The organism is Streptomyces sp. NPDC058872 (assembly GCF_042743065.1).
Taxonomy (GTDB): Bacteria; Actinomycetota; Actinomycetes; order Streptomycetales; family Streptomycetaceae; genus Streptomyces.
In genome coordinates this window covers 136,724-193,299 of record NZ_JBHYMK010000002.1, presented here as the reverse complement: position 1 = coordinate 193,299, position 56,576 = coordinate 136,724, and the positions used below count along the sequence as shown (strand labels likewise).

General features: G+C 73.2%; 46 protein-coding genes, 1 pseudogene and 1 riboswitch (1 of these 48 cut by a window edge). Of the genes and pseudogenes, 17 read left to right on the top strand and 30 right to left on the bottom strand.

The annotated features are described in order from the left end of the window. Nucleotides 1-689 carry the 3' portion of a class I SAM-dependent methyltransferase gene (locus tag ACFW22_RS02160; protein WP_386397506.1) on the top strand. 103 nt of this gene lie to the left of the window's left edge, so only the last 689 of its 792 coding nucleotides appear in the window; its start codon lies off the left edge, out of view; its stop codon occupies nt 687-689. On the opposite strand, the gene ACFW22_RS02155 is transcribed toward ACFW22_RS02160, so the two are convergent. The 9 genes from ACFW22_RS02155 to ACFW22_RS02115 form a co-directional block, all read right to left on the bottom strand. Then, nucleotides 680-1,963, bottom strand: a complete 1,284-nt coding sequence (locus tag ACFW22_RS02155) for a beta-galactosidase (RefSeq protein ID WP_386397503.1) — start codon at nt 1,961-1,963, stop codon at nt 680-682. The genes ACFW22_RS02160 and ACFW22_RS02155 overlap by 10 nt on opposite strands. Beyond that, nucleotides 1,960-3,054, bottom strand: a complete 1,095-nt coding sequence (locus ACFW22_RS02150) for a glycosyltransferase family 4 protein (protein ID WP_386397500.1) — start codon at nt 3,052-3,054, stop codon at nt 1,960-1,962. Before ACFW22_RS02150 ends, ACFW22_RS02155 begins: the two co-directional genes overlap by 4 nt. Continuing rightward, the gene (locus ACFW22_RS02145; RefSeq protein ID WP_386397498.1) at nt 3,041-4,696 is read right to left on the bottom strand and encodes a phospholipid carrier-dependent glycosyltransferase; all 1,656 of its coding nucleotides are present in this window, start codon (nt 4,694-4,696) and stop codon (nt 3,041-3,043) included. The genes ACFW22_RS02150 and ACFW22_RS02145 overlap by 14 nt, the downstream gene beginning before the upstream one ends. Further along, the gene (locus ACFW22_RS02140; protein WP_386397495.1) at nt 4,693-5,565 is read right to left on the bottom strand and encodes a PIG-L deacetylase family protein; all 873 of its coding nucleotides are present in this window, start codon (nt 5,563-5,565) and stop codon (nt 4,693-4,695) included. The genes ACFW22_RS02145 and ACFW22_RS02140 overlap by 4 nt, the downstream gene beginning before the upstream one ends. Then, entirely contained in the window at nt 5,565-7,427 is a 1,863-nt protein-coding gene (locus tag ACFW22_RS02135; RefSeq protein WP_386397492.1) for a glycosyltransferase, read from the bottom strand. The genes ACFW22_RS02140 and ACFW22_RS02135 overlap by 1 nt, the downstream gene beginning before the upstream one ends. Further along, on the bottom strand, nt 7,424-9,865 hold the full coding sequence (locus ACFW22_RS02130; RefSeq protein ID WP_386397489.1) for a lipopolysaccharide biosynthesis protein: 2,442 nt from the start codon (nt 9,863-9,865) through the stop codon (nt 7,424-7,426). The genes ACFW22_RS02135 and ACFW22_RS02130 overlap by 4 nt, the downstream gene beginning before the upstream one ends. Beyond that, nucleotides 9,862-11,313: a glycosyltransferase family 4 protein gene (locus ACFW22_RS02125; RefSeq protein WP_386397486.1), complete on the bottom strand. Its 1,452-nt coding sequence runs from the start codon at nt 11,311-11,313 to the stop codon at nt 9,862-9,864. Before ACFW22_RS02125 ends, ACFW22_RS02130 begins: the two co-directional genes overlap by 4 nt. A gap of 5 nt (nt 11,314-11,318) precedes the next feature. Next, on the bottom strand, nt 11,319-12,068 hold the full coding sequence (locus tag ACFW22_RS02120; protein ID WP_386397572.1) for a glycosyltransferase: 750 nt from the start codon (nt 12,066-12,068) through the stop codon (nt 11,319-11,321). A gap of 542 nt (nt 12,069-12,610) precedes the next feature. After that, nucleotides 12,611-13,411: a glycosyltransferase family 2 protein gene (locus tag ACFW22_RS02115; protein WP_386397483.1), complete on the bottom strand. Its 801-nt coding sequence runs from the start codon at nt 13,409-13,411 to the stop codon at nt 12,611-12,613. Between the two features lie 383 nt (nt 13,412-13,794). Between ACFW22_RS02115 and ACFW22_RS02110 the strand changes: the two genes are divergently transcribed. The 6 genes from ACFW22_RS02110 to ACFW22_RS02085 all read left to right on the top strand — a co-directional run bounded on the left by ACFW22_RS02110 (nt 13,795) and on the right by ACFW22_RS02085 (nt 22,858). Beyond that, nucleotides 13,795-15,645, top strand: a complete 1,851-nt coding sequence (locus ACFW22_RS02110) for a glycoside hydrolase family 15 protein (RefSeq protein WP_386397481.1) — start codon at nt 13,795-13,797, stop codon at nt 15,643-15,645. A gap of 438 nt (nt 15,646-16,083) precedes the next feature. Further along, a complete protein-coding gene (locus ACFW22_RS02105) occupies nt 16,084-17,301 on the top strand; it encodes an IS110 family transposase (RefSeq protein WP_386397479.1) in 1,218 nt (405 codons plus the stop codon). Between the two features lie 128 nt (nt 17,302-17,429). Then, nucleotides 17,430-18,503 (top strand): phosphatase PAP2 family protein, encoded by a 1,074-nt coding sequence (locus ACFW22_RS02100; RefSeq protein ID WP_386397475.1) that lies wholly within the window; start codon nt 17,430-17,432, stop codon nt 18,501-18,503. Nucleotides 18,504-18,546: 43 nt separating this feature from the next. Next, nucleotides 18,547-20,772 (top strand): NADP-dependent isocitrate dehydrogenase, encoded by a 2,226-nt coding sequence (locus ACFW22_RS02095; RefSeq protein ID WP_386397473.1) that lies wholly within the window; start codon nt 18,547-18,549, stop codon nt 20,770-20,772. A 95-nt stretch (nt 20,773-20,867) separates the two neighbouring features. Further along, nucleotides 20,868-21,161 carry a hypothetical protein gene (locus tag ACFW22_RS02090; protein ID WP_386397470.1) on the top strand — a complete coding sequence of 98 codons (294 nt, stop codon included), beginning with the start codon at nt 20,868-20,870 and terminating at the stop codon, nt 21,159-21,161. A gap of 122 nt (nt 21,162-21,283) precedes the next feature. Then, the gene (locus tag ACFW22_RS02085) at nt 21,284-22,858 is read left to right on the top strand and encodes a sigma-70 family RNA polymerase sigma factor (RefSeq protein ID WP_386397467.1); all 1,575 of its coding nucleotides are present in this window, start codon (nt 21,284-21,286) and stop codon (nt 22,856-22,858) included. 37 nt (nt 22,859-22,895) lie between these two features. On the opposite strand, the gene ACFW22_RS02080 is transcribed toward ACFW22_RS02085, so the two are convergent. The 3 genes from ACFW22_RS02080 to ACFW22_RS02070 all read right to left on the bottom strand — a co-directional run bounded on the left by ACFW22_RS02080 (nt 22,896) and on the right by ACFW22_RS02070 (nt 25,947). Continuing rightward, nucleotides 22,896-23,579 (bottom strand): CAP domain-containing protein, encoded by a 684-nt coding sequence (locus ACFW22_RS02080; protein ID WP_386397464.1) that lies wholly within the window; start codon nt 23,577-23,579, stop codon nt 22,896-22,898. A gap of 138 nt (nt 23,580-23,717) precedes the next feature. After that, complete coding sequence (locus tag ACFW22_RS02075) at nt 23,718-24,590, bottom strand: universal stress protein (RefSeq protein WP_386397461.1); 873 nt, start codon at nt 24,588-24,590, stop codon at nt 23,718-23,720. Between the two features lie 319 nt (nt 24,591-24,909). Continuing rightward, nucleotides 24,910-25,947 carry an NAD-dependent epimerase/dehydratase family protein gene (locus ACFW22_RS02070; protein ID WP_386397458.1) on the bottom strand — a complete coding sequence of 346 codons (1,038 nt, stop codon included), beginning with the start codon at nt 25,945-25,947 and terminating at the stop codon, nt 24,910-24,912. A gap of 141 nt (nt 25,948-26,088) precedes the next feature. On the opposite strand from ACFW22_RS02070, the gene ACFW22_RS02065 reads away from it, so the two are divergent. Both ACFW22_RS02065 and ACFW22_RS02060 read left to right on the top strand, forming a co-directional pair. After that, nucleotides 26,089-26,334: a DUF5133 domain-containing protein gene (locus ACFW22_RS02065; protein ID WP_386397456.1), complete on the top strand. Its 246-nt coding sequence runs from the start codon at nt 26,089-26,091 to the stop codon at nt 26,332-26,334. A gap of 90 nt (nt 26,335-26,424) precedes the next feature. Beyond that, nucleotides 26,425-28,812, top strand: coding sequence for an excinuclease ABC subunit UvrA (locus ACFW22_RS02060; RefSeq protein WP_386397453.1), 2,388 nt, complete (start codon nt 26,425-26,427; stop codon nt 28,810-28,812). Nucleotides 28,813-29,144: 332 nt separating this feature from the next. Here the strand turns inward: ACFW22_RS02060 and ACFW22_RS02055 are convergent, their stop codons facing one another. Further along, nucleotides 29,145-30,407 (bottom strand): D-alanyl-D-alanine carboxypeptidase family protein, encoded by a 1,263-nt coding sequence (locus ACFW22_RS02055; RefSeq protein ID WP_386397450.1) that lies wholly within the window; start codon nt 30,405-30,407, stop codon nt 29,145-29,147. 442 nt (nt 30,408-30,849) lie between these two features. Here ACFW22_RS02055 and ACFW22_RS02050 point away from each other — a divergent pair, with 442 nt between their 5' ends. Then, entirely contained in the window at nt 30,850-32,055 is a 1,206-nt protein-coding gene (locus ACFW22_RS02050; RefSeq protein WP_386397569.1) for a cytochrome P450, read from the top strand. A gap of 307 nt (nt 32,056-32,362) precedes the next feature. On the opposite strand, the gene ACFW22_RS02045 is transcribed toward ACFW22_RS02050, so the two are convergent. Further along, complete coding sequence (locus ACFW22_RS02045) at nt 32,363-32,959, bottom strand: TetR/AcrR family transcriptional regulator (protein WP_386397566.1); 597 nt, start codon at nt 32,957-32,959, stop codon at nt 32,363-32,365. Between the two features lie 114 nt (nt 32,960-33,073). Between ACFW22_RS02045 and ACFW22_RS02040 the strand changes: the two genes are divergently transcribed. Both ACFW22_RS02040 and ACFW22_RS02035 read left to right on the top strand, forming a co-directional pair. Beyond that, nucleotides 33,074-34,144: an FAD-dependent oxidoreductase gene (locus ACFW22_RS02040; RefSeq protein WP_386397563.1), complete on the top strand. Its 1,071-nt coding sequence runs from the start codon at nt 33,074-33,076 to the stop codon at nt 34,142-34,144. A 102-nt stretch (nt 34,145-34,246) separates the two neighbouring features. Beyond that, nucleotides 34,247-34,657, top strand: a complete 411-nt coding sequence (locus tag ACFW22_RS02035) for a hypothetical protein (RefSeq protein WP_386397560.1) — start codon at nt 34,247-34,249, stop codon at nt 34,655-34,657. A gap of 97 nt (nt 34,658-34,754) precedes the next feature. Here the strand turns inward: ACFW22_RS02035 and ACFW22_RS02030 are convergent, their stop codons facing one another. The 5 genes from ACFW22_RS02030 to ACFW22_RS02010 all read right to left on the bottom strand — a co-directional run bounded on the left by ACFW22_RS02030 (nt 34,755) and on the right by ACFW22_RS02010 (nt 39,825). Continuing rightward, nucleotides 34,755-35,000: a hypothetical protein gene (locus ACFW22_RS02030; protein WP_384877498.1), complete on the bottom strand. Its 246-nt coding sequence runs from the start codon at nt 34,998-35,000 to the stop codon at nt 34,755-34,757. Nucleotides 35,001-35,063: 63 nt separating this feature from the next. Further along, nucleotides 35,064-35,537 (bottom strand): NUDIX domain-containing protein, encoded by a 474-nt coding sequence (locus tag ACFW22_RS02025; protein ID WP_386397447.1) that lies wholly within the window; start codon nt 35,535-35,537, stop codon nt 35,064-35,066. 57 nt (nt 35,538-35,594) lie between these two features. Beyond that, on the bottom strand, nt 35,595-36,800 hold the full coding sequence (locus ACFW22_RS02020) for an FAD-dependent oxidoreductase (protein WP_386397444.1): 1,206 nt from the start codon (nt 36,798-36,800) through the stop codon (nt 35,595-35,597). Beyond that, on the bottom strand, nt 36,797-38,245 hold the full coding sequence (locus ACFW22_RS02015; protein ID WP_386397442.1) for an FAD-dependent oxidoreductase: 1,449 nt from the start codon (nt 38,243-38,245) through the stop codon (nt 36,797-36,799). Before ACFW22_RS02015 ends, ACFW22_RS02020 begins: the two co-directional genes overlap by 4 nt. A gap of 80 nt (nt 38,246-38,325) precedes the next feature. Further along, nucleotides 38,326-39,825 carry an FGGY family carbohydrate kinase gene (locus ACFW22_RS02010; RefSeq protein WP_386397440.1) on the bottom strand — a complete coding sequence of 500 codons (1,500 nt, stop codon included), beginning with the start codon at nt 39,823-39,825 and terminating at the stop codon, nt 38,326-38,328. Between the two features lie 304 nt (nt 39,826-40,129). Here ACFW22_RS02010 and ACFW22_RS02005 point away from each other — a divergent pair, with 304 nt between their 5' ends. Both ACFW22_RS02005 and ACFW22_RS02000 read left to right on the top strand, forming a co-directional pair. Continuing rightward, entirely contained in the window at nt 40,130-41,104 is a 975-nt protein-coding gene (locus ACFW22_RS02005) for a hypothetical protein (RefSeq protein ID WP_386397438.1), read from the top strand. Between the two features lie 67 nt (nt 41,105-41,171). Further along, nucleotides 41,172-42,704 (top strand): amino acid permease, encoded by a 1,533-nt coding sequence (locus ACFW22_RS02000; RefSeq protein WP_386397435.1) that lies wholly within the window; start codon nt 41,172-41,174, stop codon nt 42,702-42,704. 60 nt (nt 42,705-42,764) lie between these two features. Here ACFW22_RS02000 and ACFW22_RS01995 read toward each other — a convergent pair whose 3' ends face one another. Further along, the gene (locus tag ACFW22_RS01995) at nt 42,765-43,520 is read right to left on the bottom strand and encodes a GntR family transcriptional regulator (RefSeq protein WP_386397432.1); all 756 of its coding nucleotides are present in this window, start codon (nt 43,518-43,520) and stop codon (nt 42,765-42,767) included. Between the two features lie 183 nt (nt 43,521-43,703). On the opposite strand from ACFW22_RS01995, the gene ACFW22_RS01990 reads away from it, so the two are divergent. Continuing rightward, the gene (locus ACFW22_RS01990; protein ID WP_386397430.1) at nt 43,704-45,044 is read left to right on the top strand and encodes a DUF2252 domain-containing protein; all 1,341 of its coding nucleotides are present in this window, start codon (nt 43,704-43,706) and stop codon (nt 45,042-45,044) included. 180 nt (nt 45,045-45,224) lie between these two features. Here ACFW22_RS01990 and ACFW22_RS01985 read toward each other — a convergent pair whose 3' ends face one another. The 10 genes from ACFW22_RS01985 to dhaK form a co-directional block, all read right to left on the bottom strand. Further along, nucleotides 45,225-46,619 (bottom strand): FAD-dependent oxidoreductase, encoded by a 1,395-nt coding sequence (locus ACFW22_RS01985; protein ID WP_386397428.1) that lies wholly within the window; start codon nt 46,617-46,619, stop codon nt 45,225-45,227. A 115-nt stretch (nt 46,620-46,734) separates the two neighbouring features. Next, nucleotides 46,735-47,307 (bottom strand): PadR family transcriptional regulator, encoded by a 573-nt coding sequence (locus ACFW22_RS01980; RefSeq protein WP_386397425.1) that lies wholly within the window; start codon nt 47,305-47,307, stop codon nt 46,735-46,737. A 46-nt stretch (nt 47,308-47,353) separates the two neighbouring features. Then, nucleotides 47,354-49,369 carry an FAD-dependent oxidoreductase gene (locus ACFW22_RS01975; RefSeq protein WP_386397422.1) on the bottom strand — a complete coding sequence of 672 codons (2,016 nt, stop codon included), beginning with the start codon at nt 49,367-49,369 and terminating at the stop codon, nt 47,354-47,356. A 227-nt stretch (nt 49,370-49,596) separates the two neighbouring features. Beyond that, the gene (locus tag ACFW22_RS01970) at nt 49,597-50,460 is read right to left on the bottom strand and encodes an ATP-binding cassette domain-containing protein (protein ID WP_386397419.1); all 864 of its coding nucleotides are present in this window, start codon (nt 50,458-50,460) and stop codon (nt 49,597-49,599) included. Next, a complete protein-coding gene (gene cbiQ / locus ACFW22_RS01965) occupies nt 50,457-51,206 on the bottom strand; it encodes a cobalt ECF transporter T component CbiQ (protein ID WP_386397417.1) in 750 nt (249 codons plus the stop codon). Before cbiQ ends, ACFW22_RS01970 begins: the two co-directional genes overlap by 4 nt. Nucleotides 51,207-51,212: 6 nt before the next feature. Further along, nucleotides 51,213-51,719, bottom strand: a complete 507-nt coding sequence (locus ACFW22_RS01960; RefSeq protein ID WP_386397414.1) for an energy-coupling factor ABC transporter substrate-binding protein — start codon at nt 51,717-51,719, stop codon at nt 51,213-51,215. Beyond that, nucleotides 51,716-52,414 (bottom strand): energy-coupling factor ABC transporter permease, encoded by a 699-nt coding sequence (locus tag ACFW22_RS01955; RefSeq protein ID WP_386397411.1) that lies wholly within the window; start codon nt 52,412-52,414, stop codon nt 51,716-51,718. The genes ACFW22_RS01960 and ACFW22_RS01955 overlap by 4 nt, the downstream gene beginning before the upstream one ends. A 28-nt stretch (nt 52,415-52,442) precedes the next feature. Further along, a riboswitch (cobalamin riboswitch) is annotated at nt 52,443-52,677 on the bottom strand. Nucleotides 52,678-52,738: 61 nt separating this feature from the next. After that, nucleotides 52,739-53,122, bottom strand: coding sequence for a PTS-dependent dihydroxyacetone kinase phosphotransferase subunit DhaM (locus ACFW22_RS01950; RefSeq protein ID WP_386397557.1), 384 nt, complete (start codon nt 53,120-53,122; stop codon nt 52,739-52,741). Nucleotides 53,123-53,223: 101 nt separating this feature from the next. Next, entirely contained in the window at nt 53,224-53,850 is a 627-nt protein-coding gene (dhaL, locus tag ACFW22_RS01945; protein WP_386397409.1) for a dihydroxyacetone kinase subunit DhaL, read from the bottom strand. A gap of 19 nt (nt 53,851-53,869) precedes the next feature. Continuing rightward, on the bottom strand, nt 53,870-54,862 hold the full coding sequence (dhaK, locus tag ACFW22_RS01940) for a dihydroxyacetone kinase subunit DhaK (protein ID WP_386397406.1): 993 nt from the start codon (nt 54,860-54,862) through the stop codon (nt 53,870-53,872). Nucleotides 54,863-55,838: 976 nt separating this feature from the next. Between dhaK and ACFW22_RS01935 the strand changes: the two genes are divergently transcribed. Both ACFW22_RS01935 and ACFW22_RS01930 read left to right on the top strand, forming a co-directional pair. Then, nucleotides 55,839-56,162 carry a hypothetical protein gene (locus ACFW22_RS01935; RefSeq protein WP_386397404.1) on the top strand — a complete coding sequence of 108 codons (324 nt, stop codon included), beginning with the start codon at nt 55,839-55,841 and terminating at the stop codon, nt 56,160-56,162. Between the two features lie 46 nt (nt 56,163-56,208). After that, nucleotides 56,209-56,576 (top strand): annotated as a pseudogene (locus ACFW22_RS01930) (hypothetical protein); the annotation flags it as partial.

Genomic DNA, 56,576 nt, shown 5'->3' with positions numbered 1-56,576 from the left:
ACCGCAGGCTGCACCCCTGCGACATCGGCGTCATCCACCACCACGCCGCCGTCTACCGGGGCTTCGCCCCGAACAGCCTGTCCCGCACCCTGGAACTCGGTGCAGGCCCCAATCTGTACCCGTTGATGCTCGCGGGCGCCGCCAGCCGCCGCGTCGACGCCCTCGAACCCAGCGCCGCCAACGTCGACTACCTGCGCGGACAGCTCGCGGACGGCCTCGACGACAGCTGGCAGCCCTTCTACGCCCTCTGCCGCTCGCTCGACCCCGCCCTCCCGGCGAGCTGTGCCGAGGCGCTCGGCCGGGTGCGGGTCGTCCGCGGCGGGGCCGGGGACCTCGACACCGGCGCCTATGACCTCGCCTCCATGAACTTCGTCGCGGAGAGCGTCACCGAGGACTTCGGGGAGTTCGCCTCCCTCTGCGACGCCCTCGTCCGGGCCGTCCGACCCGGCGGCACGCTCCTCGCCGCCTTCATGGAACGGATGCCGAGCTACCGCATCGGAGCCGGCCCGATCTGGCCCGCCTGCCCGGTCGACGAGGCCGCCCTGCGGTCCGTCTTCGCGCCCCGCACCACCGGTCTTCGGGTCGCCAGGCTGGCGAAGGACCGCACCCTGCCCGAGTACGGGGACACGGGGGTCCTCCTGCTCACGGCCCGACGGCCGGCCGCTTCCGGGACGTCGCTTTACGGGTGACGCCGGATGGTCTCCGCGTAGTCCGCGAGGGAGGAGCCCGGCGTCCCGTCGTACAGGTGCCGGTCGAAGGCCCACATCATGCCTTCGAGCCCACAGGACGCCATCTGCCGGTACGCCCGCTCCGTCACCCCCGCACGGTACGGGGCCACGTGCGGACCGGCGCTCTCTCCGGCCATGCGGGTGAACCCCGCACTCCGGGCCACGGCCGCCACCCAGCGCGCCGAGGACCAGGCGCGGACCGTCGCGTCGTCCGGAGCCGAGACGTCGACCCTGGCGTCGCCGGGCGCACAGCCGTTGTCCTCGGGTTCGCCCGTGCCGTCCACCAGGGCCGTGGTCACGATCCGTACCGCGTCCCGGTGCTCGACCAGGCCCAAGGTCAGGAAGAAGCCCGCGCCGCGCCCGACGAGCCGGATCGACGGCGAGCCGTCCAGTCGCGCGTCGAGGGCCGCCCGCAGGTCGGAGGGGTAGAAACCGCCGCCCGGAACCAGGACCTTGAGCTGTCCCCGGTAGCCGAGCGAGGCGTACAGGTCGAGTTGCCAGTTCACCGCCCCCGCCAGTGCCCCGGCGTACCACCGGTACCAACGGGAGGCGTCCTCCCGGGTGAACGGCCTTCCTTGGTAGGTGCGTTCGCCCGGCCGCCACCCGGGAAAGGGGGAGTCGGCCTGGGCATGGCCGTCGTAGGCCCAGAACTCGCCCGGGCCGCCGCCCTTCGACAGCGGCGCCGGATAGGCGAACTCACCGTTCTCGTTGACGCCGATCCGGACGGCCCACACGTCGTCGAGGCCGACGAGCCGGTCCACCGCGCCGACGTAGTCGGCGACCTGCTCCCGCACCGGGTCGCTGAACACGATGTTCGGCGTGCCCGTCGACCGTTCGCCGAACTGGTTCACGAAGACCGATTCGGGAAAGGCGTCCGGCAGCCAGGACGGCGGGTGGTTCAGGCCGAGCCCGGCCTCCACCTTCAGCCCCGCTTCCCGGAAGGCGGCCAGCCGGTCCCGCACCCCGCGCACGTACTCCTCGTCGTACACGCCCCGTTCCGGTTCGAACCGGCCCCAGTCGATCTGCAGGTGTGCCACCCGTACCCCGTGCTCGTACTCGGTGCGGGCCCGATCGGGGTCGGTCTGGAGCGTGCCGTACCAATGGGGGCCCGGTCGCGGGTCGGGTTCCGGCCCGCGCCGCAGCCCCCCGAACGCACCCACGAGCAGCAGCAGTACGGCGAGCACCGCGAGGGCGGCCGGTACCCCGCGGGCCCGCGTCCACCACGGCCCCGTCATGACAGCAGCTCCCGGTAGAGCGCCGCGTACCGGGCGGCGAAGCGCTCGGGGCCGAAGCGGTCCTCCACCAGGGCGTGCCCCCGTTCCGCGAGCATGTCCCAGGAGCGCGGCTGGTCGAGCAGCCACGCCAACTGCTGCCCGGTGCGGCGCGCGTCGCCCGCCGGGGCCCGCAACACGGCGTGGCCGAAGTCCGCGAACTGGGGGAGGTCGCTGAGGACCGAGGGCCGCCCCGAAGCCAGCGCCTGGAGCACGGTGAGCGGGATGTCCGCCTTCCCGCCGAGCAGGACCGGGGGGAAGAGCAGCACGTGCACCGAGGCCAGCAGCGCAGGCATGTCGTCGACGTATCCGCGCACCTCGACGTCGGGCAGCCCGGCCGCGCCGGCCCGCTCCCGCAGCGCCTCCTCCAGGGCTCCGGTGTCCTGGCCGGGACGTCCCCGCATCGCGAGCACCAGACGGAACCGGGCCCCTTCCCGGTACGCCTCCGCCGCCGCGTCGATCGAGGTCTCGGCGCCGCCGTGCGGATCGTGGTGCCCGGCGAAGAGGACCGTGGGGAACCCCTGGGGACGCGGCAGGTACGGCCAGGCGTCGAGGTCGATCATGGGAGGGACGATCCGGACCCCTCCGAAGCCGGCCGCCCGCAGGCGCCGGGCCATCGACTCGGACAGGGCGACCGTCGTCCCCAGGGGCCCGGCGTGCCGCAGGTGACGGTTGTCCATCACACCGGGCACGGTGTGCACGACCGGTCGTGTGCCGAACAGCAGCGGGCGCAACCGGGAGAACACCGGGAAGGTGCGTCCGATGGTCAGGAAGGCGTGGACGAGGTCGACCCGACGGGCGAACACGGCTCCCGCGGAAGCGGACTGCAACCGTTCGGGGAGGTGGGGCACGCCGTCCCGGGAGAGGATGCGCACCGGGCGCCCGCGTTCCGGCGGGGACTGCCGCGGCCTCGGCCACTGGGTGAACCACACGAAGTCGACGTCGGTCAGCCGCCCGAGGACGTCGGTGGCCAGCCGCACGTCACAGCCCTCCGCCCCGTCCAGCGGGCTGCTGGTCAGGAGCAGGACGCGGGGCCGCCGCTCAGCGCGGGGCATCGGGTGCCCCCGAGGCGATCGGTCCGGGCGCCGGGAGCAGCGGTCCGGTCACGGCGGAGCCGGGCACGACCAGCTCGGTGAGGTGCGGTCCGGGCAGCGGCGACGGCAGCCGGTACAGGGCCAGGGTCCCGTAGGTGGGGCCGTGATGGGCGAACAACGGTCGCAGCCCGTCCGTCAACCGGTGCACCTCGGCGGGGGAGGAACGGCCGTACCCCTGCTCGACGACCCGCCACGGCACGATCAGGTACGTGGCGCCCGCCGCCGCCCGCTCCTCCGGCGCCACCCAGTTGCCGAGCCGGTAGGTGTCGTCGAGCAGCCAGGTCGTCACGCCCCGGGTCCGTTCGCCGTCGACGGTGACGATGCCGCTGCCCGCCGGCACGTGCGCGAGCAGGTACGCCCGGAGGCGCGGGAAGCCGTCGTCGGGGGTCCACCGTTCCTGCGCGTACGTGGCGGCGGGCACGGCGAGCACGGTGAGCAGGACGCCGCCCGCCAGCAGGCGGGCTCCGCGCCGGTGCCGGGATGGCACGGGGACGGTGGCGGCGAGCGCCACCAGGTTCGGCACGAACAGCAGGTACAGGGCCTGTTCCTCCAGGGTGCCGAGGGCGAGCGCGTAGCCCAGGGTGAGGATCGCGGAGGCGTGGAAGAGCGTGAGGAGCCGGTACACGGGTTCCTTGCGGCGCCACAGCAGCACCAGGGCCAGCGGAGTGAGCGCCAGCAGCAGGTAGGTGCCCGCGTAGCCCGGGAGCTCGTCGAGGAGCCGGCCGGAGAGGGAGGGCGTGCCCGCCGCGTTGAAGCCGGTCTCCTGGACGACTCCGAGGAGCCGTCGCACCCCGGCCGTCTTGGCGTCCCAGAAGGCGTCGAAGTGTCCGAAGCCGACCACGAGCGCGACGTACGCGGCGTACGAGAGGACGGCCACGGAGAGGGTCAGTGCCACCAGGCGGCGGGGCGGTCCCCAGCCGAGGAGCAGGGCGGCCGACAGCGGCAGCACGGTGATCAGCACGGCGTGGTCCTTCGTCAGGATCGCGCACCCCAGGAACAGACCGGCCAGCAGCGCCCGGGCCCGTGGGCGTCCCGGCGGATCGGGCCGGGCCAGTCCCACCAGGACCAGGAAGCCGGCCAGCACCCACGTCATCGTCGCGGTCTCCAGGAGCACCCGGTCGTTCTGCCGGATGCAGAACAGGTCCAGGGCGAAGAGCAGTCCGGCGACCGCACCCGCACCGGGTGAACGCACCCGGGCGACGAGGACGACGACGAGGGCCGCGGTGACCCCGGCGAGCAGGGCGTTCAACACCCGTGAGGAGTGCACGCCCGCGATGACGTCCGGGTGTTCCCCGACGAGTTTCGCCCAGCCCGCCTCGACGTAGAAGTAGCCCGGCGGGTGGAGGAAGAACAGGCCTTCGTCGGTGCGGGGGAAGCCGCCGGCGCCGGCACTGTCGCCGAGGAGCCGGTAGATGGGCTCGTCGACGAACACGTCGCCCGCCCGTCCGATCTGCACCAGGCGCAGCGTCACCGTGAGCAGGGCGGCCCCGGCCGCGTACACGGAGGTCGGCACCGGTCCGTGCCGTCCGCGCGGTCGGCGCGGGGACGGCTCCGCCAACGGCTCGGTCCCGGTGGAGGAGGACAGGGTGCGCGGGACGGTCACGGCGCGCCCCCGGTGGTTCCGCGGAGCCGGTCGGCGGCCCCGGTCCCCGCCCCGTTCGTTTGCCCGGGCCCGTCCTCGGGCAGCAGGTACACCTCTGGCACGCGCGGTATGCCGCCACCGGGGAACAGGGCGTCCACCTGGGTCCGGTAGCCCCGGACCAGTTCCGCCTTGCGGTCGAGGCCGCGTTCCCAGGAACGCGCCACCAGCTGGTGGCGGCCGGTGAATCCCGTGTCGGCCCCGGAGCTCTGGTTGTACGGGAAGTCGCTGTAGTACACCACCCGGTGGCCGCTCAGCTCCGCGGCGGCGCGGACCAGGACGTGGTCGGCGTGCCCGCCCACCCCGAGGGGCGCGAGGACCAGGCCGCCGGAGCGGGCGGGCAGCAGTGCCTCGACGGCTTCCCCGACCGCGCGCAGGGTCTCGGCGTCGTGCGCGGAGATCCGCCCCCGGGACAGGTGCAGCCGGTACGTCGGGTACACGTGGGTCAGTTCCGGCAGCAGCCGGGCCAGTCGGTCCGTGCCCGGGCGAGCCCGCGGCAGCCGCCGGAACAACCCGTCGACCAGGCCGACGTGGTGGCGGTCGACGCCGAGCCGTTCCAGGACCTGGTGGTCCTCTGCGCGGCGCTCGGCGAAGAGCTCCTCGGCGTCGCCGGCGCGGGTCTGCTTCAGGTACTGCCGGGCCGAGAGGGTGTAGGGCGGCGGCGCGGCCTCCGTGAACAGGGTCGCGACCGTCACCGGCGCCCGCCGTCCGACCCAGCCGAGCAGTGCGCCGCAGGACAGCACGGCGTCGTCCAGGTGCGGCGAGAGCACCAGGATCGGAACGTCGGAGCCGAGTACGGTGCGGACGAAACCGGTCAGCGGGTCGTCTGCCATTACGCGCCCCTCCTCCTCGGCCGCCGTGCGGCGGCGGGTGAGTCCAGAAGCCGGTGGGCCAGGGCCAGGTAGCGGCCCGTCATCTCGTCCCACGTGTAGTGCCGTGCCGCGAGCCCGGCGCGGCGTCCCAGGCGGCGCCGGAGCGCCGCGTCCGTGGCCAGCTCGTTCATGCGCGCGCCGAACGCGTCCACGTCGAAGGGCGACACGGCCACGTCGCCGCCGTCGCGCATCCAGCCCAGTGCGGGCAGGTCGAAGTGGAGCACGGGCTTGCCGTACGACATGGCCTCCAGGGCCACCAGACCGAAGGTCTCGTGTCGCGAGGGCATCGCCAGGAAGGCGCTGTCGCGGAGGAGTTGCCGCTTGCGTTCCTCCTCGGCGTAGCCCACCCAGTGGATCCGGGGGCGAGCGCCGTGGGCGTGCGCGGCGACGAGCGCGGCGAGCCTCTGCTCCTCGGCGGGCGTGCCGCTGCCCGCGATCAGCAGTTCGAGCGGGACCCGGGCCCGGTCGTACGCGTCGAGCAGCAGGTCCAGACCCTTGCTCCAGGTGTCGATCCGCCCCAGGAAGAGGACGAACTGCCCGGTGCCGAGCGCCGACTCGTCGAGGGGGCGCTGTTCCACGCCGTTGGGGATGACCTGGACGTCCGCCCGGGGGCTGAAGCGCCCGAGGGCCGCACCGTCCGCCGGGTTCATCACCACGAGGTGCCGGTAGAAACGCAGTCCGAGGCGTTCGACGAGGAAGAACGGAAGGTGGTAGCGCCGCCACAGCGCCTCCGTGCTGCGCCCCTGGTCGATGCCGACGACGGGGGCGGCCGTCGCCAGGGGGAGGAAGCCCGTCGAGAACGGAGGGGTGAAGCTCTCCAACCAGAGGTCGTGCCGGATCCGACGCGCCGCGAACGGGAGCATCGCGAGGAACAGCACCTGTCCGGCGCGCGGGCCGGCCCGGCCCACCGGCAGCCGGACGTACCGGACGCCGTCCCGTTCCTCGGAGCCACCGCGGCGGCCCGCCGTGACCACGGTCACCCGGAAGTCCTCCGAGAGCCGTCGGGCCACCTTCGTGACCACCAGGGCGCCGCCGCCCCGATAGGCGGTGTTGTCGGCGTCGTCGTAGCTCGACACCACCACGTGCCGCCGTTTTCGGGACGCTCCGTGTTCCGGGGACGCGACCCGCTCCCGCTCCCGCTCCCGTTCCCGTTCCCGTACGACGCCGAGGACGTGTTCCAGGGCCGTCTCCGCTACCAGCGAAGGAGCCCGCTCGCCGTCCAGCCGAGTGACCCCCGGCAATCGTCGCGACCAGCTGCGGTAGCGGGCCCACCAGACGGTCGGCGGGCCGGCGACCTCTTCCCAGCCGCGGCCCCGGAGCGCCTCGGGTCCGGTTTCCAGCAGCAGGGTCAGGTCGTAGCGCCCTGCGGTCCGGCGGAAGACGGCCGCCGGACCGGAGCCGGCCGACAGGTCGAACTTCACCAGGCCGTCGAGCGGTCCGCGGTCCGTCACGACCACCGCCCGCCCGCCGCGCGCCCGTGCCCGCATCCGGGCCGCGGCGACCCGTGCCGCGAGCTCGCCGGCGTCCAGGAAGGCATGGGCACGGCGCAGCCGGGAGCCGGGGCGCTCGGGGTCCGTGGCGCGCCGCGCCCGCCCGCCCCCGTCCGCTTCCGCCACGGCCCGTGGCGGAGCCCGGAACGAGCGACACAGCACACAGCCGTAGCAGTGCAGGGCGACGACGTCGAAGCCCCGCTCGCCGAGCAGCGTCCGGAGCCTGCGGACCAGGGAGGTCTTCCCCGCGCCGTCCGGCCCCGACACCGCCACCAGGACGGGGCGGTCACGCTCCCGCGAGGAGCGGCCGACCGGTCCTCGGAAGGTCGTCATGGCACTCGCCTCCGCAGCTTCTTGGCCGTCACCAGGGGGACCCGCAGGGCCGCCTCGCGGACCGCGGGGCCGACCCGGCCGCTGCCCAGGAGGTGCCGTGCGTGCTCGACGCCGACCCGGAGCGAGGTCCGCACGGGCAGCGGCAGCGGCAGGGGAACGGGCTCGCCCCGGTCGAGCCGGGCCATCGCCGCCACGGCGGTGGCGAGCGCCTCGCGGCCGCTCGTGCCCCAGCCTTCCAGGGACGCTTCCCGGTGCGCCTCCGCGAGGACACCGGGCCGCAGCAACGGCCGCAGCGCGAGGAGTTCGGACAGGTCCAGGGTCAGGTTCTGGAAGAGTGCGTGCGCCAGCCAGATCCGCAGCCGGTCGGGCGGGCACGGCGTCAGCCAGGCGCAACCGTCCCCCTCCTCCGGCGGTACGGCCCGTGCGAACAACCGCTCGGTCGGCACCACCGGCACGCCGAACCACGAGACCGAGCGGTGCAGATGGGCCGCCGGACCGCTCGGGGGCTGCAGGAGCACCTTGCTGGTCCGCTCCAGCCAGTACGTCTCGCGGTGCGCGTACCAGCCCTCCAGCGCCTCCTGGGCCTCCCGCAGCCGCCCCGGGGGGACCACGAGGTCGAAGTTCCCGTACACGTAGTCCCCCGAGAGGTCGGCCTTGATCAGGACGGTCGGTATCCCCGCCGCCCGCAGCCGTTCGGTGGCCGCCACGAGATTGCGCCGGAAGAGGGCCGTCGAGTCCTCCACCTCGCCGAGCGTCCCGGCGAGTTGGCGAGGGTACGCGCGGGCCAGTCGGCCCTCGACCTGGTTGCGCCGGGCCGTGACGAGCGCCCCGCGCAGCTCCTCGTCCCCGGCGGGTCGGACCCGGTCCCGCCACACGGCGTCGACCAGCAGCTCCGTCGACCGTTCGGCACGGTCCGCCGGTCGCGCCGGGCGCGGTTCCGTACCGGGCGTTGGGCGCGGGCCCGTACCGGGCGTGACGGGCGGGCCCGGAGACGGGGGCCCCGCACCGCCCCGCCCGGCGCCCCCGGCCGGTACGGCCGCGCCGTGCCGGCCGAAGAAGCGCCACAGCGTGACGCCCCCGACGGCCACGGCGGCGGCGAACCAGGCAAGGGTGTGGGGGCGGAGCAGCAGCATGGCCCCGACGAGCGCGAGCAGCGGTGGCACCGTGCGGACGAGCGGCCGTTCCACCGCTCCGAAGCCGTTCCGGCGGACGTGCCGCACGGAGAGCAGGGCCAGGGCGGTCGCCGTTCCGCAGAGTCCGCCCACCGCCATGCCCAGCACGCCGCCCGTGGCCCAGCCGGACACCAGGGCCGTCACGTAGGCGACGAGCCCGACCAACAGCGTCCGCAGGACCGCGTAGTCATTGGCTGCCTGGGCGAACGTCACCAAGAGGGCGAGCGCGCCGAGCGCGAGGCCCGAGGCGGCCGTACAAGCCATCAGGGTGGAGACCATGGAGTATCCCGGGGGGAAGAACGTCAGGAGCAGGGCGCCGGGCACCGTCGCGGCCACCACCGTCAGGGGCAGCGCCACCACGAGGTACATCCGGAGTGCCCGCGCGGTCAGCGGATCGCCCGCCCGGCGTCGTGACAACGCGGGCAGGAAGGCGATGGAGACGGCACCGGCGAGGAAGAGGGGAACCCTGCCGAGCATCACGGCGGCTTGGTAACTGGCCGCTGCGGAACGCTCGGTGGGCAACATCGCGACGAGCACCACGTCCACGGCGGCGAGCACCGCCACCACGCCCTGGAGGGAGGCCACGCCCATCGCCCGCTGCCACAGCCGCCGGTCGGCGCTCACCGCCCGCCACGGTCGGCGCACGGTGCCGCGGAACCGGTGCGGCCGGACGAACACGTAGGGGAGGACGGCGATCCCGAAGGCCGCGAGCGCACCGGTCTCGCCGAGGCCGAGCGCGGTGACGAGGAAGACGCCCACGCCGAACTTGAGGCAGGCCTCCAGGACGGTCAGCGCGGCCAGGGTGCGCAGTCGTTCGGTGCCCTGGAGCCAGCCCGCGCTGACCCGGGTGAGGAAGACCGCCAGGGTGCCGCCCGCGATGACGAGCGTCGCGGCGGAGCCGGCGAACTGCAGCGCGACGCAAGCCACCACGACGGCGGCCACGGTGCCGCCCGCGAACGCGGTGACCAGGGCGAAGCGGACCGCGTCGCCGCGCTCGGCGTCCGAGCCGGCCCGGGCCAGGGCCTGTGCCAGCATCCACGGCACGGTGACCACGGCGACGGCGGCGGTGCACACGATGAGCCCTTGACCGGCGGCGAAGGTGGCGTACCCGGAGACGTCCAGGAGCCGGGTGAGGAGCAGTGCGTAGGCGTAGTTGAGGCCGCCGACCAGTACGGCCCCGGTGGCGATCCAGCGCGCCCCGTGCACGGCCCTGACCTCGTCCTGGAGGACGGGCCGCGGGGAGGCGACGGAGCTCGTGGCACTCATGGCCGCCGCCCCGGCGGACGGTCGTCAAAGGGCCCGTCGTCGGGGTCCGTCGCACCGAGCAGCACGTCGTGGCCGTCCGCCAGCGCGACGTCGGCCTCGGCGACGTCGAGGCGGTGCAGGGCGTTCAGCGCCCGCACCTCGTCACAGCCGTGGAGCAGCAGCCGGAAGGCGTCGCCCTCGCGCCGCCACGCGTCGGTCTGGCGCAGGGAGCGCCGCACCGCCCGTTCGGTCGTGTCGGGATCGTCCGAGCTGAAGCGGGTGATCACCGACAGGTCGCTCGCCGAGCGGCGGGAGCGCCGGTGGCGGTGGGTGCGCTGGAGGTCCTCCAGGACGACCCGGGCGAGCCGCTCGGCGCTGTCGTCCCAGGAGAAGGCGGCGGCCCAGGCCCGGCACCGCTGTGCGGTGAGCTGCCGCGCTTTTGGTGCGGACAGCGCGTCGAGGGCCGTGCAGACCCCGTCCGCGAGGTTCCCGTCGGGGGCCAGGAGCCATCCGTTGACCCCGGGCCGGATCGCGTCCCGCAGCCCGGGCACGTCGAAGGCGAGGGCGGGGGTGCCCATGGTGTTCGCCTCGATGACGGCGAGCCCCCAGCCCTCGGCGACGGAGGGCACGACGGTCAGCCAGGCGTGTGCGAAGAGCTCCTGCTTGCGCGTTTCGCTGACGCGTCCGTGGAACACGACGGCGGACCCCACCCCGAGTTCGGCGGCGGTCTTCCGCAGCCGGTCCGCCTCCGGGCCGTCCCCGCACAGGTCGACCCGCAGCTCGGGGTGACGGCGCAGCAGCGCGGGCACGGCCCGGAGGACCAGGTCGACCCGCTTCTGCGGGACGAGCCGGCTGACGACGGTCAGTGCGGGGGTGGCGGACCGTCGTCCGACCGGTGCCGTGGACCCGGTGGCGGGGCGTCCGTTGGGAACGATGTGGATCGGGTTGCCGAAGCCGAGTTCGCGCCGGGCGCCCTCGCGGGTCGAGGGCGAGACGACCACCACCGGACGGCCCCGGTAGACGCGTCGGCTGACCTGCTTCTCCAACAGGCGTCCCACGGAGTTCACGGGCCACCGGAACCGGGTGTCGAACTGCTGCTGGTGGACGTGGTGGATGACGCAGATGTCAGCGGTCCAGCGGGGGGTGAAGAGCGGGGAGAAGAACGGGATGCCGTTCTGGAAGTCGACCACCGCGTCGTAGCCGTGACGGTTCCGCAGCAGGTGCGCGGCGGTTGCCGCGTACACGCCGAAGGTGCCGCCGCTCCGTACGATGCGGATCCCGTCGCGGCACTCCCGGGCGCGCGAGCCGGGGTACCGCGACGAGACGAGGGTGAGGCGGGCGCCGGCCGCCGCGAACCGTCGGGCGATCTCCCAGCAGTAGGCCTCGGCGCCGCCCGCGTCGGGGTGGGCGGGGTCGCGCCAGTTGAGGAAGGCGATGTCGGTCCGGGCGAGCCGGTCGAGTGCGGTCACGGGAATCACCGGGCCAGCGAGATCCGTAGGAGGTCGGCCATCGAGCGCAGTCCGTCGCGCCGGGCCGAGAAGGTCGAACCGGGGACGTCGTGCCAGACCACCGGCACCTCCACGACGTCCTGCCCGGCCCGTACGACCCGGGCCAGCAGTTCCACGTCGAAGGCGAAGCCGTCGACGTGGCAGTCCCGCACGACCGACCGGGCCAGCGGGCCGGAGAAGAACTTGAAGCCGCACTGGGTGTCGGCCACGTCGGGCAGCGACAGGTGGGCGAGCGTACGGAAGAGCAGACCGCCGCCCCGGCGCAGGAGCGGCTGCTCCACGTCGAGGCGCGCACCGGGCGCGTGGCGCGAGGCGATCACGGCGCCGTGGCCCGCCCGCAGCAGGCGCATGACCCGGTCGAGGGTTTCCACCGGCGTCGCGTTGTCGGCGTCGGCGAAACCGACGTACCGGGCCGAAGAGGTCGCGATCCCTCGCCGGACCGCCGCGCCCTTGCCCTGGTCGCTGCAGCCGATGGCGTGGACCGGGACGGGTGAGTCGGTGAAGCGTCGGAGGACGTCGAGGGTGCCGTCGGCGCTGTTGTTGTCGACGACGACGACCGCCGAGGACCAGGGGCGCGAGGCCAGGTAGTCGACGGTGGTGGCCACGGTCGAGGGCAGTCGTTGCTGCTCGTTGAACGCGGGGATCAACAGTTCCAGTTCCACCGGCGGGCGGACGAGCCGGCGGGGGAGCGGTGCGTGGGGGTGCGCGGGGGCCATCACGCCTCGCCTCCTCGGGAGGAAGGCGCGGGGCGCGGGGCGCACGGTCGCGCGGGGGTCGGGGCGGGGGAGAACCCGTGGCGGACGGAGCGGTCAGGGCCGCACGGCGGCGTCGGACCGGGGGCGGGCCGGGATCCGGCCGAGCCGTGGCCTCCGGCCGGTCCGGCCGACCGGCCGGAGCGGCGACCGCGTCGCGCGGTGCGGGTGTGGGTGGTGCGGGAGCGTCGCCGCCGTGCGGTGCCGCGCGGTCTGCACGCTCGGCATCGGTGCGTGGGGGCGGCGCGGTCGATCCGGTCGGATGCCCGGCGGGCCGGGTGGGAACGCGGGGGACGGCCGGGGGCACGGCGCCGGGCGTCGGAGAGGGGCCAGTCGGTCATCCGCCGCAACGGGTGCGGAGCGGGTGCCACCTGCGTTCGGCGGAGGGGAACGGAGGTCACGACGAGCCTCTTCCTGCAACCGACCCTGCCGCTGGTGTGTGCTCAGGGTCTGATCTGTGGCGAAATGTTGCTTCTCTTAGCGTTAGCATCCTTCTGATGCTTTAGTCAACCGCGGGAGGCGTGGGGGCCGCGGTTGCTGCGGAACGGTCCGTGCGCCAGCCGCGACAGGGCGTTGTGCGGACGCTCGTCCACCAGGGTGCCGAGGATCCGGGTGCCGTCCCGGATCGTGCGCAGGTGCGACGGGCCGTGACGGCGGGGGAGTTCGAGGCTCGGCACCTCCGCCACGCGCAGACCGTAGTGCAGGGCGTGCGCGACGAGTTCGGCACCGAGCTCGACGCCGTCCTCGTGCAGGTCGAGGAGCTCGACGAAGGGTCGCCGGAACGCGCAGAATCCGTACCAGAGGTCCGTGAGGGGCTGGCCGTACAGGCGGCGGGCGACGCGCAACAGCGCGCGGTGCCCGAGGCGCCGCGACAGCGGATAGTCGGCGCAGTCCCCGCCCGCGATGAAGCGCGACCCCTTCACGAAGTCGTAACCGCTGTCCAGGTAGTGCAGGTAGTGCGGGATCTCGTGCGGCGACATGCTGCCGTCGGCGTTCATCAGGACGATCAGGTCCCCGGTCGCCGCGAGCAGGGCGGCGTGCGGAATGTCGCCCCGGGTGGCGTCCCAGGTGCCGAGTCGGCGCACGTCCATTCCCCCGGGCCCTTCGCGCTTCCCGCCCCGAGGCGCGGGGGCCCCGATCAGGACCACCTCCTGCACGCCCGTCGGCACCTGGTCCAGGAGTCGGTCGAGGGTTCTCCCCGGGTCTCCGTCGCCGGGGCGGACCGTGAGGACGAGGCTCACGGTCCGGGCGCCGGAACGGGGCGTGGGGGCGGTCGGGCGGCGCAGTGGGTGCCCGTCGCTGCTCATCGGGGATCGCCAGTCATCGGCACGGCCTCACCCTTCGGCCCTGTTCGGCGGCCCGGCCTGGACGTCGGTCCGCGCTCTTCAGCCTCCTGCGGGCGCACCGACTCCGTCAAGGAAGGTGCAAGAGTATGCGGGAGTCCGGGAAGGGATGGCGGCAGCCCCGTGTCCGCTCCCGTGCCCGCTTCCCGAGGGCTCTCCCCGCCCGCTGCCCGAGGGGACGGCGCGGCACCTCCGCGCGCTTCCTGACGGGGTGGTGGGGAACGGTGTCCGCGCCGTCGTGCGCCGGGGCGCGGGGCGGTGCGTACCTTTCCGGCGCAGGGGCCGGACGGCGCCCTGCTCGCCGCCTGACATCTGCACACGACCTCCCGAAGGAATACAATCCCGTCATGGCAGGGCGAATTGAAGACTATGCCCTCGTCGGTGACCTGGAGACGGCCGCGCTCATCGGAACCGACGGGTCCGTGGACTGGTGGTGCGCGCCCCGCTTCGACTCGCCCGCCTGTCTCGCAGCCCTCCTCGGGGAACCGGACCACGGCCGTTGGATCCTCGCTCCGGTCGGAAGGTCCCTGTGCACGCGACGGAGTTACCGCGGCGACACGCTCGTGCTCGACACGGTCTGGGAGACCCTCTCCGGCACCCTGAGGATCACCGACTTCATGCCGCCCCGCGCGCCCCGCTTCCCGTCCGGCGGGGGTCCGAGGATCATCCGGATCGTCGAGGGCATCGCCGGACGGGTCGCTGTGCACGGCGAGTTGAGGGTCCGCTTCCACCACGGCAACATCGTCCCCTGGACCCGGTCGACGGACCGACGCACCGTCATCTCCGTCGCCGGGCCCGACGCCACCCACCTCTCCTGCGGTCCGGGCGTCGAACTCACCGTCACCCCCGACCGCACGACCTGCGAGTTCACCGTCGCGGCCGGCCAACGGATTGCCTTCGTGCTCGGGTGGAGCCCCTCACACGCCCCCGCACCCCCGGCCTGCTCGCCCGCTGACGTCGCGGCGGCCCTCGCCCACACCCTCGCCTTCTGGGACGATTGGGCCTCCGTCCTGCACTACGAGGGGCCCGCCCGCGAGGTCGTGATCCGCTCGCTGCTCACCCTCAAGGCCCTCACCTACGCTCCCAGCGGGGGCATCGTCGCCGCCGCCACCGCCTCCCTCCCCGAATCCATTGGTGGCCGGCGCAACTGGGACTACCGCTTCTGCTGGTTGCGGGACTCCACCTTCACCCTGTCCTGCCTGCTCCGCAGCGGATACCGGAGGGAGGCGCTGGCCTGGACGGAGTGGCTGCTGCGCGCCGTCGCCGGGGACCCCGCCGACCTCCAGCCGCTGTACGGGGTCGAGGGGCAGCGCCGACTCCCCGAGACGCACGCCGACTGGCTTCCCGGCTACGAGGGTTCACAGCCCGTCAGGTTCGGCAACGCCGCCGTCGACCAGTTCCAGCTCGACGTCTACGGAGAGGTGCTCAGCACCGTCTACTCCGCGGTCCGGGCCGGCATCGTCCTCGACCGCCCGACCTGGACCCTGATCGCCTCGCTCCTGGAGTACCTCGGGCAGCGCTGGCGGGAACCCGACGAGGGGATCTGGGAGGTCCGGGGGCCGCGACGCCATTTCGTCCACTCCAAGGTCATGGCCTGGGTCGCCGCCGACCGGGCCGTCCGTCTGGCGCGCGTCGCCGGACTGCGCGGTTCCCTCCCGCACTGGCAGGCGCTGCGCGCCGAACTGCACGCGGAGGTCTGCGCCCGTGGCTGGAGCGAGGAACAGCGCTCCTTCACCCAGTCCTACGGGAGCAGCCAGGTCGACGCCACCGCCCTGCTGATTCCCCGGCTCGGCTTCCTCCCCGCCGGCGACCCGCGCGTCCTCGACACCGTCCGGGCGATGGAGCGGCTCGACGACCACGGGTTCCTGCGCAGGTACGGCGACGTCCGCGACGGGGGCAGGCACGACCTCGACGCCCTCGGCGGCACGGAGGGGAGCTTCGTCGCCTGCACCCTCTGGTACGCCGACGCCCTCGCCATGACCGGGTGCACCGACGAAGCACGGGCCGTGTTCGAGCGGGTCCTCGCCGTCCGCAACGACGTCGGCCTCCTCGCCGAGGAATGGGACCCGATGGCCGGCCGGCAGCTCGGCAACACCCCCCAGGCGCTCAGCCACGTCGCCCTGGTGAACACGGCGTTCACCCTGTACGGCACGCGCCGCCACGACCGTGACCGCTCCCGCCACCTCACCGTGGCGTGAACGTGCCCCCGTCGGCACGGAGCCGGCGGGGCGCCCGACGGCCGGCGCGTCCCCGCGGTAGGTCGTCCGCGGCGAGCCCCCCGCGCTCCGGAGACGTTCCGGCCCGACGGCACCGTGCGGGCCCGGCACCGTGCGGGCCCGGTACGGTCGCCGCCGGATGCGGTCCCACGGCCCCCGTTATGTTTTCTGCGGCTCCGCAATGGGGCCGCTGGCCTCCGGGCCCGGCATGGCTGTGTCCCCCTGTCGATGGCATGACCTGGGGGGTGGTGTCACCGGGTCCGGGGGTGTTCGTCGGAGACGCTGATCAGAGGTCCGGCCACCGTCCGGTCCGGCGCAATGCTGGGCAGTTCGCGGGCGGCAGGTCTGCACAACGTGGATGCGCGAGCACGGCACCCGAGCCGAGGCCGGCACCGTCAACACCCCCTGGGAAGGGGCACGATGTTCGAGATCGAAGACGTGGGCGTGTTCCTGGGCCTGGACGTCGGCAAGAGCAGCCATCACGGTCATGGGCTCACCCCGGGCGGGAAGAAGGTCTTCGACAAGCAGCTGCCCAACAGTGAACCCAAGCTGCGGGCCGTCTTCGACAAGCTGACCGCGAAGTTCGGCACCGTGCTGGTGATCGTGGACCAGCCCGCCTCCATCGGCGCCCTGCCGCTGACCGTCGCCCGCGACGCGGGCTGCCAGGTCGCCTACCTGCCCGGACTGGCGATGCGCCGGATCGCCGACCTCTACCCGGGCGAGGCCAAGACCGACGCCAAGGACGCCGCCGTCATCGCGGACGCCGCCCGCACCATGCCGCACACCCTGCGCTCGCTGGAGCTGACCGACCAGATCACCGCCGAGCTGACCGTGCTCGTCGGCTTCGACCAGGACCTGGCCGTCGAGGCCACCCGCACCTCCAACCGGATACGCGGCCTGCTCACCCAGTTCCACCCCTCCCTGGAGCGCGTCCTGGGCCCGCGCCTGGACCACCAGGCGGTGACCTGGCTGCTGGAGCGCTACGGTTCCCCGGCCGCCCTGCGCAAGGCCGGCCGCCGCAGACTCGTGGAGCTGATCCGTCCAAAGGCCCCGCGCATGGCCACCAGGCTGATCGACGACGTCTTCAACGCGCTCGACGAGCAGACCGTCGTCGTTCCCGGGACCGGCACCCTCGACATCGTCATCCCCTCCCTGGCCGCCTCGCTGGCCGCTGTCCACACCCAGCGCCGGGCGATGGAAGCCCAGATCAACGCCCTGCTGGAGGCTCACCCTCTTTCCCCGGTCCTGACGTCGATGCCCGGCGTCGGCGTCAGGACCGCCGCCGTCCTGCTGGTCACCGTCGGCGACGGCACCAGCTTCCCCACCGCCGCCCACCTCGCCTCCTACGCCGGCCTCGCCCCAGCCACGAAGCAGTCCGGGACCTCGATCCATGGCGAACACGCACCCCGAGGCGGAAACCGGCAGCTCAAACGGGCGATGTTTCTCTCCGCCTTCGCCTGCATGAACGCCGACCCGGCCTCCCGCGCCTACTACGACAAGCAACGCGCCCGCGGCAAGACCCACACCCAAGCCCTCCTCCGCCTCGCCCGCCAACGCATCAGCGTCCTGTTCGCCATGCTCCGCGACGGCACCTTCTACGAATCCCGGACACCGACGGACGTCGAGCTCGCCGCTTAGCCTCAGCGAGCCCGAACCACCCGAAACCCGACACAGGTGCCTTGACGAAAGACATAGAGGCACCCCCCGGCGTGTCGTTCGGGTGTCTCCAGCGGGCGCAGCGGGCGGGCCTGGGGTCGAATCGGGGCATGGCTTCCTATGACAGGCTCCGTGCGGGCGGCTCCCCGAGGCCGCTGGAGACCGGTGACACCTGGTGGTACGCCGCCGTGGCCGGCGAGGCCGCCGGCTCGTTCAGCACGCGGGTCCGCACCCGGACCCGCCGTGCCTGCCTCGGGGCCGTCCTCCTCCTCACGGTCGTCTACGCGGGACTCGTGCTCACCGCGACCGGCCGCCGCTGGGGGGACGCCGCCGTCACCGGCCGGCGCGCGGACGGGACCGCCGCCGCCGTGCTCCGCGACCACCCCTCGCTCGCCGGCCTCACCACCCTGTCCCTGGTCCTCGGTTGTGTCCTCCTGCTCGCCGTCGGCCTCGTGCGCAAGCGGTACGCCCTCACCGCCGCGGCCACCGGCGCGGTCGTCACCGCCCTCGCCGTCACCGGGCTGCTCCAGCGGTACGCGCCCAGGCCCCGCCCCGTCGACACCGTCGGCGGCCTCGACCCGAGCGGCTTCCCCAGCTTCCAGACCGCCCTCGCCCTCGGCCTCGCCCTCGCGCTGGTCCTGGTCGTCCCGTACCGGCTGCGCGCGCTCGCCGTCGGCGCGGGCACGCTCTGGGCCGTCGGCGTCGGCGCCTACACCATCGCCGCCGGGCAGCACCGGCCCGGTGACGTCATCGCCGCCGCCCTGGTGGCCCTCGCCGTCACCTCCGGGCTCCTCGCCCTCCTCGCCCGGAAGGGCAAGGTCCGCCCCGGCCCACGGCGCGGTCCCGCCCTGCCCGGCCTTCCCGTGACCGTCCCGCTCGCCCTCCTCGCGCTGGTCGGCCTCGGCGCCGGGTTCTGGCTGCTCGGCGACGCCCTCGCCCTGCCCGCCACTGCCCCGTACGACCCGGTCGAGCTCCGCCTCGCGCACCGCTGCGGCCAGGCCCTCGCCGCAGGGGTGGTCGCCGCTGCCGGCTTGACCCTGCTCACGGTGCTGCGGCGCGTCGACGTGGACGGCGGCCCCGCCCCGTACCGGCTCGGCGGTCCCTTCGTGGAGGCCGCGGGAGTCCCGCACGACGCGGAGCTCGTGGGGCCCTTTACCGAGGACCGCGATCACGAGATATCTTGATGTCGAGCAATCTCGCATACGCAGACGTGGAGCGGAGCACCTGGTGACTGACTCGACCATCATCTACACCCACACTGACGAGGCGCCTGCCCTGGCGACGTACTCGTTCCTGCCCGTGATCCAGGCGTATGCCTCGCAGGCCGGCGTCACGGTCGAGACGCGTGACATCTCCCTCGCGGGCCGCATCATCGCCGTCTTCCCCGAGTTCCTGGAGGAGGGCCAGCGCATCGCCGACGCCCTCTCGGAGCTCGGCGACCTGGCCAAGACGCCCGGCGCCAACATCATCAAGCTGCCGAACGTCTCGGCGTCCATCCCGCAGCTCAAGGCCGCGATCGCCGAGCTCCAGGCCCAGGGCTACGCCCTCCCGGACTACCCGGACGACCCGCAGACGGACCAGGACAAGGACGTCCGCGCCCGTTACGACAAGATCAAGGGCTCGGCCGTCAACCCGGTCCTGCGCGAGGGCAACTCCGACCGCCGTGCTCCGGGCTCGGTCAAGAACTACGCCAAGGCGCACCCGCACCGCATGGGCGCCTGGACCTCCGAGTCCAAGACCAACGTCGCCACGATGAGCGAGAACGACTTCGCCTCCACGGAGAAGTCGGTCGTCATGGAGAAGGACGACACCCTCCGCTTCGAGTTCGCCGCCGCCGACGGCACCGTCAGCGAGCTCCGCGCGCCGCTGAAGGTCATCGCCGGCGAGGTCGTCGACGCCGCCGTCATGCGCGTCGCCGCCCTGCGCACCTTCCTCGGCGAGCAGGTCGCCCGTGCCAAGGCCGAGGACGTGCTCTTCTCCGTGCACCTCAAGGCCACGATGATGAAGGTCTCCGACCCGATCGTCTTCGGCCACGTGGTGCGCGCCTTCTTCCCGAACACCTTCGCCACGTACGGCGAGGCGCTCGCCGCCGCGGGCCTCTCCCCGAACGACGGCCTCGGCACCGTCCTGGGCGGCCTGGACGCCGTCCCGAACGGCCTGGGCGCCGAGATCAAGGCCTCCTTCGAGGCCGAGCTCGCGGAGGGCCCCGCCCTCGCGATGGTCGACTCCGACAAGGGCATCACCAACCTGCACGTGCCGTCCGACGTCATCGTCGACGCCTCGATGCCGGCCATGATCCGCACCTCCGGCCACATGTGGGGCCCCGACGGCCAGGAGGCCGACACCCTCGCGGTCCTCCCGGACCACAGCTACTCCGGCGTCTACCAGGCCGTCATCGAGGACTGCCGTGCCCACGGCGCCTTCGACCCGGCGACCATGGGTTCCGTCCCGAACGTCGGCCTCATGGCGCAGAAGGCCGAGGAGTACGGCTCCCACGACAAGACCTTCGAGATGGCGCAGGCCGGCACCGTCCGCCTCGTCGACTCCGAGGGCAACGTCGTCCTGGAGCAGGAGGTCGCCGAGGGCGACATCTTCCGCGCCTGCCAGACCAAGGACCTGCCCATCCAGGACTGGGTCAAGCTCGCCGTCACCCGCGCCCGCGCCACCGGCGCCCCGGCCGTCTTCTGGCTGGACGAGAACCGCGCCCACGACGCGCAGCTCATCGCCAAGGTGAAGCAGTACCTGCCGGAGCACGACACCGAGGGCCTGGACATCAAGGTCCTCTCCCCGGTCGAGGCCACCGCGTTCTCCCTGGAGCGCATCCGTCGCGGCGAGGACACCATTTCCGTCACCGGAAACGTCCTCCGCGACTACCTGACCGACCTCTTCCCGATCCTGGAGCTCGGCACCAGCGCCAAGATGCTGTCGGTCGTCCCGCTGATGGCGGGCGGCGGCCTCTTCGAGACCGGCGCCGGCGGTTCCGCCCCCAAGCACGTCCAGCAGCTCGTCAAGGAGAACTACCTCCGCTGGGACAGCCTCGGCGAGTTCTTCGCCCTGGCCGCCTCCTTCGAGCACCTCGCGACGAGCACGGGCAACACCCGCGCCCAGGTCCTGGCCGACACCCTCGACCGCGCCACCGGCACCTTCCTCAACGAGGACAAGTCGCCGACCCGTCGCCTCGGCGGCATCGACAACCGCGGCAGCCACTTCTACCTGGCCCTCTACTGGGCCCAGGAGCTGGCCGAGCAGACCGACGACGCCGAGCTGGCCAAGGCCTTCGGCCCGCTCGCGGAGACCCTGACCGCGAACGAGCAGAAGATCGTCGACGAGCTGATCGCCGTCCAGGGCGTTCCGGCCGAGATCGGTGGCTACTACCAGCCCGACCCGGCCAAGGCCGCGGCCGTGATGCGCCCGTCCACCACCTTCAACGAGGCCCTCGGTTCCCTCGCCTGATCCGGCGCGCGACCCGCACCGCCCCGGCCGGAACTCCTCCGGCCGGGGCGGTCCCGTCAGTGGCGCAGATGGATTCCGGGTGTGAACCTGGATGGATGAGTTGGGCATCTTGGACGACCGCCGGTGTTTACACCGGGCGAGGTGGGGTGCTGACCGACGAGGCCGGCGTCGTCACGGGCGATCTGACCGTGCACACGACGTGGGCCGAGCGCGAAGCACGCGTGGCCGTGCAGTACAGCGGCGCGTCCGACTGGTTCACCATGTCGGGCAGTCCGGTTCCGTGCGCATCGGAGGAGGAGAGCCGCGACCTGCACGACGCCGTCGTGGCAGCGGTTCGGAAGGGCAACGGGGCCACCGTCCCGACCCTGCCCGCCGCACCACCGGTGTAGGGTCCCGCGCCGGGCACCGGAGCACCGGACGCGAGACGCACCGGAAGAAAGTGTTATTCCTCCCGAGCCCACGGGTCTCCGCAGGAAGGGGGACTCGGACCCAGGGATGAGGGAGCAGAGCCATGCACAGCGACGAGCGACGCACCACCGTGCTCGTGGAGGCGGCCAGGGCCGGTGACGCGCGCGCCAAGGACGAGCTGGTGCGTGCCCACTTCCCGCTCGTCCACAACATCGTCGGCCGCGCCCTCGACGGCCACGCCGACACGGACGACATCGTCCAGGAGACGATGGTCCGCGCCCTTGACGGCCTCGGCGGTCTCCGCGATCCCTCCCGCTTCCGGTCCTGGCTGGTCGCCATCGCCATGAACGGCATACGGCGCCGTTGGCGGGAGAAGCGACAGGCGCCCGTGCCCGGTCTCGACCGGGTCGCGGACCTCGCCGATCCGGCCGGTGACTTCACCGAGCTCACCATCCTCCGCCTCGGCCTCTCCGGGCAGCGCCGCGACGTGGCCCGCGCCACCCGCTGGCTCGACGAGGACGACACTGATCTCCTCGCCCTGTGGTGGTTGGAGGCCGCCGGTGAACTCACCCGCGCCGAGCTCGCCGAGGGCCTCGGCATCCCCCCGCGGCACGCTGCCGTCCGCGTGCAGCGGATGAAGGAGCGCCTCGACACCGGACGTGCCGTGGTGCGGGCCCTGGACGCCCTCCCGCAGTGCCCGGAGCTGGCGACGATCCTGGAACCCTGGGACGGCAGCCCCTCGCCGCTCTGGCGTAAGAGGATCGCCCGCCACCTGCGGGCCTGCGCCGCCTGCACCTCCCGCGCGACCGGTCGCCGTGGCCTCGCCCCCGTCGAGGGCCTGCTCGTCGGGATCGGCCTGGTGCCGCCGCTGGCCGCTGCCGCATCCACGCACGGGCCGGCGACGGAGTACGCGGCGCACGCGCAGGTTCCCCCTCCGGAACACTCCGCGCCCGCCGTCCCCCCGGACGGCGGGCGCGCGGCCCCCTCCTCCCCGCACGGAACCTCCGGGCAGACCGGCCCCGCCCACCGTGCCCCCGCCCGGGACGGCCGATGGAACCCGATGCGGCGCGCGACCGCCGCCGGGGCCGCGGCCGTCGCCGTCCTCGGGGCGGTCGTCCTCCTTGCACCGCCCGAACCTGAGGCGCGACTCAAGCCCGAGTCGACGGTCGCCGCCCCTCCGCCCACGACCGTCCCGACCCCGGTCCCGCCGAGCCCGGTGGTCACCACCACCCCTCCCGCGCCGACGACCACCCCCCCGACCCCCCGGGCCACCACGCCGCCCCCGCCCGCGCCCGGACCGGGGGAGCAGGTGACCGCACTGGTCAACCAGCTGCGTGCGAAGGCCGGTTGCCCGGCGCTGCGGACCGACCCCCGGCTGGTCCGGGCCGCCCGTGACTACGCCCGGGACATGGTCGCGCGCGGCTACTACGGTCACAGCAGCCCCGAGGGCGACTTCGCGGACGCCCGGATCACTGCGGTCGGGTACGAGTGGAGCGCCTGGGCCGAGAACCTGGCACGGGGGGTGAGGGACCCGTCGACCGTGGTCGAGGACTGGCGGGACGGCGCGATGCACGAGGAGAACATGCTGAACTGCCGCTACCGGGACACCGGCGTGGCGTCGGTGCCCGGTCCCGGCGGCACGATCTGGGTGCAGAAGCTCGCCGCTCCCGCCTCCTGAGCCGGGGCGGGGGCCCGGCCGAACCGGGGGCACGGGATCAGCGTCTGGTGCCGAAGTCCTGTACCCACCAGGGGCCGTTGGTGCTGAGGGTCACTCCGACGCCGATGTCCTCGAACGCACAGTTGAGGATGTTCGCTCGGTGGCCGGGACTGTCCATCCAGTCCTTCATGGCCCGGGCCGGGGTCTTCGGCCCGCGATGGATGTTCTCCCCCCAGGACGACCACGTGTAACCGGCGCTGCTCATCCGGTCACCCGCGTCCCGGCCCTCCGGGCTGTGGTGCTCGTAGTATCCGCGGGCGGACATGTCGTCGGAGTGCTCCTGGGCGGCCCTCCGGAGCCGCTGCACGGACCGGAGCGGACTGCAACCGGCCTTCTTCCGCTCGGCGTTGGCCAGGGCGACGACGTCCTGGACGTACCGGGCGGTGGTGCCGACCGCCGTCGGCCGTTCCGGGGCGGAAGCGGAGACCACCGTCGTGCCGGTCGCCGGGGCGGCCACGTACGTTCCGGTCGCCACGGTGAGCGCCGCGGCCGCACTGCCGACGGCCAGGACCGCGGCGCGGAACGACGGGCGGTGCGACGCGTGCCGTCGCCCCCCACCGCCTCTGCGGCGCCGGCCACCGGAGCCCCTCACCGCCCGGAGCCGCCCCGGGGGCTCGGGGCGCACGCGGTTCCCGGGGTGTTCGGGGCGTTCGGGGTGTTCGGGACGGTCGTGGTGCCGCATGGAGCTCCGCTCTCTCGCCGAGGTCGCCGGACGGACCGGTGCCGGGACGGCCACCGGGGCGACGGCGGTAACACTTTCCGTCCCCGACCGGTCCGACACTCCTCGTCAACGCGGCGCGTCAACGACCTCCCGGAGCCGTCATCCCTGCGGGACGACCGCCACCGGGCAGGGCGCGAGGTGGAGCGCCGCATGCGCCACGGAACCGATCCGGGGGCCGAGGGCCCCTCGGCGAGCCCGACGACCGACCACCAGCAGTTGGGCACCGCCCGAGGCGGAGAGCAGGACCTGTCCGGCGCTGCCCAGCTCGACGTGCTCGATCACCGGTACGTCGGGGAACCGCTCCCGCCAGGGCGCCAGCGCCTCGCGCAGTTCCTTCTCCTCGTACGGGACGAGCCCGCCGGCCTCGTCCGCGAGCCGCATCGACGCCGGGCTGTACGCGTACAGCGGCGGCAGGCTCCACGCCCGCACGGCCCGCACCGACGCCCCGCGCGCCGCGGCGGCCTCGAAGGCGAAGCCGAGTGCCGCAGCGCTGTCCTCCGGGCTGCCGAGCTGGCCGACGAGCACGTACCCCGAGGGGGGTTCGGCCGGCTCGCCGTCACGGGACCGGACGGCGACGACGGGACGGGAGGCGGCGGCGATGATCTGCTGCCCGTACGAGCCCAGCAGGAAACCGGTGACGGCCCCGTGCCCGCGTGAGCCGATGACCAGCATCTCGGCCCGTTCCCCGATGCCGAGCAGCGCGGCGACCGGGACGTCGGGGAGCAGTTCTGCGGTGAGGGTGAGACCCGGGTGGCGCTGCGCGATGGTGGCCTCGGCCTCGTGCAGGACGGCACGGGCCGCACGCTGCTGGGTCTCGGGGTCCTGGACGAGGGGCAGGTCGAGGGGTTCCCAGCGCCAGGCGTGCACGAGTCGCAGCGCGAGCCCCCGGTGTTCGGCCTCGCGGGCGGCCCAGTCCGCCGCGGCCAGGCTCTCCGGGGAACCGTCGACTCCTGCGACGATCTCACGACTCATCGGGCTGCCTCCGTCGGTGCGATGACGGGCCCGCCGACCGGCTGGCCCTCCTGCACCCCATTCTGGGTCCAACGGCGGTGCGCGGAGAGGGCCGGACGTCCCGACCCGCCGGTCCGTCCGGCCCCCGTCCCCGGAGCGGAGGTGCCGGTGGTGCGGGTGGGGAGCGGCGTCCCGGACGCGGGCGCCCTCGGGACGGTGCCCCCGTGTCGCGCTGCCGGGACCCCGCCCGTGCGGCGCGCCGGGCCCACGGGCACCGCGCCGGGACCTTCCGGGGCGGTGCCCGACCGGGACCTTTTCCTGCCGGGGGAGACCACGGCCGTCAGCCGATGCGGTGGCCCGCCAGGGGGGCCGTTTCGTCGCCGGTGCCCGCACGCACCCCGCGCAGGAACGCCTCCAGGGCTTCCAGGGAGCTGGTCGACGGTTCCCACCCCAGTTCCCGCCGGGCCCGCTCGGTGGCGAGCAGCGGGAGGTGGCGCAGCGCGTCGAAGAGTCCCGGTGAGGCCGGGGCCAGCCGCAGCCGCCAGGCCGCGGACAGGGCCCCCCGTACCGCCGCTGCGGGCACCTTGACCGTTCGGGCGTGGAGGAGGTCCCCCAGCAACGCCGCGTCGACCACCGGTTCCGCGGCGAGGTTGAACGCCCCCCGGACGTCCCGGAGGAGCGCCCTGAGATAGGCGTCGGCCGCATCCTCGGTGTGCAGGACCTGGAAGCGGAGGCCCGTGAACTCCGGGAGCAGCGGCAGCAGATCGGGGCGCACCAGCTGTCCGGGGAAGAACCGGCCCGCGAAGATCCGCCGTTGTCCGCTCGCCGCCTCTTCCTTGAACAGGAAAGCCGGGCGCATCCGGACCACCCGGGTCAACGGGTGGTCCCGCTCGAACGTGTCGAGCACCCGTTCCAGATAGGCCTTCTCCCGGGTGTACGCGGCCCCCGGCCAACCGTGCGTCGGCCAGGCCTCGGACACCGGGGCGCCGCCCTCGGGGCCGGGGGAGTACGCGCCCACCGACGAGGCGTGCACCAGGACGGGCACCCGTGCCGCCGCCACCGCCTCGAAGAGGCGGACCGAGCCCAGGACGTTGGTCCGCCAGGTCTCCACCGGATCGTGGGTCGGGCCGAACCGCCAGGCCAGGTGGACGACCGCATCCGCATCCGCCACGTACTGGGCGAGCCGGGGCTCGTCCCCCTCGCGGGAGAGGTCCAGCTCGGCCCACTCCACGCCCGGGAGGGCCAGGTCCGGGCGGCGCCGGGCGATCCCGAGGACCGAGCCGACGGTCGGCTCGCGTGCCAGCAGCCGGACCAGGCTCGTCCCCACGTTGCCGGTGGCGCCCGTGACGACCACGCGCGAAATCGTGCTCGGGTTCATGGTTCCGACCCTCCGCCATGAGCAGCCGGAGCGCACGCCGACGGCCCGTGACGGGAGTTCGGTCACCCAGCGTGTCCGCATGGGTCGCGGACGTGGCCGCCGACCGCGACGATGGACCGCACCAGGAGACAGGAGACCCCCATGCTGCTGCCCGACAGGAACGCGGTCGACCGGTTGCTGCGGCACTTCCGCGACCAGGAGCGGACGGTGTTGAGCAGGCCGTGCGACCCGTCGGCCCGTCGGCGCTTCGAGGACACGGCGTACACCTTGTGCGTCCTCATGGGAGAACGCACCGCACGCCAGGCCGTCCTCGCTGCCGAGCGCTATGTGACGGCGGGTGGAGATCAGAAATCGAGAAGCGCCGCCCCGGTGCCGCCACTAGCGTGACCGCAGGGCCTCCGCCCCGCTGCACGACGGGTCCACGGGCCGACGCGGAGGGCCCGCTGTCAGGGACCGCGCGAGAGCTGGAGACCACGAATGAGCAAGGCCTTGCGGACGGACGTGTCCACGTCCGTTCCCGATGTCGCCGACCGGCACGACCTGATCCGTGTGTACGGCGCCCGGGAGAACAACCTCAAGGACGTCAACGTCGAGATCCCGAAGCGCCGCCTCACGGTGTTCACCGGCGTCTCCGGATCGGGCAAGAGCTCCCTCGTGTTCGACACGATCGCCGCCGAGTCGCAACGTCTGATCAACGAGACCTACAGCGCCTTCGTCCAGGGCTTCATGCCGAGCCTCGCCCGCCCCGAGGTCGACGTGCTCGAAGGCCTGACGACCGCGATCGTCGTCGACCAGCAGCGCCTCGGCGCCGACCCCCGTTCCACGGTCGGCACCGCCACCGACGCCCATGCCATGCTCCGCATCCTCTTCAGCCGCCTCGGGGAGCCGCACATCGGCCCGCCCAGCGCGTACGCCTTCAACGTCCCCTCGGTCCGGGCCAGCGGCGCGATCACCGTCGAGCGCGGCAACCAGAAGACGGAGCGGGCGACCTTCGAGCGGACCGGCGGCATGTGCCCGGGGTGCGAGGGGCGGGGCACGGTCTCGGACATCGACCCCTCCCAGCTCTACGACGACGCCAAGTCGCTCGCCGGCGGCGCGCTCACCGTTCCCGGCTACACCGCGGGCGGCTGGAACCACCGGCTCTACAGCGAGTCGGGCTTCGTGGACCGGGACAAGCCGATCCGCGAGTACACCGCCGAGGAACTCCGGAACTTCCTGCACCACGAGCCGGTCCGGATGAAGATCGCCGGCATCAACATGACCTACGAGGGTCTGATCCCGCGCATCCGGAAGTCCTTCCTGGCCAAGGACAAGGAAGGAATGCAGCCCCACGTCCGGGCGTTCGTCGAGCGGGCGGTCACCTTCACCACCTGCCCCGACTGCGACGGCACCCGCCTCAGCGAGGGCGCCCGAGCCTCCAAGATCAAAGGGATCAGCATCGCCGATGCCTGCGCCCTGCAGATCGACGACCTCGCCGCCTGGGTCCGCGAGCTCGACGAACCCTCCGTGGCGCCACTGCTCACCGCACTCCGGTCGACCCTCGACTCGTTCGTGGAGATCGGCCTCGGCTACCTCTCCCTGGACCGACCCTCGGGCACGCTGTCGGGCGGCGAGGCACAGCGCGTCAAGATGATCCGCCACCTCGGCTCCGCGCTCACCGACGTCACCTACGTCTTCGACGAGCCCACCATCGGACTGCACCCGCACGACATCCGACGGATGAACGGCCTCCTCCGCCAGCTCCGCGACAAGGGCAACACGGTGCTCGTCGTGGAGCACAAGCCGGAGGCGATCGCGATCGCCGACCACGTCGTGGACCTCGGTCCCGGCGCCGGCACGGACGGCGGCACCATCTGCTTCGAGGGCACCGTGGAAGAGCTGCGCGCCGCCGACACCGTCACCGGCCGCCACTTCGACGACCGGGCGGCCCTGAAGGGGACGGTGCGCAGGCCCACCGGAGCCCTGGAGATCCGGGGTGCCTCGGTGCACAACCTCCGGGACGTCGACGTCGACGTCCCGCTCGGGGTGCTCACCGTCGTCACCGGGGTCGCCGGTTCCGGCAAGAGCTCGCTCGTCCACGGCTCGCTCCCCGCGGGGGAGGACGTGATCTCCGTCGATCAGGGGGCGATCCGGGGCTCCCGGCGGAGCAACCCCGCCACCTACACCGGGCTGCTGGACCCGATCCGCAAGGCCTTCGCCAAGGCCAACGGCGTCAAGCCGGCGCTGTTCAGCGCCAACTCCGAGGGTGCCTGCCCCACGTGCAACGGCGTGGGCGTCATCTACACCGACCTCGGCGTGGTGGCGGGCGTCTCCTCCCCCTGTGAGGACTGCGGGGGCAAGCGGTTCCAGCCCTCGGTGCTCGGGTACCTCCTCGGCGGCCGGGACATCAGCGAGGTGCTCGCCATGTCCGTGACCGAAGCCGTGGAGTTCTTCGGCTCCGAGGGGGCACGCATCCCGGCCGCGCAGCGGATCCTCGACCGGCTGGCCGACGTCGGCCTCGGCTACCTGAGCCTCGGCCAGCCGCTCACCACGCTCTCCGGCGGCGAGCGGCAGCGGCTCAAGCTGGCCACGCACCTGGGTGACGGGGGAGGGGTCTACGTCCTCGACGAGCCGACCACCGGCCTCCACCTCGCGGACGTCGAACAACTCCTCGGTCTGCTCGACCGCCTCGTCGACTCCGGCAAGTCCGTCATCGTCGTGGAGCACCACCAGGCGGTCATGGCCCATGCCGACTGGATCATCGACCTCGGCCCCGGCGCCGGCCACGACGGCGGTCGGATCGTGTTCGAAGGCACGCCGGCGGACCTCGTCGCAGCCCGGTCCACCCTCACCGGAGAGCACCTCGCGGAGTACGTCGGCGCCTGAGCGGAACCGTGCCTGCCGTCCGGGGCCCGGGGCCCACGCCGGGGCGCCCGCCGTCCGTCGGCGTGACGGAGTGCGGGGCAGGGGCACCGCCCGCTCGCATGCACCGCCCGCTCCTCCTCGCCCCGGGCCGCACCCTCCGTCCCGTCGGCGGGTGCGGTGTCCGTCACCGCACCCTTCCCTCACCGCAGGGGGCCGTGCGGACCGGTTCCCGAACGGCTCTCCCGCGGGCCGGCAGCCGGACCGTGCGGCGCCCACCGAACCGTCGCCGGCACGACCCCGGTTCGATGTCTCCAGTGGCGCCGCACGACCGGCGGTCCTCGATGGCGCAGGGGTCAGGCCCGCTGGCCCGCCCAGCGCCGCCACCCCCACAGGGCGAGCGCGGCCCCGCAGGCCGAGCCCACCAGCGCCAGGGGAAGCCAGGCCGACGGACCGGGCTCCTCCGACTCCCCGGAGGTCTTCCGGGGAGAAACGACCGACATCGGCTCCGCCCCGGCCCGGGGCGCCGGACCCGCGGCCCGGACCCCGTGGTCGTCACGGGCCACTGCCACGGCCCGGGCCTCCGATTCGGCCGTGGCCTTCGCCCGTGCCGGAGCCAGCGTGCCCACCGGCTGCACCTGCCCGGACGCCTCGAAACCCCAGTCGAGCAGCGCCCGTGCCTCCTCGTACACGGCGAAACCACCGCCCGCCTGGGGATTCATCACCGAGACGACCAGGGTCCGGTCGCCCCGGCGGGCCGCTGAGATCAAGGTGTTGCCCGCGTTGCTCGTGTAGCCGTTCTTGATCCCGAGCAGCCCCGGGTAACGGGTCACGCCGTTCTCTCCCGTCAGCAGCCGGTTGGTGTTGGCGATGCCGTACGACCAGGAACCCGCCGGGAAGTCCGCGTACCGCGTCGAGCAGTACCGCGCGAACGCGGGGTCCTGGAGCCCGGCACGTCCGAAGACCGCCAGGTCGTACGCCGAGGACACCTGGCCGGGGGCGTCGTAGCCGTCCGGGGAGACCACGTGGGTGTCCTCGGCGCCCAGCGCGCGGGCCTTCTCCTGCATCTGCCGGGCCATGGAATCCCAACCGCCGTTCATGGCGGCCAGCACGTGCACGGCGTCGTTCCCCGAGCTGAGGAAGACGCCGTTCCACAGGTCCGAGACCTTGTACGTGTACCCCTCCTTCACTCCGACCAGGCTGCTGCCCGCACCGATTCCGGTCAGCTCGGAATCGGCCACGGTGTGCTGCTCGGAGGGCTTGTGGTGGGGCAGTGCGGTCAAGGCGAACAGCGCCTTCAGGGTGCTGGCCGGCGGCAGCTTCCGATGGGCGTTCCGCGCGGCGAGCACATCGCCCGAGGAGGCGTCCGCCACCACCCAGGACAGGGCGGAGACGGAGGGCACGGCAGGGGCGCCCGGCGCCCCCTGCACCTGTACGCCCTTCCGGTCGAGCCGGGCCGGGTCGACGAACCGGCGCACGGGGGGCGTGGGTTCCTCGACCGAAGCCGCGCCGTGCGAGACGGGGGTGACGGGGGAGGCCGTGGCCGCCGGAACGGGCAGCACGAACAGCAGCGCCGCGGTACCGGCGGCAGCTTGACGGACAGCTGACGTGACGATCATTCAGCCACCGTAAGAAGGAGGCGCGGAGCGTGCAGATCGGAGTGCGCCGACCGGACTAGCGGCCGTGGCGTACGGCGGCGCGTCGTGCGTCCGCCCGGGTGGCGTCCGGACGCGGACAGGCCCCGGCGGCCGTGGCGGAGAGGACCGGTACCACCCGGCCGCGGCGCCGGGCACAACGGCGCCGCGGCCCTCGTCCGGACCGCAGCGCCGTCCTTCCGGACCGGCGCCGCGACCAGCGGGACCACGGCTCTCTCCAGACAACTCCCTAGGAGGCGGGCGTCGTTGACCGTAGGATCTCACCGCTGGCACGTCGAAGCGTCCCGGGCTCGACCAGGGGGTCGGCCGCCCGTCACACGCCCGGCGTCCCCTCCCTCCTCAGGCAGGAGCCCCTCCCTTGAACACACCGCACACCACCCCGCAGCCCGGTGGATCCCCGCACCGCATGGATCCGGCGGGCGGCTGCCCGCACGCGGACAACGCCCGACTGCTCGCCGGGGGCGCCGTCACCCCGGTGGTCCTTCCCGGCGAGATCGAGGGCATGGCGGTGCTCGGCCACGACGCCCTGCGCGACTTCCTCTCCCACCCCGACGTCGCCAAGGGCCCCCAGCACTTCACGGCCCTCGCCGAGCGCCGCATCCCCGAAGGCTGGCCGCTGCTGACCTTCGCCACGGTGCCCGGCATGACCACCGCCGACGGGGTCGACCACCGTCGACTGCGCACCCTGGTCAGCAGTGCCTTCACCGCCCGCCGGGTCGAGGAGCTCCGCCCGCGGGTCGAAGCGGTCACCACGGGACTGCTGGACGGACTCGCAGAAGCCGCCCGCGCCGCCGACGGGGTCGCCGATCTGCGCCGCCACTACGCGCTGCCGCTGCCCCTCGGCGTCATCTGCGAACTCCTCGGCGTCGCCCCGGCGCACCAGGACAGGCTGCACCACCTCTCCAGCCTGGTCGTCGCGACCGACACCGAACCCGAGCGGGTCGTCGCCGCCAACCGGGAGCTCGTCGAGCTGCTGGCCTCCATCGCCGCCGCCCGGGCAGCGGCCCCCGGTGAGGACCTCACCAGTGCCCTCATCGCGGCCCGGGACGAGGGCGGCGACCGGCTCAGCCAGTCCGAGCTCATCGGCACCCTGCTCCTGATGATCATCGCGGGTCATGAAACCACCCTGAACCTGGTCACCAATGCGGTCCGGGCGCTCTGCGGCCACCGCGAGCAGCTCGCCCTGGTCGTCGAGGGCCGTGCCGGCTGGGCCGACGTGGTGGAAGAGACGCTCCGCTGGGACAGCCCCGTCAGCTACTTCCCGTTCCGCTATCCCACCAAGGACCTCACCGTCGACGGCACCCTCATCCCCCGGGGCACCCCGGTGCTCGCCGGATACTCCGCCGCGGGCCGCGACACGAAGGCCCACGGCCCGGACGCCGACCGCTTCGACCTCAGCCGTCGGCCGTCCGTGAAGCACCTGTCGCTCGGTCACGGGCCCCACTACTGCCTGGGTGCGCCGCTCGCCCGGATGGAGGCCGCGATCGCCCTGGAGGCGCTCTTCACCCGCTTCCCGGATCTCGACCTGGCCGTCCCCGAGGCGGAGCTCGCCCGGCACGCGGGCTTCGTCGGCAACAGCGTCCGGGCGCTCCCCGTCCGTCTCGGGGGCTGAACGCACCGACCGCGAAGCGCCGGTCCCGACGAACGGGCAACGGGCCCGCAGGGTGCCGGGGCGATCCGCGCCCCGGCGCCGCCGCCGCTTTCCGCCGCGCCGTTCACACGGTGCGGACTTCCCCGCCCCTTCCCGGTGCGGAGCGAGTCCTACGGGTCGACTTCTCGGCGACGCGGCTTCGCGTGCCGGCGCGTCGAGCACGAGGCAGCGTGGGACGGGGGGCCGCAGCCCAGACGCACGTGATGCTCTCCCTCGCAGTCGTCCGCGTCCCTCTGCGTCGCCGACCCGGCGTGGAGAAGGCCGTCCGTCACCGGGGTGCGGTTTCTTGCGGGTACACCGTGTCCAGGAGGTCGCGGACGAACCGGTCGAGGTCGTCCAACCCGGCTTGGGCCAGGGTGCGGGTGCCTCCGGTGAGGAGGTGGGGGATGACGGCGTGCAACGCGAGGGTGACGGCCACGGCCCGCTGGGGGGTGACGGGCAGGCCCGCCGCGCGCTGGGCCCGTGCGAAACCGGTGAAGTCGGCGGCCGCGATCGGATCGAGGATGGTGGCGAGCCAGTCCCTGCGGGCCGCCTCGGCCTGTAGCTCCAGATAGGCCAACATGCGGGGGCGGCCGGGGCCGGCGACGTTCCGGAGCAGCCCGGCGAGCAGGCCCACCAGGGCCTCGCGGTCCGTGGGTTCGGTGCCGCCGGGCATCAGCTCTGCGGCCGTCCGGTGGTACTGCTCCGCGCATCGCTCGGCCGCGGCGCGCAGCAGGGCGTCCCTGGTCGGGAAGTAGTTCTTCGTGGTGCCCAGGGGGACTGCGGCTGCGGTGTCGACGGCCCGGTGCGTCAGACCCCGTCCGCCTGCGGCGGCCAGGACCTCGATGGCGGCGTCGCCCAGCAGGTCTCGGCGGTTCCCGTTCAGCGTTGCTTCTCCTCGTTCCTCGACGCATTGCCCACGATACCCCATCTGTGGTACCCCATCTGTGGTACCACAGATGGGGTGGCATGGATCCACGGATACGGGAGCGAGGGCGTGATGACGGGATCGGTCGTTGTGGTGGGGGCGGGAGTCGGCGGGCTGGCAGCGGCAATCGGGCTGCGCCGGGCGGGTTGGCGGGTGACGCTCCTGGAGCGTCGAACCGAACTGGAGCGCTACGGAACCGCGTTCGCCCTCCATCCGACCGCGCAGGACGCCCTCGACCGCCTCGGCGTCGGCGCGGCGGTACGCCGTCGTGCAGTGCCGTACCGCTGCGCGCAGGTCCGCACCCCCGACGGGCGGGTGCTGGCCCGGCTTCCGCTGGAGCGCGTCGAACGCAAGGCGGGGCGGCCCGAACTGCTGATCTCCCGGCCCTACCTCATCGATGCGCTGGCGGACGAGTTGGCCGCCCTGGGGGGCGTCACCGTCGCGCTCGGGGAGAACGTCGTCGACGTGACCGCACTCTCGGCCGAGCACGACCTGCTCGTCGGTGCCGACGGTCTGCGGAGCGCCGTACGGGCAGCCCGGTTCGGAGCGGACAGCGCTCCCCGGGGGGTGGGTTCGACCGCCTGGATCGGCATCGCGGACTTCGCCGGCGGCGTCCACGGCGAGACCTGGGGCAAGGGCCGCTTCTTCGGCCTGACCCCGGTCGAGCCGGGCCGCACCAACTGGTACGCCGCCGTGCCCGAAGGCACCACCGCCGCGGAACTGCCCGACCTCTTCGAGGGCTGGCACGACCCCATCCCCCGCATCCTGACCGAGACCGACCGCAGCTCCTGGCTCTGCTACGAGATGCGGCACCTGTCCCCGGCCCTGCCGACCTTCGTCCACGACGGACGGGGCGGCTCGGGCGGACGCGGCGGAAGGGTCGCCCTGGTCGGTGATGCGGCCCACGCCATGACGCCCAACCTGGGCCAGGGCGCCTGCACGGCCGTCCTGGACGCAGAGGCTCTGGCCCGCGCCGTCGTCCAGCACGGCCGCACCGGTCTCCCGGCCGCCCTGCGTGCGTACGATCGAGAACGGCGCCGCAGCGCCCAGCGGGTCGCCTTCGCCTCCCGCAGCCTCCACCGCTTCGTGTCCACCGAGCACACCTGGCTCCGTGACACGGCGGCCCGCCTCCTGCCGGGCTGAGCGGAGCCGGCCTCGGGCGGGTGGGGCCGCCCCGCACGTTCAGGAGCGGCGCATGCCCCGTAGCCGTCGGTCGATCGCCACCCCGTGTCAGTGCGCTGCGCCATGATGGGCAGCGTGAACACCGAGATGTTGATAGACGTCTGGCAGCGGCTTCTCGCCGACCCCCGCAAGTCATGGGTGCTGTTCGAGCACGGCACGTGTGTCGTGCTGACCGCTCCGGAAGGGGAACTTGCCGAACAGGCCACCGACCTCATGAAGAAGTTCGGCCCGGCGCGCGCAGGCTCTTCGGCAGGAGACTTCGGGGTGATCGACCCCGAGCACGTCGAGGGATGGGTCGTCACCGGGCACCACGACGACGTCCTCACCTATGTCGGTCCCGATGAGCCCGAGGGCCGGTCGCACATCGCCGTCGGGCTGTTCGGACGCTCCAAGCGACACCGGGACGGCACCGAACTCCACGTCGTCCACGTCGAGGACGGGCGAGGCCCAGCGGAGCCGGCGCAAGCGTCGTAGGCCCGAGCCGAGGCCGATGCGGCCGGCGAGGACGGCCGGGGCGCCTCGATGGGCTCCACCACCGTGTGCACCGACCGATGACCGATCGGACGGGCTCCTACCCGGTTCGGTCCCGGGAGGTCGGAGGGGAGGCGCGCAGGGCGGAGACCAGCCGCAACAGCCGCGCCTCGTTCCCGGCGAGTCCGGCGGCGCGCAGCGCCCGGTCCGCCTCCGCCATGGGGCGGGTGAGCATCACCCCCGCGTACGGGGCGAGTCCGGGGTCGGTCAACACGGCCCGGGTGGATTCGAGCAGTCGCAGGTACGCCTGGGCCGCCGCGCGCTCGTGGACGGTGATGGTGGTCATGCCGGGCTCCCTCTCGACGGTATCGGAGCCCACCACCCTCTCGTGCGGGTCTGACAATCGGGCTCAGGCCCGACCGCCGAGCCGCTCCGCCAGTCGCTCCAGGAAGACCCGCTGGCCGGACACGAGCAGCGGAGCGGCGGCTTCCGGGGTGAACCAGCCCACCCGGTCGATCTCGGGAAACTCCTCCGGCACCCCGGACCCGGGCGGCCACTCCATGGTGAAGGTGCCGGGCACGACGGCGTCGGGGGCGAGGTCCCCCTCGACGGCCCACACCGTGACCACCTTGCCGTTCCGCTGGCGCGCCTCCCCGAGGGCGAGCCACTCGCCGTCGGGCGCCGGCAGCCCCAGTTCCTCCCGGAACTCGCGCGCGGCCGCGGCCTCGGGGGCCTCGCCGGCCGCGTACTCGCCCTTGGGGACGGACCAGGCCGCTTCCTGGCGGTTCGCCCAGAACGGTCCGCCCATGTGCCCGATCAGCACCTCGATGCCATCCGCTGCACGGCGGAAGAGGAGGAGGCCCGCACTGCGCTTGTCCGACATGCGTCCAGTCTCGTCGAGGTCCCCTGCTGCCGCAGCTTTCCGGGCGCGCTCCACCCGCTATTCCTCGGCGCCGAGCGTCACCGGGCCACCTGCCGGGTCCGTCCGGCCCGTCCACCGGGGTCCGAGTCGCACCGAACGCCAGGGGGACAGGGTGCCGCCCAGGCGCTCCCTCCGCAGCAGCACCCCGTCCTGGGCGACCGTCAGCACCGGACGCACGAGCCGTCGTTCCGCGCGGACGAGCAGGGGCGCGGCTTCGGGGCCGAGCAGACCGGGAGAGACCCAGTGCAGCGGTCCCAGCGCCGTCACCGGTACGCCACCGGAGGGCCAGGGGCGGCCGTCGAACAGCTCGTGCACCGCTCCCGCGACCGACCGCCCCTCGGCGGCGGCGACGAGTGCCGGTTCCACCCCGCGCAGGAGGTTGCCGACGGCGAAGACGCCGCGGGCCGCGGTGCGGAAGCGACCGTCCGTCAGCGGGCCCCGGCTTCCGCCCGCGAGGGGAAGCCCACGGGACCGGACCAGCTCGTGGTCCGGGATCCAGTCGTCGGTGAAGACCACGGTGTCACAGCCCAGCACGCCCGTCCGCCGGTCGGCGCCCCGGACCGCGACCCCGGTCAGCCGTTCGCGTCCGAGCAGCTCCGTCACGACCGTTCCGGCGAGGACCGGGACCGTCCGGAGCCCGGGTGCGGGGACGGAGAGTTCGGTGACCACCGCCGCCACCTCCAGCCCTGCCCCGCGGAGGGTCCGGACCGCACCGCGGGCTCCCGGGCCGCCACCGACGACCACCGCCCGCCGGCCGACGGAACCGTCCCGCCGGTCGAACCGCAGGACCGTTCGCTGCAGCTCGCCCGAGGTCAGCACGCCGGCCGGCCGCGTGCCGGGGACGAGTCGGGCACTGCGGGGCCGCTCCCGGGCCCCGGTGGCCAGGACCACGGCGCGTGCCCGGATCCGTTCGAGACCGCTGGGGGAGGTGACGTCAAGGGCGAGCGGTCCGGCCCAGCCGGTGACCGAGGTACCGGTGCGCACGACCGCCCCGGCGCGCAGCGCCGCCCGCACGGCACGCCGGGCGTACGCCGGGCCGTCCAGGGCACGCCCCGACGCGTCCGCGCCGAACCCCGTGCGGAGGCAGTGGCGGGGGGTCCCGCCCGCCACCGCCTCCCGTTCCAGGACCTCCACGTGGCCCGCGCCCGTGTCCGCGAGCCGGGCGGCAGCGGCGAGCCCGGCAGGTCCCGCGCCCACCACGAGGACGTCCACGGTCCGGTTCAACGTCCCTCCTCCCCGTACCGCGCCCGACGACGCCCGTCGATCGGCGCGCCCTCGAACAGCGCCCGCACTTCCGCGCCGCAGTAGTGGCCCTGACACCGTCCGCCGCGAGCCCGTGTCCTGCGCCGCAGCCCGTCGAGGTCCCCCGGAGGGATCGTCGAGGCGAGGGCGGCCCGGATCTCTCCCCGGGTGACCCGCTCGCAGTGGCAGACGATGCTTCCGAACTCCGCTTCCTGCGCGATGCGTTCGGCATCGCGATAGGGACGGGGGAAGGCTTCGCCGAGGTTCGGCATCCGGAGCTCGGCGAGCGGACGCTCCGGCCCCGGGCCGAGACCGCAGTCCGCGAGGAGCCCGACGACGTGTTCGGCGATGGCGAGGGAGGCGGTGAGCCCGGTGGAGCGGATCCCGCCCACCGTCACGTACCGCAGCGCGGGATGGGCCGCGATCCGGTAGTCCTCCCGCCCGGTGGCGGCCCGCAGCCCCGCGTACACGGCCGTGACCTCCTCGTCGAGCAGCGCGGGGAGCACCCGGCCGCCCTGCTCGCGCAGGCCGGCGAGTCCCTCCGCCGTCGTGCCGGTGGCGGTCTTGTCGTCGAGGTCCTCGGCGGTGGGGCCGAGCAGCACGTTCCCGTAGACCGTCGGAGCGATCAGCACGCCCTTGCCGTGCGGGCCGGGAACGGGCAGCAGGATGTGTCGGACCAGCGCGCGGGCGAACTTGTCGAACACGATCAGCTGGCCCCGGCGGGGCGTGACGGCGAAGTCCTCGCGGCCGACGAGCGCGTCGAAGGCATCGGCATGGAGGCCGCAGGCGTTGACGAGGTGACGCGCCCGCAGCACTCCGCGCCGGGTGACGAGCCGGTGGTACGGGGTGCCGGTGCGCACCTTCTCCACGCGGCAGTCGAGGTGCAGGTCCACCCCGGAACGGACGGCCTGGGTGGCGTAGGCGAGGGTCGTCGTCCACGGGCAGACCACCGATTCGCCCGGTACGTCGAGCGCGCCGAGGGCACCCGGTCCGAGGTGCGGTTCGCGCGAGGCCAGCGCGGAGGGCGAGAGGAGGCGGGTGGTGCGGTGGCCGTTGCGCTCCGCCTTCTCCGCGAGGCGGGGGAGCGTCGCCCGCTGTTCCTCGTCCCAGGCGATGAGCAGGGCGCCCAGGGGTTCCACGGGGATCCCGGTCTCCCGGGCGTATCCGGTGAGGAGGCGGTGCCCCTCGCGGACCAGCCGCGCCTCCAAGGTGCCGGGCCGCGCGTCGAAACCGGTGTGCAGGATGGCCGTGTTGGCCTTCGAGGTCCCGTCCCCGACGTCGTCCGCGGCTTCCACGAGCGCGATCCGCAGGGAGTGGCGGGCCAGGGCCCGGGCGATGGCCGAGCCCACCACACCGGCGCCGACGACCACGACGTCGTATTCCGATGCCGCGCCGGAGGGCAGCGGACCGGTCCGGGTGACGGTCATGCGGGACTCCTCGGGCCGGCGGACGCACCGCGTCCGGGCCGGTGCGCTGCTCGGACGGCCCCGCCCGGCCGGCCCCCCGCTCATGCCGCCCCGCCGGTCGCGGTCCCGGCTCCGCCGCCCGGGTCCGCCCCCTCCCGGCCGCCGCCCGAGCGTTCCACCAGCGCTGCCACCTCGGCCCGGAAGCGGGCCAACCGCTCCTCCGCCTCGTCGCCCGAGATGCGGGGCTCGTACACGGCCGAGGGCTTCCACTCCGGCACGGCCTCGCGGAGGGCGAGTCCCGGCTGCTGGCCGAGCCGGGCGACCGCTCCCACCCCGAGCGCCGTGGCGTCGGGCAGCGAGGAGACCTCGACGGGACGCTGCAGCAGATCGGCCTGGGTCTGCATGAGGAGCGCCGACCGGGTCAGACCGCCGTCGGCGCGCAGCGCGGTCAGCGGTGCCCCCCGGTCCGATGCGGCGGCCGAGGCGAGCTCCACCACCTGGGCGGCGATGCCTTCGCACAGGGCGCGCACCAGATGGCCCGGCCCGGTGTCCAGGCCCAGACCGGTGACCGAGGCGCGGACGTCCCCCCGCCACCAGGGGGCGGCGAGCCCGGCGAACGCGGGAACGAAGGTGACGCCCCCGTCGTCGGCCACGCCGTGGCCGACGGCGTCGAGCTCCTCGGCCCCGGTGACCACTCCCAGGTCGGTGAGCCAGCGCACGGCCGACGCGACCGTGTACACCTGGCCGTCCAGACAATGGGTGACGTGGCCTCCGAGCTGCCAGGCCACACAGCTCACCAGGCCGGATGCGGTGCGCCGCGGAGCGGGACCGGTCTGTGCGAGCAGGAAGGCACCGGTGCCGTAGGTGCACTTGGCGGCGGCCGGATCGTCCGCGCTCTGGGTGAGCAGGGCCGCCTGTTGGTCGACCAGGAGCCCGGTGAGCGGCAGGGCGGGGCCGAAGGCGGTCGTGGTGCCGACCTGCGCGTCACAGTCCACGATCCGGGGCAGCGCCTCGGCACCGAGTCCGTACAGGTCCAGTGCGGTGTCCGACCAGGCGACGGCGTCGAGGTCGAGGAGACCGGTCCGGCCGGCGGTTGCCGCGTCCGTGACGAACGCGCCCGTGAGTCGGTGGACCAGCCAGGCGTCGCTGGTGGTCACCACGCCGGCACCGGTGGCGTGGCGGCGGATCCAAGCCATCTTCGGGGCGGCGAAGTAAGGGTCGACCGGAAGACCGGTGAGCCGGTGCAACTCCTCGGCACGGGCCTCCAGGCCGGCGCAGACGGAGGCCGCCCTGCGGTCCTGCCAGACGAGCGCTTCGGTGAGCGGTTCACCGCTGACGGGGTCCCAGGCGAGGACGGTCTCGCCCTGGTTGGCGAGGCCCACCGCCACGACGGGTGCGCCGGCCTCGGCCAGTGCCGCCCGACCGGCCGCGACGACGGAGTCGTACAGCTCACGAGGGTCGACCTCGACGAGTCCACCGGGGAGGTGGCGGGGCCTCACCGGGGCCGTTCCCATGCCGATGACACCGCGTTCGGGGCAGAGCACGAGGGCCTTCGTGCCCGACGTGCCCTGGTCGACGGCGAGTACCGCTCCGCCCGCCACAGTCCTGCTCCCGTCCCTTGACCCCTCGGTGACCGTCCGATCACCGAAAGGGGTCAGGCTGCCGCCGTCCCGCGTTCCCCGTCAAGTCCTGGAGATCAACCACGTCAGGTTCACCGCCTTCACTGACGGAGTGTCAAATTTAGCCGATGGCTTGATAGTTGCCGTCAAAAAAGAAAGTGGACCGGTCGCATCCAGAGGCCTCTATAGTGATCGCCGATCAACGGCCGGGACGCCAGCCGGGGGACTGACCACCCCCTTTCATCCACCGAGGACCCATGTCATCCACACCACGCCCCACCCCCTGATGGCCGGGCAAGGCTTCCGGCCCGTCTACCACCCCGCGGGGCACGACCACGCCCTGCGGAACGCCGTGCAGGACCTGCGCACCGGCCGCTGGGTCTCCATGGCCCGACTGCTCGACGAGACCTCCGACTGGGACGCATGGACCCGACGCACCCAGGTGCTCGCCACCGTCGCCGCGGGCACGGACGTCATTCCCGTCTGGCAGGCGGAGCAGCCGGAGAGCCCCGCCGCCGCCGTGATGCACAGCCGGGTCGCCGTCGAACGGGCCGTCCGCGCCCACCGTGCCGGTCACGCCCGGACCCTCGAACTCTGGCAGGAGGCCTGGACCGCCTGCCGGGACGCTTCCGACCGGTCGCCCGCCGATCCCGTGCCCTGGGTCGGCCTCATCGCCCTCGCCGCCCTCGACGCGCGCCAACGCATGGCCGAACACCGGCTCGCCCCGCCGGCCCCCATGCTGCCGCCCGGTCCCTGGGGCCTCCTCGCCGAGGCGGAGAAGCGCGACCCGCACAACCGCGAGGCGCACCACCGGATGCTGCAGTTCGTGTACGCCCGCAGGCCAGGCCCCCTCTCCGAGGCCGTCAACTACGCCCAATGGGCTGCCAATTCCGCTCCGATGGGCTCCGCCCTGCACGCCCTGCCCCTCTACGTGCGCGTCGAACGCTATCGGCGCCAGCGCGGCCACGAGCGGGCGCTCGACCTGCACTGGGTCGCGGAGGACGCGGTGCGCGACGCCCGGCGCGCCCTCGACACCTGGTTCCTCTTCTGTGCCACCGACGAGGCGTCCCTGCTCGACCTCAACCACCTGGCCCACGCCCTCTTCGGCGCCCTGTGCTTCACCGATGCGGCCCGTGTCTTCGAGGCCCTCGGCCCGTACTACACGACCCTTCCCTGGGCCTACCGCACCGCCCGGCCGGATGACCGGGCACTCGCCGAAGAGGTCTTCCTGCGCGCCCGCACCCGTTGCCTCGGCGGCTGACGCCCGGTCGCCCGCCGAGTCCCGCCCCTTCCTTCCCCGTCCCGCTCTCCCGTCCCCGGAGGTCCGCATGTCCCGAACCGATGCCCCGACCGATGCGATGCGCACCCCACCACCACCCCGGGACGAGGAGGCCAGACTCCGGGAACTCGGTTACCAACCCGTCCTCGCCCGCCGGATGAACGGTTTCGGCAACTTCGCGATCAGCTTCTCGGTCATCTCCATCCTCTCGGGCTGCATGACCCTCTACGGCTTCGGCCTGGGGACCGGCGGCCCCGCCGTGATGATGTGGGGCTGGGCCGGAGTGGGGCTCTTCGTCCTCTGCGTCGGCCTCGCCCTCGCCGAGGTCACCAGTGCCTACCCGACCTCCGGCGCCCTCTACTACATGGCCGACCGGCTCGGCGGACGCCGCTGGGGCTGGTACACCGGCTGGCTGAACCTGCTCGGCCTGCTCGGGGCCATCGCCGGCATCGACTACGGTGCGGCCCTCTTCACCGGGGCCTTCCTCAACCTCCAGTGGGGCTTCGTCCCCACCCCCGGATCCACCTTCGTGATCTTCCTCGTGATCCTGCTCCTGCACGCCGTCCTCAACCTCTTCGGCGTCCACCTGGTCAGCCTCCTCAACTCCCTGAGCGTCTGGTGGCACCTGATCGGCGTCGCGGTCATCGTGGGCGCGCTGGCCTTCGTTCCCGAGCGGCACCAGTCGGTCGAGTTCGTGTTCACCGAGTTCGTCAACGACACCGGCTGGGCCAACCCCTTCTACGTCGCCGCGATCGGCCTCCTCCTCGCCCAGTACACCTTCTCCGGCTACGACGCCTCGGCGCACCTGTCCGAAGAGACCTCCAACGCCTCCGTCACCGCGGCCAAGGGCATCGTCCGGGCCATCTGGGTCTCCTGGATCGCAGGCTTCGCCCTGCTCGCCGGACTCACCTTCGCGATCCAGGACTATGCCGCCACCCAGAACAGCGCCACCGGAGTCCCGCCCGCCCAGATCCTCCTGGACGCGCTCGGCTCCGGCGGCGCCAGCGCCCTGCTGCTCGTCGTGATCGTCGCCCAACTCTTCTGTGGCAACGCGGAGGTGGCCGCAGCGAGCCGCATGGTGTTCGCCTTCAGCCGGGACAACGCCCTGCCCGGTTCCGCGCTCTGGCGCAAGGTCAGCGCCCGCACCCAGACCCCCGTTCCGGCCGTCTGGCTCGCGGTTGCCGTGGCCGCGCTGCTCGCCGTCCCCTCCCTCTACTCGGCCACCGCCTACGGTGCCGTCACCGCGATCAACGTCATCGGCATCACGCCCGCCTACGCCATCCCCATCTACCTGCGCCTGCGCGCCGGCCGGCGTTTCGTCCCCGGCCCCTGGAACCTGGGCCGCTGGAGCAAGCCGATCGGCTGGACCGCCGTCGTCTGGGTCGCGCTCGTGACCGTCCTGTTCTGTCTTCCGCAGAAGTCCCCGGTGAACGTCGACACCATGAACTACGCGGTCATCGCACTGGCCGTCGTGCTCGTCCTCGCCAGCATCTGGTGGTACGTCGCCCGCCGCTCGTACGGCACGCCGACCGCGTACGGGAGCGCCCGCGAGGAGGCGGAGATCTCCGAGGGGATCGTCTGAGGGAGCCGCTGCGGCCCCGCCCCGTGGAATGCGCCGGGGCGGGACGGGGCCGCAGCACCGTCAAGCGCTGAACTCGTAGGTCCAGGAGGCCGACTGGGCCGAGAAATCGATGTCAGTGATCTCCAGGGCGTGCCCGTGCTGGTCGGTGACGACCCGGTGGACGCTCAGTCGGGCCGTGCCGCCGGCCGCCGTCGCGACCGGGGCGGGCGGGACGCGGACCGATTCGCGATGGGTGATCCGCAGCCCGGCCTGGTGCATCCAGTGGTACAGCAGTCGGAGGTCGGGTTGTTGGCGGCAGTCCCTGCCGCGCCGGTACCGGGAGAGTTGGGGGATCTCGGCGAGGGCCGGTCGGGAGAACCACGTCACCGCACGCTGGAGTGCCGCCCCTTGGGGGCCGAGTACCGTGTGCCGGTGGACGAGGGTGGGTTCCCCCGGGGTGAGCAGGAGCCGTGGTGCGAGCGGGATGGGCGGCGCCTCCCAGAGGAGTGAGGCCCGTACCAGCGCCTCGGCGGCCCGAGGCCCGCCGGGGAACGTCGGTCGGCGGGCCGTGAGGGCCGGAACGGTGGGCTCGGGCTCGACTTCCGGGACGGCCGCAAAGGTGCCGCGCCGGTCGGTGACCACGAGTCTTTCGTCCCTGAGGAGTTGGAGCGCACTGCGGACGGTCTGCCGGTTGACGTGGTAGCGCTGGGACAGTGATCGCTCCGACGGGAGCCGGCTGCCGGGAGGGACGCGTCGTTGGGCGAGGTCCTCGCGCAGGGCGGCGGCGACCCGGAGGTAGAGCGGAACGTCCGCCGCCTCGGAATCGGGCTGGGCCATGATCAACCCTCTCTTTGCTCAGCGTGACAGCGTGGTTCGGTTGGGTGATTAATTCCTATCATTGGTCTAAACCATTTAGCTAGCTCGGCCCTCCAGAGTGGCCGAAACGAATGTCGCGCCTTGTAATGAGGTTCCAGGTGACGGGCCGATGGCGAGCTAGCGGGAAGAGGTGGGTGAGGCCGGATGACAACGCCGTCAGAACGGGTCGCTCGGGGCAAGGCCGCCCGCAAGCGCGTCCCTCGCACCTCCCACGGCCGCTGGATACCCAGTTCGCAGCGCCCCGACCCGCTGGACGTCCTGGAGCGCCAGTCCGTGGACCGGCTCCCCGACCTCGTCCCCCTCCGCTACGGCAGGATGGCGGCCTCCCCCTTCGCCTTCCTGCGCGGCGCCGCCGCGGTGATGGCCGCCGATCTGGCCGCCCAGCGCCACACCGGGCTCACCGTCCAACTCTGCGGCGACGCCCACCTGCTCAACTTCGGGGTCTACGCCTCACCCGAACGGACGCTCCTCTTCGACGTCAACGACTTCGACGAGACCCTCCCCGGACCCTTCGAATGGGACGTCAAGAGGCTCGCCGCCAGCATCACCGTCGCCGCCCTCCAGAACGGCAGCGCCAAGCCCAAGGCCCACCGCGCCGCCCTGGTCGCCGTCGAGGCGTACCGGACGGCCATGCAGCGCCTCGCCGGTCTCGGTGAACTCGCCGTCTGGTACGAGCGGATCGCAGCCGATGACCTGGTGTCCTTCGTGCGCCGCAACGACCGCGCCCGCGTGACCCGGCGACTCGACCGGGCCCGCCGCCGCACGAGCCTCCAGGCCCTCGGCAAGCTGACCGAGGAGGACGGGACCGGGAACCGGCACATCGTCGACGACCCGCCCCTCCTCGAACGCGCCACGGACCTCGACCGGGTCACCCTCGGCAAGGTCTTCAGCGACTACCGCAGCTCCCTGGCCGAAGAACGCCGGGTGCTCCTCGACCGCTACCGCTTCGTCGACGCGGCCCGCAAGGTCGTCGGAGTGGGCAGCGTCGGCACCCGCTGCTTCGTCCTCCTGCTCGAAGGACGGGACCAGGCAGACCCGCTCTTCCTCCAGGTCAAGGAGGCCGGCCGCTCCGTCCTGGAGCAGTACCTGCCGCCCACCGCCTACCCCCACCAGGGGCGTCGGGTGGTCTGCGGGCAGCGGCTCATGCAAGCCGCCAGCGACATCTTCCTCGGCTGGATGACCGGGCCCGAGCAGCGCCACTTCTACTGGCGCCAACTGCGCGACATGAAGGGATCCGCCGAGGTCGAGACGATGTCCCCGGTCGTCCTCCGGGAATACGCACGGTTGTGCGGCCGGACCCTGGCCCGTGCCCACGCCCGCTCCGGCGACCGGATCGCCATCGCCGCGTACCTCGGCACCTCGGACGTCTTCGACCGTGCGGTCGCCGACTTCGCCCTCGCCTACGCGGGCCAGAACGCCGATGACTACGCGGCGCTGGGAGCCGCCATAGCCGCAGGCATGGTGACGGCGGCTCCGGGCGTCTGAGGCGGGCGACCGGGGCCGGAGCGGACGGCTCGGGTGGGGCCGCGCTCCGGCGACCGCGGGAGCGCGGCCCGCGCGGGAGCGCGCCCTCGTCCGTGGCCCCGGGGCGCCGCCGTCCGTGGACCCGCCCGCCCCGTTCGCACCGCGCCGAGCGCCGGCACGACCGGCGGACCCGCCCGCCCCCTATGCCTCGAAGCGGCGCAGCGGGGGTTCCGCGGGCGTCGCGTGGACCGGGCCGAACAGCACCGCCTTCGCCACGGCCGGTGCGAACAGCGAGGTCAGCGGTGCGGTCAGGGTCAGAGCGGCGCGGAACGGCGCTCCCACGACCGGGTCGCCGGCGGCCCGTGCCTGCACCCGCCTCAGATACCAGCTGACCGCCTTGTCCGCCGGGCCGGGGCGTCCCGTGTCGCCGATGGCCCCGGGCATCTTCCGGTCTGCGCCCGCCGAGATGTCCCACGCCTGCTTCGACGCGTCGAGCAGGGCCTTCTGCACGGTCCTCGTGGTGGGCGTGTGCTTAGGGTCGGCGAGCGCGCGGCGCAGCGCGACCGCGCTGAGCGCGGCGACGGCCATGCCCTGTCCGTAGATCGGGTTGAAGGTGCAGAGCGCATCGCCGGTGGCGAGGAAGCCGGCCGGACGACGCCCCGGACGGTCGTACCGGCGCCTGACGTTGGACGTCCCCCGGAAGCCGTGGACCGGAGAGATCGGCTCGGCCCGCGAGAGCCAATCGCTGATCACCGGATGGGGCAGCCGCTTCGCGTACTCCTCGAAGGAGCCCTCCTCCGTGGGCGGCTCGTTGCCGCGCAGTCCGGAGAGGGTGACCAGGTGCGTCCCGTCCCCCAGGGGCAGCACGACGGCGCCGTACTGCTGCGTCGGATGGGGGACGATGTAGTAGCCGAGCGCGTCGGTGTCCGGTCCCTCCGGCGAGGCGCGGTAGAGCCGGGTGCCGTACGCGAGGCCCGTGTCGAGGGTTTCCTCGTACGGGGCCTCCGCACCGATCCCGGCCAGCCAGTCCGCCGCCTTCGTGGACCGCCCGGAGGCGTCCACGACGAGGTCGGCCTCCAGGACGCGCGACTCCGCGCGGGCTTCCGTGCCGCGCGCGCGGACCCGAACGCCCCGGACGCGCGAGGAGTCGCCGACGAGGCCGGTGGTCTCGGTGCCCCCGATCAGCTCGATGCGCGGATCGGCGAGGACCCGCTCGCGGACCAGCCACTCCAGTTGGGCGCGCGGACCGGTGGAGAAGTGCGCCGTGGCGGGGGACCGGCGGAACCACCGGCCGTTCTGCCACTGGACCATGTCCTCGGGAACGCCCACCCGGGGGGCGCCGAGCTCGCCGAGCTCCCGCATGAAGCCGGGGAGCAGTTCGTCGAGTGCCCGTTGTCCGCCCGGGATGAGGACGTGGAGGTGTCTGCCCTGGGGGACCCCCGGTCGGGCGTCCGGCCCCTCGGGGAGACGGTCGCGCTCGACGACCGTCACCCTCTCGGCGTGCTCGGCGAGCACCCGAGCGGCAAGCAGTCCGGCGAGACTTCCCCCGATGACCACTGCATGACGTGTTCCGCAGTGCCCCAAGTCGTTGGCCATGCCGGCCCTTTCGTGTCGTGGAACTACAACCGACCAGTATCCACGAACCGGTTCGAGGGCGTCGTCACCCGGCTCCGGGGCCGGAGGAGCCACGTGCGCACAAGGCCGTTTCCCGTCAGGGGGACCCGGGCCCCGCTCCGGGCTCGGAACCGTCCTCCGGCCCGAGCTCGGCCAGCGCGTTCGTCAGCCATTCCACCCAGAACCGCTCCAGGTCCACCCCGCCCCGGAGCACCAGGTGGCGCAGCCGGTCCGGCTCGGTGCGCCGGCGTTCCGCGGGGAAGTCCCGGTCCTCGATCGCGAGGTACTCGTCCAGCTGTTCCCGGTGCAGGGCGAGGTGCCGTTCCAGCTCGGTCCGGAGGCCCGCCGAACCGACCATCGCCGCGGCCCGCATCCGCAGCAGCAGGGCGGACCGCAGCGGTTTCGGGTCCTCGGCCTTCCCCACCCAGCCGGCCAGTTCCGCCCTGCCCGCGGGCAGTACCTCGTACTCCTTCTTCTGCCCCCGCGCGGGCACCGGAGCGGGCAGGGCGCGGATGTGCCCCGCCTGCTCCAGCTTGCCGAGCTCGCGGTAGATCTGCTGGTGGGTGGCCGACCAGAAGTAGCCGATCGACTTGTCGAAGCGGCGCGTCAGTTCGAGGCCGGAGGACGGCTTTTCGAGCAGCGCGGTGAGGATCGCGTGCGGGAGGGACATGCTCGCATCCTAGGTTCGGCCGGCCACGGTGATCACGGAGCGGCGGTCACAGGCTGGCGGCGAGCCGGGTGCCCTGGTCGATGGCCCGCTTCGCGTCCAGTTCGGCGGCGACGTCCGCACCACCGATGAGGTGTGCCGAACGGCCTGCCGCCAGCAGCTCCTCGTACAGGTCGCGGCGGGGCTCCTGGCCGGCGCACAGCACGATCGTGTCGACCGGCAGGAGCTGTGCCTCCCCGTCGATCGTGAGGTGCAGGCCCGCGTCGTCGATCCGGTCGTACGAGACGCCCGCCACCATGGTGACGCCCCGGTGCTTGAGTTCGGTGCGGTGGATCCAGCCGGTCGTCTTGCCGAGGCCCGCGCCGACCTTGGACGTCTTGCGCTGGAGCAGGTGCACCTGGCGCGGCGGCGCGTTGCGCTCGGGCGCGCGCAGCCCGCCCCGGTTCTCGTACGAGGTGTCGACGCCCCACTGGCGGAAGTACGTCTCGGGGTCCTGGCTCGCGCCCTCGCCGCCGTCCGTGAGGAACTCGGCGACGTCGAAGCCGATGCCGCCCGCACCGATGACCGCGACCCGCTCGCCGACCGGTGCGCCGTCCCGCAGCACGTCGAGGTAGCTGAGGACGCTCGGGTGGTCCTCGCCCGGGATGCCGGGCGTGCGGGGGGTGACGCCCGTGGCCACGACGACCTCGTCGTAGCCCTCCAGGTCGGCGGCGGAGACGTGCGTGTTCAGGCGGACCTCGATGCCGTGCTCGGCGAGCTGGACGCGGAAGTAGCGCAGCGTCTCGTCGAACTCCTCCTTGCCCGGAACCCGCTTCGCGACGTTCAACTGACCGCCGATCTCGGCGGCGGCGTCGAAGAGGGTGACGGCGTGCCCGCGCTCGGCGGCCGACACCGCGCAGGAGAGCCCGGCGGGGCCGGCGCCGACGACCGCGACGCGCTTGGCGAGGCGGGTGGGGGAGAGGACGAGCTCGGTTTCGTGACAGGCGCGCGGGTTGACCAGGCAGGAGGTGATCTTCAGGTTGAAGGTGTGGTCGAGGCAGGCCTGGTTGCAGCCGATGCAGGTGTTGATCGTGTCGGCGCGGTCGGCGGTGGCCTTCGCGACGAAGTCGGGGTCCGCGAGGAACGGGCGGGCCAGGGAGACCAGGTCGGCGCGGCCGTCGGCGAGGATCTCCTCGGCCACCTCGGGGGTGTTGATGCGGTTGGAGGTGACGAGCGGCACGGAAACGGCGCCCATCAGCTTCTTCGTCACCCAGGTGTAGGCGCCGCGCGGCACGGAGGTGGCGATGGTGGGGATGCGGGCCTCGTGCCAGCCGATGCCGGTGTTGATGATGGTCGCGCCCGCGGCCTCGATCTCCTTGGCGAGCTGGACGACCTCCTCCAGGGTGGAGCCGCCGGGGACGAGGTCCAGCATGGAGAGGCGGTAGACGAGGATGAAGTCCTCGCCCACCCGCTCGCGGATCCGGCGGACGATCTCCAGCGGGAACCGGACGCGGTTCTCGTACGAGCCGCCCCAGCGGTCGGTGCGCCGGTTGGTCGCGGAGGCGATGAATTCGTTGATGAGGTAGCCCTCGGAGCCCATCACCTCGACGCCGTCGTACCCGGCCTCCTTGGCGAGCTCGGCGCAGCGGGCGTAGTCCTCGACGGTCTGCTCCACCTCCGCGTCGGTCAGCTCGTTCGGCACGAAGGGGCTGATGGGCGCCTGGATCGGGCTGGGGCCGACGAGGCCGGGGTGGTAGGCGTAGCGGCCGAAGTGCAGGATCTGCATGGCGATGCGCCCGCCCTCGGCGTGCACCGCACCGGTGATCAGGCGGTGCTCGGCGACCTCCTCCGCCGTGGTCAGCTTGGCCCCGCCGTCCCAGGGGCGGCCGGCCTCGTTGGGGGCGATGCCGCCCGTGACGATGAGGCCCACGCCGCCGCGGGCGCGCTCGGCGTAGAAGGCCGCCATGCGCTCGAAACCGTGCTCGGTCTCCTCCAGGCCGACGTGCATCGAGCCCATGATCACCCGGTTGGGCAGGGTGGTGAACCCGAGGTCGAGCGGGCTCAGCAGGTGCGGGTACGGGGTCATGGGGCGTCTCCTCGCGCAGGGGTCGTCGACCTCAGTTCTAGGTGACCCGATGCGCCTTCTGCAACTAGTTGCAGAAGAATGGGGGAGTGATTTCTACTACTCAGTAGCCCATGGGGAGCCCGCACCGCCCGGCACCCGCGACCCGCCCCCCCCCGAAGGCGTGCCGCGCCACCCGGACGGTCCGTGCGGGGCGGGGGCACGGGCTCCGCACGGCGCCGCCGGGCGACTCAGGACGGGCGCTGCGGCACCGACACCTCCGGCCCGACCCACGCCTCCAGGTCCTCCGGAGTCCTGGGCGCGTCCGCGCCCACGCCCAGCAGGCCGTGGGACCGCAGCAGGCGCGTCACGGCCGCCGCCCACGGCCGGCGCAACCGGGCCGCGTCCAGCAGGACGTCGTCCGAGAGGAGCTCGGCGACCGGACCGGTGCGCAGGCCGGTCGGGGAGAGCACCGCCGCCTCGTCCGCCCACCGCAGCGCGAGGTCCACGTCGTGCGTCGCCATCACCACGGTCGTTCCCGCCTCCCGCAGCCGGTGGAGGGTCTCCAGGAGCCTCTCCTGGCCGTGCGGGTCGAGCCCGGCCGTGGGCTCGTCCATGATCAGGACCCGGGGCCGCATCGCCACGGCACCCGCGATCGCGGCACGCTTCCGCTGCCCGTACGACAACAGGTGTGTCGGCCGGTCCTCCAGGGCCACGATGTCCAGCGCCTCCAGCGCCTCCCGCACCCGCAGTCGCACCTCCTCCTCGGGCAGTCCCAGGTTCATCGGACCGAACGACACGTCCTGGGCGACCGAGGCCGCGAACAACTGGTCGTCCGGATCCTGCACGACCAACTGCACCGTGCTCCGCAGCCGGGTCAGCCCCTTCCGGTCGTACGTCACCGGGGCCCCGTCCAGGAGCAGCGCACCGCCACCGCAGCGCAGCCCCCCGCTCAGCAGCCTCAGCAGCGTCGTCTTGCCGCTGCCGTTCCGGCCGAGGAGCGCGACCGCACGTCCCTCGGCCACCGCGAAGTCCACCCCGGACAGGACCGCGGGCCCGTCCTCGTAGGCGAATCCCGCCTCCACCAGTTCCACGACGGGGATCGAAGACGTCACGGGAGGAACCTTTCCAGTACGAGGGTGAGGGCGACGAGCCCCGCGAGGAGCGCTCCCGTCGCCGCGAGGAACCGCGGAGCGACGGCCCGGCCCGGCACCAGGACCCGGAGCGTGCCGTCGTAACCGCGGCCGGCGAGCCCCGACTGCAGCCGCTGTGCCCGGTCGAAGGCCCGCACGAACGCGGTCGCGCCGAGCCCCGCGAGGGAACGCCAGGTCGCGGTCCGGGTGGTGTGCCCGAGCCGTGCCGCCTGGGCCTGCCGGATCTTGGACAGCGAGTCGAGCAGCAGGAAGACGATCCGGTACATCACGAGCGCCACGTCCACCACCGGTGCCGGCACCCCCGCCCTCACCAGCCGGGGCAGCACGTCGGACATCGGCGTCGTGAAGGCGAACAGCAGCACTCCGAGCGAAGCCGCGGCGGTACGCAACAGCAGCTCTCCCGCGTGCACCGGACCGTCGGGTGCGAGGGCCACGAACCCCCGGGCCCCACCCACCTCGAAGAGCAGCGGAACGGCCCCGGTGACGCAGAAGCCCAACGGAACGCGGAACGCCCGCCACAACTGGCGACCCGGCACCCCGGCCGGGCCGAGCAGGACCGTGAGCGTGGCTGCCGCCACGAGCAGTGCGCCCGGCCACGGCGGCAGGCACACCGCACACAGCGTCAGGCCGAAGCCGAGCAGCGCCTTCTCGGCCGGGTGGCGGCGGCGCCAGCGACTGCTGTGCGCCGCCGCGTCGATCGGCAGCATCGGCGGTTACGCGCCCGGTCCGTCGGGGGACGACGCCCCGGCGCCGGACGATCCCGCCTCCGGCGTGCCGCGGAGGGCCGTCCTGCCGGTGCCGGACGGGGAGGGTGCCCGGCCGTCGCGGTCGGCGGTCCCGCCGTCCGCCGCCACGCCGTCCGCCCGGGCACTGTGCAGGGCGGGGTCCTCGACCGGGGCGGAGACGCCGGCCCGGGCCCGGGCCTCACCTTGACGGCGGCCCCGCCGCAGACCGAAGTAGTACGCCAGGACTCCGGCGCCGATCGCCGCCTGGAGCGCGAAGAGCGCCGACTCGATCTCACCGGACGGGGGCTCGTACAGCGGGCTGAACCACGGCTCGTAGTCCGGCTGGAGCTCGGTGATCGCGCTCTCGGCCTCGCCGTCGGACCCGGAGAACGGCTCCTCCTTGTGGTCGCCGAGGCCCAGCGCCAGGGGCAGCACCGCGAGCGCGGCGACGACGAGCAGCAGCAGACCGTTGATCTTCGTGTTGCGATGCATCATGAGACCGCCTCCTCCTGCTGCCGCTGCACACGCGTCCGTCCGAGGACGCCGAGCCGGATCAGGTCGCCCTTGCTGGACTGCGTGAGCAGCCGCATCACGAGCACCGTCAACAGGCCCTCGCTCACGGCGAGGGGGATCTGGGTCACGGCGAAGATCCCGCCGAACTTGGCGAGCGCCCCCAGCACGCCGCTGCCCGGGTCCGGGAACGCCAGGGCCAACTGCACGCTGGTGACGCAGTACGTGGAGAGGTCGGCGACGAAGGCGCCGAAGAACACGGCCACCATCAGCGGAGCACCGAACCGCCGCACCAACCGGTACGTCCCGTACCCCGCCCAAGGGCCGACGATCGCCATGGAGAAGGCGTTCGCCCCGAGCGTGGTCAGGCCCCCGTGCGCGAGCAGCAGGGCTTGGAAGAGCAGGGTGATCGTTCCCAGCACCGCCATGATCGGCGGCCGGAACAGGATCGCACCCAACCCCGTGCCGGTCGGATGGGAACAACTCCCGGTCACCGAAGGAAGCTTGAGCGCCGACAGGACGAAGGTGAAGGCGCCCGACGCACCGAGCAACAGGGTGGAATCGGGATTCGACCGGACTTCGCGGGTCAGCGCGCGAACCCCGTGGACGACGAACGGAGCAGCTGCGACGCCCCAGGCGGCAGCGTGCACGGGGGGTAGGTACCCCTCGGCTATATGCATGGTGGGAAGACCCTCTCCAGCACCTCGTGGATGGACAACGCGCCCTGGCCGGTCTCCTGGCTGACGGTCATGCGGCCCGACTCCGCCTTCCCACACCGCAACGGTCTCCCGCGGCGGTCCAGTGGCTTCCCCCGGGAACTTCCCCGGAGGGTGGAGTCGGACCTCCCGATCACAGTGGCGAGGGCCGCACCGGTACTGCACCGGTTTCCCGTACACCAAGGCCCTGTGACAGTAGTGTGTTGACCTGCTGGATCACAACACGACCACCACCCGGAGCGGTCCCCCGCTCACTCCGCGCACACGGCTCCGGAGCACCCCGCACGCTCAACCCTTGCGGTAGGAGTACGCCTCCGAGGCCGCCGCCGCCACCGCGTCGAGGTCCCCGCCGGCGCTCGCCGTGACCAGTGCGGCGACCGCCCCCTCGACGAACGGAGCGTCCACCAGTCTGGACCGTTCCGGCAGTTCGTCACCCTCGGCGAGCAAGGCCTTGACGGTCAGGACCGCACTGCCCAGATCGACCAGGAGCGCCACCCCGGCCCCCCGGTCCGCCTCCTTCGCCGCCCTGCAGATCAGCTCGGCGCTCGTCCCCAGACCACCGCCCGGAGCCCCGCCGGCCGCCAGCACCGGAGCCTCGCCCCCACCCGCGAGCCCCCGGGCCAACTCGGCCACCGCCGCAGCGACCGCGGCGCTGTGCGACACCAACACGATGCCGACCGGCGCTGGCGCTGGCGCCGGGGGCGAGGGAGGGGGAGAGGGGGCGGAAGCGGCCGGGACCTCGGTGCCCCCGACCGCCCCACCCATGCCCCCACTCATGCCCCCGCCCCCGTCTCCGCTTCCGCGGCGTCGGCAAGGGCGGCGAACAGCAGCGCCGAGGAGGTCGCCCCCGGATCCTGGTGCCCGATCGACCGCTCCCCGAGATAACTGGCCCGCCCCTTGCGCGCCCGGAGGGGCACGGTCGCGAGGGCACCCCCCTCCGCCGCGGCCCGGGCCGCCTCGAACGAGCTCCGCAGCCCCTCCACGGCCGGTACGAGCGCGTCCAGCATCGTCTTGTCACCGACCTGCGCACCGCCCAACTGCGCCACCGCGGACACGCCGGCATCGAGCGCCTCCGCCAACCGCGCGCGGCTGACCTCCCCGTCCCCTCCCAGGGCCTTCCCGGCGCGCCGCAGCAGCGTCCCGTACAGCGGCCCCGACGCGCCGCCGACCGTGGAGATGAGCTGCCGTCCGGCCGCTACCAGCACGGCACCCGGAGTCACCGGCGGCTCCTTCGCCAGCGCCTCCGTCACGGCGGTGAACCCCCGCTTGAGGTTGACGCCGTGGTCGGCGTCCCCGATCGCCGAGTCCAGTTCGGTGAGCCGGTCCGCCTCGCGGTCGACGTCCTCGGACACCGCCGCCAACCAACGCACCAGGAACCCGGCGTCAATGGTCTCCGTCATGCTGCTCCCCACTCCCGTCTCACCGACCCCAGCGCAGAGCCGGCGTCTGCACCGGAGCGTCCCACAGGCGCAGCAACTCCTCGTCTACCTCGCACAGGGTGACCGAGCAACCGGCCATGTCGAGCGACGTCACGTAGTTTCCGACGAGCGTCCGGACCACCGGCACGCCCCGCTCGCCCAGCACCCGGTGCACCTCGGAGTTGAAGCCGTACAGCTCCAGCAGCGGGGTCGCGCCCATGCCGTTGACCAGGGCGATCACGGGCCCGGCCGGGCGGAGGTCGTCCAGGACCGCGTCGACCGCGAAGTCCGCGATCTCCCGCGAGGTCATCATCGCCCGCCGCTCGCGGCCCGGCTCGCCGTGGATGCCGATCCCCAACTCGATCTCCCCCGTGGGGAGGTCGAAGGTGGGACTGCCCTTCGCGGGGGTGGAGCAGGCGCTCAGGGCCACCCCGAAGGAACGGGACCGCGCGTTGACCCGACGGGCGAGTGACTCCACCCGTTCCAGCGGCGCGCCCCCTTCGGCGGCCGCACCGGCGATCTTCTCCACGAACAGCGTTCCCCCGGTGCCCCGTCGGCCCGCCGTGTACAGGCTGTCCGTCACTGCCACGTCGTCGTCGACGAGGACCTTGGCGACCTGGATCCCCTCGTCCTCGGCCAGCTCGGCGGCCATCTCGAAGTTCAGCACGTCGCCGGTGTAGTTCTTGATGACGAACAGCACTCCGGCGCCGCTGTCGACGGCAGCCGCGGCCCGCACCATCTGGTCGGGCACGGGCGAGGTGAAGACCTCCCCCGGACAAGCGGCGTCCAGCATGCCGGGCCCGACGAACCCGGCATGCAGGGGCTCGTGCCCGGACCCGCCGCCGGACACCAGGGCGACCTTTCCCGCCACCGGCGCGTCGCGGCGCATCACCACCCGTCGCTCCACGTCCACCGTCCACTCGGGATGTGCCGCGGCCATCCCCCGCAAACCATCGGCGACCACGGTCTCGGGAACGTTGATCAGCATCCTCATGGGTACCTCCTGGTGAGACTGGCGGGCAAGCTGCTGGGCAGGGTCTTTGCAGGTCAGGGCAGGCGAGGCAAGTTATGGATCTTGGCGGTTCGAGGCGGTGGGAGGCGGTTCCGAGCGGTACTGATACTGACTCAATGCTGACTTTCCTGATGCCCAATCAGATCAGGGAGTCGCGTTCGAGGTTTGCGAGTGCGCATCATGACGCAATTATCGGCGTGAGATCGTGAGCGCGCACGGGTGCGTGGGGCACTCCTGGTCGTGGCTGGGCGCGACCTCCTGTGATTGCCGCCGCCTGCGCAAGCGCAAGATCTTCCGCTGCCCTCACTCCGGCCGAGACCAGGCGGTGGCACCAACACGCCCTCTCGGCATAACCATCGGCGTCCGAGATCACGGGAAAACCTCAACTCGGTCCTGACCCCGCGACCCGCACGGTTTCAGGAGCGTGCGCCAGCCGCGGCGCGGTTCAGCCACTCCAACGCCCTCTGACCCGATCTCACTTTCTGTACGCGGTCCCCGTTCCGTACGTTACGCGAGGGGCTGCCAGCAGGCGCGATGCACGGCTTGATGCGAAGGGGAGCAGACCGAGGCGGACGCGGCAGCCATGCCCAAGGAGCGCAAGGACGTCCCCGCTTGGTGGCAGAGCCTCGTCCCGGTGACCCGCGGCATTCTGCTGGAGGAGAAGGGCGACGAATCCGAGCGGCCGGCATCGTGACTCCAGAGGACCAGGGACACGAAGGCACCCGGGGTGACGTGTCCCGAGGCGAGGAGAAGAACCGATGATGTCCGGCCCTACCGCGAGAGTCCTCCTGCTGGTCCCGGCGGCCGCTCTCGCCGCAGGGCTGACGCTTGGCGGCTGTGCGTCCACTCCCTCGGACCACGTCACGCGCACGGTTCCCTCCCCCAGCGGGGAGAAGGGAGCGGGCGCCCCGGAGGCAGCGGCGTTCATGAAGATCCGGACCCCCAGGGGGCGACGGAGGTGAAGGGTGCCGTACGGATCCAGCCGCAGGAGAATGTCTACCTGCTGTCCTTCGTCACGAACGAGCAGATCGCGGAGGCGATCACCGAGGACCTGCACCCCGACTACCCCCTGGCCGTGGAAGGTCCGTCGTCCTCGTCGTTGAGTGGGGAGGGGTTCAAGCGCCTCGATCTCACTCCGCCGCAAGAGCTCAAGAGCGTGCGGACGACACGTGCGTGTCCGCCCTGCGTCGGCGACTCAAGGCGCCGCCACATCCAAGGCATCGAGATCCACATCGGCGAGGTGCCGGGGGATCGCATGCGGGTCTACCTGGCGGCGTACTGACCGACCGGGCGCCGCGACCGCGCGACAGAAACGACAAGGAGAACCGGTGAGGACCAACCCCGTCCTCGCAAAGGGCTTCCTCGGATCTCTCCTCTCCACGCGCCGGTTCAAGGGACTCGAGTACCAGAAGCTCGCGACCACCGGTGAGAGCGGTGGCGTTCTTCCGCGCACCGCCTTCGTCGAGCAGCATGAGAAGACCGACTCCACGCGATACGAACGCGAGCTCAGGAAAAGCCGCAACCAGCTCTTCGTCGCCACTACTCGGGCCCGTGACGCGTGGAGCTTCCCTCGCAACTGCAGTCGGGGCCACTGGCGGGCGGGGGGGGCCCGGGGCCCGGCCGGCCGGGGGGGCCCCGGGCGGGCCCGCGCTTGGCCGACCCCGCCGGTGGAGGCGGTTGGGTTGTCCCGGGAAGG

Excerpts from the sequence above, each read along its gene's own strand:
- ACFW22_RS02155 (WP_386397503.1), bottom strand. The coding sequence starts at position 1,963 with ATGACGGGGCCGTGGTGGACGCGGGCCCGCGGGGTACCGGCCGCCCTC.
- ACFW22_RS02150 (WP_386397500.1), bottom strand. The coding sequence starts at position 3,054 with ATGCCCCGCGCTGAGCGGCGGCCCCGCGTCCTGCTCCTGACCAGCAGC.
- ACFW22_RS02140 (WP_386397495.1), bottom strand. The coding sequence starts at position 5,565 with ATGGCAGACGACCCGCTGACCGGTTTCGTCCGCACCGTACTCGGCTCC.
- ACFW22_RS02135 (WP_386397492.1), bottom strand. The coding sequence starts at position 7,427 with ATGACGACCTTCCGAGGACCGGTCGGCCGCTCCTCGCGGGAGCGTGAC.
- ACFW22_RS02130 (WP_386397489.1), bottom strand. The coding sequence starts at position 9,865 with ATGAGTGCCACGAGCTCCGTCGCCTCCCCGCGGCCCGTCCTCCAGGAC.
- ACFW22_RS02120 (WP_386397572.1), bottom strand. The coding sequence starts at position 12,068 with ATGGCCCCCGCGCACCCCCACGCACCGCTCCCCCGCCGGCTCGTCCGC.
- ACFW22_RS02115 (WP_386397483.1), bottom strand. The coding sequence starts at position 13,411 with ATGAGCAGCGACGGGCACCCACTGCGCCGCCCGACCGCCCCCACGCCC.
- ACFW22_RS02110 (WP_386397481.1), top strand. The coding sequence starts at position 13,795 with ATGGCAGGGCGAATTGAAGACTATGCCCTCGTCGGTGACCTGGAGACG.
- ACFW22_RS02105 (WP_386397479.1), top strand. The coding sequence starts at position 16,084 with ATGTTCGAGATCGAAGACGTGGGCGTGTTCCTGGGCCTGGACGTCGGC.
- ACFW22_RS02100 (WP_386397475.1), top strand. The coding sequence starts at position 17,430 with ATGGCTTCCTATGACAGGCTCCGTGCGGGCGGCTCCCCGAGGCCGCTG.
- ACFW22_RS02090 (WP_386397470.1), top strand. The coding sequence starts at position 20,868 with ATGAGTTGGGCATCTTGGACGACCGCCGGTGTTTACACCGGGCGAGGT.
- ACFW22_RS02085 (WP_386397467.1), top strand. The coding sequence starts at position 21,284 with ATGCACAGCGACGAGCGACGCACCACCGTGCTCGTGGAGGCGGCCAGG.
- ACFW22_RS02080 (WP_386397464.1), bottom strand. The coding sequence starts at position 23,579 with ATGCGGCACCACGACCGTCCCGAACACCCCGAACGCCCCGAACACCCC.
- ACFW22_RS02075 (WP_386397461.1), bottom strand. The coding sequence starts at position 24,590 with ATGAGTCGTGAGATCGTCGCAGGAGTCGACGGTTCCCCGGAGAGCCTG.
- ACFW22_RS02070 (WP_386397458.1), bottom strand. The coding sequence starts at position 25,947 with ATGAACCCGAGCACGATTTCGCGCGTGGTCGTCACGGGCGCCACCGGC.
- ACFW22_RS02065 (WP_386397456.1), top strand. The coding sequence starts at position 26,089 with ATGCTGCTGCCCGACAGGAACGCGGTCGACCGGTTGCTGCGGCACTTC.
- ACFW22_RS02060 (WP_386397453.1), top strand. The coding sequence starts at position 26,425 with ATGAGCAAGGCCTTGCGGACGGACGTGTCCACGTCCGTTCCCGATGTC.
- ACFW22_RS02055 (WP_386397450.1), bottom strand. The coding sequence starts at position 30,407 with ATGATCGTCACGTCAGCTGTCCGTCAAGCTGCCGCCGGTACCGCGGCG.
- ACFW22_RS02050 (WP_386397569.1), top strand. The coding sequence starts at position 30,850 with ATGGATCCGGCGGGCGGCTGCCCGCACGCGGACAACGCCCGACTGCTC.
- ACFW22_RS02040 (WP_386397563.1), top strand. The coding sequence starts at position 33,074 with ATGACGGGATCGGTCGTTGTGGTGGGGGCGGGAGTCGGCGGGCTGGCA.
- ACFW22_RS02035 (WP_386397560.1), top strand. The coding sequence starts at position 34,247 with ATGATGGGCAGCGTGAACACCGAGATGTTGATAGACGTCTGGCAGCGG.
- ACFW22_RS02030 (WP_384877498.1), bottom strand. The coding sequence starts at position 35,000 with ATGACCACCATCACCGTCCACGAGCGCGCGGCGGCCCAGGCGTACCTG.
- ACFW22_RS02025 (WP_386397447.1), bottom strand. The coding sequence starts at position 35,537 with ATGTCGGACAAGCGCAGTGCGGGCCTCCTCCTCTTCCGCCGTGCAGCG.
- ACFW22_RS02015 (WP_386397442.1), bottom strand. The coding sequence starts at position 38,245 with ATGACCGTCACCCGGACCGGTCCGCTGCCCTCCGGCGCGGCATCGGAA.
- ACFW22_RS02005 (WP_386397438.1), top strand. The coding sequence starts at position 40,130 with ATGGCCGGGCAAGGCTTCCGGCCCGTCTACCACCCCGCGGGGCACGAC.
- ACFW22_RS02000 (WP_386397435.1), top strand. The coding sequence starts at position 41,172 with ATGTCCCGAACCGATGCCCCGACCGATGCGATGCGCACCCCACCACCA.
- ACFW22_RS01995 (WP_386397432.1), bottom strand. The coding sequence starts at position 43,520 with ATGGCCCAGCCCGATTCCGAGGCGGCGGACGTTCCGCTCTACCTCCGG.
- ACFW22_RS01990 (WP_386397430.1), top strand. The coding sequence starts at position 43,704 with ATGACAACGCCGTCAGAACGGGTCGCTCGGGGCAAGGCCGCCCGCAAG.
- ACFW22_RS01985 (WP_386397428.1), bottom strand. The coding sequence starts at position 46,619 with ATGGCCAACGACTTGGGGCACTGCGGAACACGTCATGCAGTGGTCATC.
- ACFW22_RS01980 (WP_386397425.1), bottom strand. The coding sequence starts at position 47,307 with ATGTCCCTCCCGCACGCGATCCTCACCGCGCTGCTCGAAAAGCCGTCC.
- ACFW22_RS01975 (WP_386397422.1), bottom strand. The coding sequence starts at position 49,369 with ATGACCCCGTACCCGCACCTGCTGAGCCCGCTCGACCTCGGGTTCACC.
- cbiQ (WP_386397417.1), bottom strand. The coding sequence starts at position 51,206 with ATGCTGCCGATCGACGCGGCGGCGCACAGCAGTCGCTGGCGCCGCCGC.
- ACFW22_RS01960 (WP_386397414.1), bottom strand. The coding sequence starts at position 51,719 with ATGATGCATCGCAACACGAAGATCAACGGTCTGCTGCTGCTCGTCGTC.
- ACFW22_RS01955 (WP_386397411.1), bottom strand. The coding sequence starts at position 52,414 with ATGCATATAGCCGAGGGGTACCTACCCCCCGTGCACGCTGCCGCCTGG.
- dhaL (WP_386397409.1), bottom strand. The coding sequence starts at position 53,850 with ATGACGGAGACCATTGACGCCGGGTTCCTGGTGCGTTGGTTGGCGGCG.
- dhaK (WP_386397406.1), bottom strand. The coding sequence starts at position 54,862 with ATGAGGATGCTGATCAACGTTCCCGAGACCGTGGTCGCCGATGGTTTG.